This window comes from Desulforhopalus sp. IMCC35007 (genome assembly GCF_005116575.1).
Taxonomy (GTDB): domain Bacteria; phylum Desulfobacterota; class Desulfobulbia; order Desulfobulbales; family Desulfocapsaceae; genus Desulforhopalus_A.
On sequence record NZ_SWCN01000007.1, the window covers coordinates 1 to 57,671 of the forward strand.

The following is a 57,671-nucleotide window of genomic DNA, read 5'->3' on the forward strand; positions in this document are numbered from 1 at the left end:
TTTGATTTTATTATGAATTGTGGTGATTCCATTATAATTCAAAGGTTAGGGCTCTTCAATGTTTTATATCATAATATCATGCATTTACTGATAATTTTCACCTATTTATTCAATCCCGAAAGTTGAGTTATTAAAAACAAATCGTCTTAGATAGTCACTGATCGCTTTGACATATCGATTGAACAGGTAGCTTTGATATACAAGCTACACTGGGACATTGAATTTAATTCCCGTGTGAAAACGGTATATTACTGCTTATTACTTTTTTGCAAAGAGCACGAATAGTTTGATGGTTCAAATTCTATCAGGACTCATCACCTCTTTCTTTTTAGCATCTACGACCACGAACAGTACAGGGAACCGGTTCGTATTCGCCGCGTACAACAACTTCGTAATAACATACGCAATGAAGCTAACCCGCCGTGTCAGAGTAGTTTACGCCTCAAAAAAACTAATATTTCCGAGGGCGAATTGAATCAGCAATCTGCTGCAGAAAAATCAGTCCCACAGCATCAGAAACAGAATACAAAACGCCGAAAACGATTAAAGATATCCTCCGCAAAATCTTAACCAGACATCAAAATTGAAAGTGAAATATTTACTGTAGGTCTTGTGGTATCTGGCGTTTGGCGAATTCCTATCAAGGAATTTACCCAAATGTTTAATTATACCCAAAGCTGAAAAAATGTAGTTGACATTGCCCTACCGGGAACGCTGTAGAATGATCCGGATAAAAACTAAAACTTTACTTACGATGTTTTGTTTAAGTACAATATTTATGGGGTAAATCATGATAGTAGTGGAAAAGTATAAAGATGGTTCTGCAGCCCAACTCTCAAATATCAAAAAAGCGAAACTTCCAGGACGTATTCAGCGGTTAAAAGAAAAATATCTGCAAGTAAAACCTAGTATAACTGTTCATAGAGCTTTGGCATTCACCGCTGTGGCGCGACAGTATCCTGATTTACCAAACAACCTCCGTAGGGCTCTAGGATTCAAAAAATCCTGTGAAACTGCGCCAATGTTTATCCAGAATGACGAACTTATTGTGGGGCATCCTTGTGGTAAGGCACGGTCTGGTGCTTTTTCTCCGGATACTGCATGGAAATGGGTTCGTGATGAAATTGATACCATTGGTACTCGACCTCAGGACCCATATGTCATCAGTGATGAAGATAAAAAGATACTCCGTGATGAGATTTTTCCTTTCTGGGAAGGCAAATCTCTTGATGAGGCCTGTGAGGATGCATTTCGTAAGGAAGGTCTTTGGGAATTTTCTGCAGAAGCATGTGTGAGTGATCTGACATATCACCATACAAGTGGTGGTGGGGATACCAGCCCGGGGTATGATATTATCCTCTTCACCAAGGGTGTAAACGGTATAAAAGCGGACGCTGAAACTCATTTACAGAATCTGGCTAAGGCGAAAAATAAAGACCAGGAGAAAGTAAATTTTTATCAAGCGGCTATTGAAACCTGTGAAGGTATCTTGATTTACGCGAGCCGTCTCTCTAAGTTTGCCATGCAACTTGCAGAAAAGGAAGAAGATCCAAAGCGAAAATTAGAGCTTAAAAAGATTGCAAAAGTCAATGCTCGTGTACCAGCAAACCCACCTGAGAGTTTTCATGAAGCATTACAATCGATATGGACGATACAATCATTGTTCATGTTGGAAGAAAACCAGTGCAGTACTTCACTTGGCCGTTTTGATCAGTATGTTTACCCGTGCTATGAAGCGGATAAAGCGGATGGTAATCTCGATGACAACATGGCTTTTGAGCTTATGGGTTGTTTCATTTTAAAATGTTCTGAAATGATCTGGTACACCCCAGGGGGAACGGCCAAATATTTTGCGGGTTATATGCCGTTTGTGAACATTTGCGTGGGAGGGCAGAAGCGTGAAGGGGGGGATGGAACAAATGCACTCACATATTTGGTTATGGACGCTGTAGCACGGGTGGGAGTCTATCAACCGTCACTTGCATGCCGCATTCACAACCAGTCTCCGCAAAAATACCTGGAAAAAATTGTTGAGGTTGTTGAGTGCGGTGGGGGAATGCCCGCCTGTCATTTTGATGATGCACATATAAAAATGATGTTGAGAAAGGGTTTTGATTTTGAAGATTCTCGAGATTATTGCCTTATGGGATGCGTGGAACCACAAAAATCAGGGCGGATTCATCAATGGACAGCAGGAGGTTTTACTCAATGGCCTATTGCCATCGAGTTTGTTTTTAATCGCGGTATTATGACCTCATACGGCAACAAACTAGGTGTTGATACGGGTGATCTCGACCAGTTTAGCACCTATGAAGACTTTGATGCCGCTGTAAAAAAACAGCTTGATCATATCATGGAGCTGACGGCAAAAGGAACAGTTATTAATCAGAAAATAGTACGTGACATGTCACCAACGCCTTATATGTCACTCTTTGTTGATGGCTGCATGGAAAGTGGAAAAGATGTAACCGCTGGTGGAGCTGTTCTGTATGAAGGTCCAGGTACCATTTTTGCGGGACTTGGAACCTATGCAGATAGTATGGCGGCTATCAGGAAGCTGGTTTTTGACGACAAAAAATACACACTTGTTGAGATCAAAAAAGCTCTCGATGCCAACTGGGAGGGGTATGAGGAGATACGTCGTGATTGCAACAATGCTCCTAAGTTTGGTAACGACGACGACTACGTAGATAGTATTACAGCAGAAATTATCGATTACACCGAAAAAGCAATGAATGGATATAAGTCGCTCTATGCACGGATGATTCATGGCACTTTATCTCAGTCATTTAACACTCCATTAGGAGAGATGGTGGGCGCAACCCCAAACGGCCGTGTAGCTGGTGCGCCCCTGTCAGATGGTATGAGTCCTTCTCAGGGTGCAGATAAGAAGGGTCCTACTTCTGTTATAAAGTCGGTTTCTAAACTGAACGTGGAGTCGATGAGTCTTGGCATGTCACATAATTTTAAACTTATGCGAGGCTCCCTGGATACCAGTGAAGGAAAGGCGGCTTTGATAACCTTGTTACGTACTTCGTCAATCTGTGGAAATGCGCAAATGCAGTTTAATTATACCGATAATAAAGTACTCCAACTTGCACAGGAAAATCCGAAAGACTACCGAGATCTTATGGTGAGGGTGGCAGGGTACAGTGCTTTCTTTGTAGAATTATGTAAAGAAGTTCAAGACGAAATAATCAGTCGAACTGTGTTGGAATAATGGCATTACAATACTACTGTTGAGATATAACAGCAGTATTCGATATTAATAGCTGGAGACGGTCAAGGCCGTCTCCGGTTATGGCACTCGTTGCAATAATCTCTTTCACCCCAGCATTTTCAAGAAAACGTGTGGCAAGAGTACTATTAGACTTTTCTTTATCGATTTTAGAAAGTATCCCGATAATCTTACGGTTAAACATGGATGCAAATAGTGGGGGAAAAAGACAGCTAATTCTGGTTGTATCCTGTACAAAAAAAAGAGTGTCGCAATCTGCTGCTGATGTGATCAGGGCATGATAAAATCGCCTGTTTTCCAGAAACTCACCGGGAGTGTTGACAAACCTGCCGAAGTATTCCACGGCCATGGCCCGACGGGGAGTGTAGACATCTTCTGAAAGCGCTCGGATCAATGAGCTCTTACCAGAAAAAGTCTCTCCGATAAGCATTATTTTGTTTTGACGTACCTGTCGCACCGTATACCTCGGCCTTAAGATCTGGTCAAGTCTGACGTAGTGTACTTAAGTACACTGCTAAAATACCTTAGAACTTCCTCAACCGCCGTCTCAATGCTTGAAACATCACCAAGCAGCAAAAGAGAACCTCCAAACCTGTCGAGAAAACCAATCTCAACATCCGCAGCCTTAGTTGCAACGTCTGCTGCGATTATGACCCCCTCATAAGGGGTGATGGTGAGAATACCGATGGCACCAGCTGATTCATTGTCTAGACCAAGCTTGAGGTAGATTGAGCGCTCAGGGCTTGCAATAACGTGGGCCAGTGTTATCTGTTTTCCTGGAACATATTCCTGTATAATTCTTTGCTGTGGCTGACTATTCAAATCAATCATGGTGAGTTGGCAGTAAAAATTAGCTTACATTAAGTGTGGCTTGAGTTCTTCACTTGGCGAAGGAATGACCACATGGCTATGAACAGGTCCAGCCTCACCAACGCCTGCGACACCGGATTCAACAGCGGCCCTAACTGAGCCAACATCTCCGGTCATGGTCACGTAGGATTTACCAGCAAGACCTGCTGCCATACGAACTTCAATGAGTTGAACTTCGGCGGATTTTGCAGCAGCATCGGCTGCCAAAATACATGCGGCCGTGGTGTAGGTCTCAATAACACCGAGGGCATCGATCTTAGGAGCCACTGTAGTACCACTCATTGCTGGCAGAACATCGGGATGGACGCTTGGAATAGTAAACGAGTCTACAGTCATATCTGCGCCAAGTTCACGGCCAACTTCCACTGCGCTTTGAACTGCACTGGTGTCGCCCGAGATTATGACAATATAACGTCCCGGACATGTTGGACGCGCTAACACAATCTTAACACTTGCACTTTTCACCATTTCATCTGCGATATGCATACCCCATGCAACGCTATTTAATTCTACGCAACCTATAGTGCGAAAATCCATTTTAATCTCCTTTGTCAGGCTCTGATGGTTACTTTGCCATCAGTAATTGATTCAACCACACCGGTAATACTTGCGTGAATTCGTGCACCCATGGCACCTTCTTTTATCTCTCCAATCAGATCACCTAGAGTTACTTTGTCACCTGCCTTTACGATACAGATAGCTGGAGTTCCAATATGTTGAGAAAGGGGAATTGTGACCTTTGAACTTGTTGCTTCACCGCCATATTCCGCATGAGCTTCATATTTTCCAAGATTAAGTCGCTGGATAAGGCGACTGGTTGGGACTGCGCGATTTTTTCTAAAATTATTGATTTTGGGAGGATTGTCTCCAGCTTGCCAGGTGACTCCAGCTGCCATCAATACTTTCTTAATCTGCGCGTTAATTTCTCTTGGCGAGATCATCATGGGACATGCAAATTTTTCACAAATCCCGCATTCCGAGCAGAGTAGCGCTTCTTTGGCTATTTCTGTGTCGAGTTCTTGGGACTGCATCACACGCATTAACTTGTGCGGGTGCAATGAGTGGCCAAGTAGATTTCGCGGACATAAGTCAGTGCAGCGTGTACATTGGCAACAGACAGTATTGGTGATTCTTCGGATTTTATCGGGATCCTTCACCTTGCCAGCAACAACTGTGTGATCTGGTGGCAGTACAAGGAGTCCACTGGTTGTCTTGGTGATTGGTTGATGGATGTCTTGCAAAACACGACCCATCATTGGACCACCATCAACGACGCGGTAGTCAGAGAGAGTAGGGCCGCCAGCATACTCCAACACTTCAGAGACCTCCATGCCAACCGGAACCTTTATCACCATAGGATTTTTAATATCTCCGCTCACAGTTAAATAACGGTGGGTGAGTGGTTTACCCTGCATGGCATTGGTAATATTAAAAAGAGACTCTACGTTACTGACAACGACCCCAACCTGGAGTGGGATACCACGCTCAGGTACAATCTTGCCAAGAACCTCATACACAAGAACCTGCTCATCGCCTGCGGGATAAAAATCTTCCAGCACGAAAACGTCTAGACGCCCTGTTGTGTCATGTGCAACCGCCTTTTGTACTGAAGCAAGAGCCTTGTGGTGTTTGCCTTTTAAGCAGATTATACCTTTTTTCGCCCCTGTACACTCCATGAGTGTGTGCAGACCCAGAATAACGATATCAATTTCAGCTTCCATGAGGTAAGGGTCACTCATGAGAAGAGGTTCGCAAGATGCACCGTTTACAAGTACAGTCTCTACAGTTGCAGCGGCCTTGACGTGGGTTGGCAGACCTGCGCCACCTGCACCTACAACACCTGCTTGTTTTATTTTCTCTATTATTTGATTATTCATCAAATCCTCTATTCAAAAAACCTTATTTTTCCCTGGTTAGCCTGGACAACTTGAATGTTACTCATGGCTTCACCAAGCCTGCTGTAACAGGTCTACGATATCACTGTGAGATGGTCTTCGTGGATTACCCTCTGTGCAGATATCGTTGAGTACGTTTCCGGCAATAGTATCGAGATGTGCTTTAAATTCACTCTCTTGGATTTTGAGAGCTCCAATGTTGTTAGGAATATTCATGCTACTGTTCATTTTACAAACCGCATCAATGAGACTTGCTGTACCCTCTTCAACTGTTGCAGCAGGGAGGGAGAGTATTTGTGCAATTTTCTGGTAGCGGATACCAACGTCAAAGCTGTTAAAGCGAATAACATGCGGAAGAATAACGGCATTGGCGAGACCATGTGGCACATGGAAAATTCCACCAATACTATGGGCAATACTGTGGGTGATTCCAAGACCGCTGTTATTAAATGCCATACCAGCCATACAGGATCCAAGCAGCATGTTCTCTCTTGCTTCCATATCGTCGCCACAGTTATAAGCGCGGAAGAGATATTTAAACACGTAGCGAATGGCGTATTTTGCATAGATAGAGGTGAATACATTCGCCTCTCTTGAGGTGTACGCCTCAATTGCGTGAGTCAGTACGTCCATGCCGGTTGCTGCAGTCACCGAAGCAGGAAGCGTTCTGGTAAAACGTGCGTCTAGTATGGCAACATCTGGAAGCAGCAGTTCATCACTTATGGGGATTTTTATTTCGTTTTGTTTATCGGTAACTACCGCAATACTCGTTACCTCAGAGCCAGTACCACTTGTTGTAGGAATAGCTACAAGTGTTAGCTTTATGGGGTTTTCTGAAGCTTTATGGGCAAAATAGGTAATAGTTTTTGCCGCATCAATAGGAGATCCACCGCCAAGTGCAATAATAAGGTCCGCCTTGTTCTCTAAAAAAAGTCTGGTTCCTTTAATAACAGTGTCAAGAGATGGGTCAGACTCAACGTCTGCAAAAACAACGTGAGGAATTCCGTTTCGATCGAGATGGCTTTTAACACGGTCTACAAAGCCAACTTTTACCATAAACTCGTCGGTAACGATAAAGGCCTTTGTGGCATTAAGATTCTCAAGGGCATCCATGGCATCTTCGCCATAACAAATTTTTGTTTTGCCGCAAAACTGTGTCACCAAAATCTCCAATATATATTCTGTTGGGTAAACTACAGAAAATAGGCATAGATCAGAGGGGAGGATGATCTATGCCTATGGTTCTTATTTGCCTAGTGATTTAGGAAGAATAAGTTCTACGTCACGGTGAGGGCGTGGGATCACGTGAACACTTTTAAGGTCTCCAACACGCTCAGCTGCAGCAGCACCCGCGTCGGTTGCAGCTTTTACAGCCCCAACATCGCCACGAACCATAACAGTAACAAGACCACCTCCAACTTGCTCACGACCAACAATCTCTACGTTTGCAGCTTTTACCATTGCGTCTGCTGCTTCAATCGCTCCAACGAGGCCACGGGTTTCAACCATTCCTAGTGCATTCATCATTACATTCTCCTTAGTGTTTTATTCCAGAGAACCTGTCATATAGAACAAGAAAACTGGAAGGCTTTTAACATCAATAGTTTTAGGTTAGTACCAGATGGTGCACGAAGAGAAACCTTCGAGGTACTTACCCGTCAGGTAAGCGATAGACTCCGAGCGAGTACTAAAAAAGAATCCCGCTTAAGTCCCGTTAACCGGGGTTACTTTATTACTCGTTAATTATGTTCTTCTTGGCTTAGATATTTTTTCTGAGAGTGTCTACTATTTTGATACTTATGTTTTTTAAGATCTCTGGGTCGTCAATTCCTAATTCTTCTTTAGCCATTGCCGCAATACCGTAGAAGAGTCGTTCCCTATCTTCTTCATCTGTCATTTTTGAGGCGGTCTCAGTTTGTTCTGGGACTGTGGTGCAGTCCACATCGCTGGGCGCTTCACCATAGACGATACAGATTTTTCGTTTCTTCAATTCATCTTTTGCCCCCGAAGTCAAAATCATGTTTTTAGTAACATAGATTGTTGCACAGGCCTGGTAGATATAAGAGTCTAGGTTGTTGACTGCTACGAGTTGTTTTTTCATGATTTATTGTATTCCCTTTATGAGAGATCTGACCACTGAATCGTTGGGGCGTGGAATGACAATTGATTCAATAAGGTTTTTGCCAAGAATTGATTCAGCTCTTTGAGTTGCATCTTTTACAGAGGCAACATCTCCACTGAGTACGAAGTATGATTTTCCATTAATACCCTGTCCTGTGACAAGCCGTAAAAGCAGGACATCTGAGTGTTTTATTGCACTGTCTGCTGCAACTACTCCCGATGAAACATTGCGACACTCAACAAGCCCCAGCGCTCCACCAGTATGGGTTACGCTACCCTTTTGCAGAACGTGTAAAAGTTGGGGTGAGACATTTGAAATAACAAAATTTCCAACAAGTGAATGATCCGAGTCCTCTGCTAGTTTCACCGAAGTAGCTACTGCATCACGGCCGCCTGCAATGAAAATTATATACCTGCCAGAGCAAATCGTAGAGGCTCTGACAAGTTCTACATCCGCCTCTTTCATCATTGCATCAGAAAGCAGGACTCCTGAGGCGATAGTTCTTGTTTCGACAACACCAAGAGTATCCATACGATAAGATTCCTTAATCAGCTTTCGCTGCCATCAATGATGCCAACTATGACAGCATCAACTGGAGTGTTTGGATTAGAGAATGCTTCACGTGCAGAGCTACCAAGGGTGACAAGTACCTCTTCACCAATTCCAGCTCCAACACAGTCAACTGCGACAAAACTATCAAATTCTTTGTCCGTGGTCAGGTCTGTACGACGGACAATCATGAATTTCAGTCCGTTGAGACTTTTTTCCTTCCGTGTTGCCCAGACGTTACCGATAACTTTGCAGGTAATCATGAATTGCGATTCCTTATAAAGACTTTTGAATTGTGATGTTGAGCTTGTTAGCTGTCTCTTTTGCGAGAGGGGTAACCTTGCTGGTGCGTGATACTACCAGTGTTGATGCTCCTCTTTGCGCTGTCTCGTTGATGGTCTTCTCTGTTATAAGTTCTTTCCAAAATCTGATGGACTCAGGTTTTATTTCGTGAAAAGAGACAAGGCCAAAAGATTTCAGAGTGTCTTGGTACGACTCATATAATCTATAAAGCGGTCCAGGTGCGGTCTCACTAAAGTTCTTATATTCAAAGTCTAAAACCTCTACCTGAGTACCCTGCAGCAGAAGAGACATTACCTCTTTCACATATAAGCCTTCCGCTCGTCCTGCAGCCAGGTTAGCCATGTTATTGCAGGAGAGAGAGGGGAGGATATATCGACTCACTGTTTGGGGCTGGAATTCTTCTCCGAAATACAGAATCGCAACCTTATTACCCACTAACGCTTGAATTCTTTCAGTTACATCTGAGTCTCTTTGACTGAGAACCATGCAACATTCTTTCGTTGGTTTGGCTTGTATCTGTTGTATTACGTTTGCTGTAATGGTTCGGACAAGATCGTCGATTTCCATGTTGTCTATCCTATACCGCACAGTTAAGCGCAATGCCGAGTGGCGTAACTAAAAAAGGATTCGCTGGCTTGAAAACGGGCAGGCCGAGTTCCTTTTCAATGATTTCTTCCATGTTTGTTAAACAGCAAGTGCCTCCGACCAGATAGATTTCTGAAATATCATGTCCGGCAATGTGTGTTTTGATAATGGAGGCCATTTTTTGGATAACCGGTCGTACAATGGTAAGTATTTCATGATGCCGGTCGACCTTCATCTTGAGGTCTTCTGCCTCGGTAAATGAGATACGATAGTTGCCAGCAAGAACAAGCGATACATGGGTTCCACCCGTTGCTTCATCGGCTACGTGTGTCACCTTGCCGTTTTTGAAGATAGAGAGACCGGTAGTGCCACCGCCAATATCGACAATGACGCCGTTTTCAATGCATAGAACGGCATTTGCAGCTGTAGGCTCGTCAAGGATTGATGTAACCTCAAGTCCAGCTCCTTCAGCAACATAACTGTGTGTAGAACAGTCTTTTTCGCCAGTTCCTGGCGGAACAGCGATGGCAGCGTGGGTTAACTTTCGACCGAGACGCTCTTCCAACTGTTTAACGAGTTTTCGTACAATCTTCATGGCGCCCATGAAGTCAACGACCAACCCGTCTTTAATCACTTGGGCAAACTCCATTGCGCATCCCACCGGTTGTTTTTGCTCGTTGAGTACGACCACAACAATATATGCAGTACCAAGGTCGATCCCTACGTGTAGCTTCTCGTTAGGATCAACAGCAAGAGTCTGCTCAAGGCAGTTTTCTAGGGTCTGTATATTTTTATCAATTGTGCTAAAGTCCACTGCTTACTCCACTACAAACCATTGTTTTTAAACCAACTAACAACCCTGAATACGACCGGAAACAGTCTTGTTCCAACCAGCACTATTTCCTTCATCCGGATCTATGTGCATGGCAAGTCTGAAATCCTTGTTTACACGAATAAGCACGTTGTTGAGGCTGATAGGGCGCTCTGTATCGAGGTGAACACTTACTTTATCCATATCAGTCACACCTAATCTTGTGGCTTCATCCGGTGACATGTGAATGTGACGAGCAGCTATGATCACGCCTTCTTCAACGCCAACAATTCCGGTGGTTGAAGCCAAAACAATTCCAGGAGTGCCCTGGGTGTCTCCTGACTGGCGGACAGGGGCGTCAATTCCGAGGGTTCTTGCGTCGGTCTGGGAAATTTCAATTTGTGAGTTTGGCCTTACAGGCCCAAGCACTGCAACGTTATCCATGACTCCTTTAGGACCGATAAGCCTAACCCTTTCTTTGCATAAAAACTGTGCAGGTTGAGAAAGTTCGCGAACAGGCGTCAGGGGACCTCCAAAGAGTGCATAAGCATCTTTTTGGCTGAGGTGTACGTGGCGCGCAGAAAGCTCTATTGGAATAGGCTCACAACTGTTTTTAACACGTGGTGCTTCTTGTCGGTCATTGCCTAGTTCTGCGATTACATTTTTCAGAACTAATTCTAGGACCTCGCTTATGGCTTTATCGTTCATGTGCACTTTCTTTGTCTTACGTTGCCTGCCTTCACAGTAGAATTCAATGTAAAGGCAGGGTTCTCAGCTTAGCTGTATAAATATCCCGGGGTGGTAATTAGCCTTCGGTTTTTGGAAGGATAATTTCAACTTCACCATGTGGTCGTGGAATAACGTGAACACTTACAAGCTCACCAACAATAGATGCCGCAGCAGCGCCCGCATCAGTTGCAGCTTTTACAGCACCAACATCACCGCGAACCATAACGGTTACAAGACCGCCACCTGCGAGAGATTTACCAACGAGAGTAACGTTTGCAGCTTTAACCATTGCATCAGCAGCTTCAATTGCGCCAACGAGGCCTTTGGTTTCGATCATTCCGAGTGCGTTAGAAGAGGACATTGTTTTCTCCTTAAAATTTGGTGTTAACTTTTATTCATTAACGGTTTTTCTAAACAAAAATAGTCTGTAATTTTTTAAACCATGTTCTTGAGTTGTTGGACGATCATTTTTGTGATCGCATCAACATCTATCTCTTGTTTTTTTGTCTGTACTGCTGCAGGTTGCGCACAGACATTGCCTGAGTCGTATGCAATTCGCCTGATATTCAAGAGGTTGAGTGGAGTTACATTATCAGAAGTAGAACTTCCTCCAAGAGTACCGCAGCCGAGCGTCAATGCGGGGAAGAGACCGGTTGAAATACCGACAGCCCCATGGGTAGAAGGTGTGTTCACCAGCATTCTGGAAACTGGTTTTTTCATACCGAACTCACGAATGACGTCTTCATTGGTGGAATGGATAGCCAGCGAGTGTCCAACACCGCCGTTTTCAAGAAGGGCATGGCAAATTTCGCAGGATTCTCTCCAGTCTTCAACCACGTAAAAAGCGATGAGTGCGGTGAGCTTTTCTTTGGAAAAAGGAAATTTAGGTCCGACACCTTTTTCATCAGAGACAAGTAAACGAGTTCCTACTGGAATTGTAATTCCAGCAAGTTGTGCAATGTAGGCGGCGTCTTTACCGACAATAGCTGGATTCATAGAGCCGTTGCCACGCTCCATAATTCTTTTTACTTTAGTAAGGTCTTCTCCCTGAAGGAAGTATCCACCGTTGCTTATGACGGCTGCTTTTACTTTGTCAGCAATACATGCATCTGTGATAATGGACTGTTCAGAGGCACATACAGTTCCGTTATCAAAGGTTTTGCTCATAAAGATCTTTGCAATGGCATCGTCAATATTTGCACTACGTTCAATGTATGCAGGTACGTTACCGGCACCAACTCCAAGAGCAGGTGTTCCGGAACTGTACGCCGCTTTAACCATACCAGGGCCACCGGTGGCTAAAATAAGATCAGCAACTTTCATCAGTTCCTCACTTCCCTGAACGGTGGGAACGCTCATAACACTGACCATATCTTCACTGACACCACAGTTCAAAAGAACTTTGCGAATCATATTTACAGTTTCACCGATACATTTTTTGGCACTGGGATGTGGCGTGAAAACAATTGCATTACCAGCTTTTAAGGCGATGATGGATTTGTAGATGGCAGTAGAAGTCGGGTTCGTTGAAGGGATAATTCCTGCAACAACACCCATAGGAGCGGCAATCTCTATGACTTTTCGTACTTTATCATCGTTTAGGACACCGATGGTCTTCATATCCTTGATGGCTTCATACAGCGTTTCACTTGCAAGAATATTCTTTGCTTTTTTGTCTCGTACTACTCCAAACCCGGTTTCTTCAACTGCGAGCTGAGCAAGAGACTCTGCACTCGCTGCCGCAGCTTCAACAATAGCTTTAATAATGTTATCAACGCGCTGTTGGTCATATTCACAAAAGTCTGCCTGTGCTTTTTTTGCTGCACGAACCAAGGAACGGGCTTCCTGCATTGATAATAGATCCTTGTCTACCATGTATTACTCCTCTACCTACTTTGAAACGTTTAAGATGGCTTCTATCAGTTTTTTCTTGGTCGCAGTCTTAATTGTCTGCTTGCTCAGGGAGACACCTTCAACCCCCTCTGCTAACATACGTAACTTGCTGACCGATAATATTTGTAATTCAGAAAGTGTGTAGCGTTGTTGTCCTTGTTCTGGCTCCTTTTCCTCAGTCACAACCTCTCCTGTAGCTGGTGGACTCGCCTGCTCAACTTCAACCGCGGAAACCTCATCCGCCTGAGAGATTTTGGGAGTATCTTCTTGAGTAGACTGTGGCTCTTCATTGTCCGCCAAAAAGATAGCTAAAACATCATGATAGGGCCTTGGGATAACGTGGCTTGAGATAAGCATCGCACCATCAAGACGTCCAAGAGCTGCAATTGCGGCGTCAACGGCAGCGATTACTGCAGATACTTCTCCTGCAACTGTGATGGTAACGAGTCCACCACCCACTTGATGTTTTTCAAGAATGCGAACATCAGCGGACTTTACCATGGTATCTGCGGCTTCGATGGCCGCTACCAGTCCTTTTGTTTCGATTAATCCAAGTGCTGACATAGTTAATTCGACGCTCCTTTACTCATTGCCTGCGTTACAGTTCTAGTGACGAATGACCGCCACAGGAAAATCAAATTTCTTGATATAGTTTTCTATATTTTCCAAGTCTGTGTCACTCAATTTGGGATCACCTTGAATCGGATACTCTACTTCCAGCTGGTTGTACTTATTGACGCCCATTTTATGGTAAGGAAGGAGGTCGACCCCTTTGAAATTTTTGAGGAATTGATACTCTTTCAAAAATTCAACAAGCTCGCTGATTTCTTTTTCCCCATCATTGACGCCTTTTAACAGCGGCATCCTGATCCGTACGTTGTATCTGTTTTCCAGGAGCCATTGAAGGTTTTCAAGGATCATCTCATTACGAACACCGGTGAGTTCAAAGTGTCGCTCAGAGTTCATGTGCTTAACATCAAAGAGAAAAAGGTCTGTACATTTGGCAATCTTTTCAATGACTTTAGGCCGGGCATACCCGCAGGTTTCAATTGCTGTGTTGATGCCTCTCTGCTTACAGGCTGTAAGTAAGCTGACAGCAGCATCGGGCTGCATGAGCACCTCTCCGCCACCGATAGTAAGACCGCCGCCAGAGGTGTCGTAGAACATCTTGTCCTCTTCTACGATCTCGATCAGCTCCGCGATGCTTTTCATTTCGCCTATGATGGCAAGAGCATTTTGAGGGCAGGCTTCTTCGCAAGCCTTGCAACCAAGACAATCTTTATCACGATCGACAATATGGACCCCCTCTGCAGACATTCTATGAATGTTTACCGGACATACCGGGATACAACCTCCACAGTTGACGCACTGTTTCTCTTTAAACATCACCTGAGGCCCGACAAGTTGACTTTCAGGATTTGAGCACCATTGGCAACGTAAAGGACATCCTTTAAAAAACACTATTGTTCGTAAGCCAGGACCATCATACATGTTATATTTCTGTATGTTGAAAATCCGTGCCTTACGTTCAACTACTGTCGTTGTGTTGTTCATAGTTTCAAATCCTTAACAGTCTCTACTCTCGTCTGTCGAATCTTCAAAAATTAGATTTCTTCCAACATGGTACGACTAATGATCTCGTCCTGTACGTCTTTGCAAAGCTCAACAAAGAAAGCACTATAGCCAGCAACACGAACAACCAGATCACGATATTTTTCAGGATTTTTCTGAGCGTCAATAAGGGTGTCATTGTTAAGGTAATTGAACTGCATTTCACCATTACCCATTACACTTGCAGTACGAATCAGTGAAATAATTCCACTTTCACCCTGAGGAGTATCCAACAGACCCGCCATCAACTTAAAGTTGTGGACCATACCGATGTTCATACTATCGGCAGGCATCTTAGAGACAGATTTGATGATTGAAGTAGGACCTTTAAAGTCTGCACCCTGGGTTGGACTGATGCCATCAGAAAGAGGGCTCCAAGCATCACGACCATTTGCAGAGGCTCCAAGGAGTTGACCAAAAGGAGTATTGTTCGAAATGGAAAGAGTACCATGGCTGAGGACAGAGTAGAGTGTTTTAAACTTGCGATGCTCTCGCTCTGTGAAGTTTATAAGGTCAGTGACGATGTAATCAGCGTAATCATCATCGTTGCCGTATTTTGGAGCGGCAAGACAATCAGCTTTTATTTGCTCATAACCTTTAAAATCGGCCTTGAGGGCCTCGTTCAGTTCAGCCAGGGTGTACTTCTTCTCGTCGTATACGAGTTTTTTTATAGCAGCCATGGAATCAGCATGGGTAGCAAGACCACTCCATACGACACCAGGACCAAAGTTGTACATTGCGCCACCTGCTGAAACGTCAAGTCCAGACTCCATACAACCTTCGTACATCATTGACATAAGAGGCTTCGGTGCGAGATCTCTGTGGATACGCTGAGAGATTACTGTTCCAACGCTGGACCACTTTGTGATGTGCTTGATATACTCTTTTACAGCAGCATCAAATTTCTCATAGGTGTCAAAGGCTTCAATTGGCCCCATGTCAGGACAAACCTGCTTTTTATACCAAAGAGGTACTCCGTGATTGAGTGCCATCTCAATACAGATAGGCCATTGGGTATAAGCTGTAGAGGTCCACTGATAGAGACGACCTGATTTCTGCGGTTCAACACAACCCATGAGACAATAATCTCTTGAGTCTTCAACAGAACATCCTTTTGCAAGCATGATCTTAATGTGAGCATCATCAAAGTGGATGGCAGGAAATCCCATACCAGCACGGATAACATCAACTATTTTTTTGAGGTATTTCTCTGGTGATTTATTGTGAACACGTGTCGCTACAGATGGTTGGTACACTTTTACGTGACGAACTGCATCCATGAGCAGGTAGGTGAGATCATTGGTTGCATCAACACCTTCACGGGTTACACCACCTAAACACATGTTGACGAATGGCTGGTAGCCAGCAAAGAATTTAGAAGCGCCTTCACTGGTGACCCACATCATCTCAGACATCTTGATCAACATACATCCGGAAAGGTCAAAGGCCTCGTACTCGGTCATGCGACCAGCTTCGAGATCAGCTTTAAACAGTGGGTACATGTACTGATCCACACGGCCAATGGACATACCGGTCTGGTTCTCTTCTACAACGAGAAGGGACTCAATAGTCCAGACTGCTTGGATAGCTTCCCAATAGGTTTCTGGCTTGTTTGCAGGAACACGGGCGTTGATAGCTGAAATCTTTTCAAGCTCTGCTTTGCGTTTTGGATCGGTTTCTTTAGCGGCCAGTTCACAGGCGTAATCAGAAAGTCTCTTGGCGTAAATCATTACACCTTCAGCTGTATCTATGAGAGACTTGTAGAAGTATATCTTGTCCATGTCATCTGGATTTTCGTAATCCAGTCCAGCCAATTTTTCGTTGGCTTCTTTGACAATGTCAAGCATACCTTTTTTCATCAGGATAACGTCGTATCCAGGATTTGAATCACCGCCACCGTTTGTTGCATGGTAGGAACAATCGGTGACGTATGATTCGCCAGAGAGCTCCCACATACCCGCTTCTCGGTACTGCTGTTCGCAATACTCGTCTACAGACAACCCTTCCCAGAATGGAAAAAGCTCTTCTTTCATGATCTTTTTATCTTCTTCAGAGATACAAAATGGATCTTGAGCACGAGTTCCGATGGTGTCGATTTCATCTCTGACCCAACGCCAGGCGATATCGGGGGAAAAAGCACCAGCTCTAGGTGCACCACAGGGGGATCCAACAATAAGTTCATTGTCTTGAATAACCAGAGGCGCAGTTTCGCAGCAATGTTTAAACGATTTACCGCGGAGAATTGCCTTAGGAAGACCTGGATTCTCTTTTGCAATCCTGGTCATTGCGCGTGCCCTGTGGGTGGTAATGGTCGGAACTTGCTTTAGAAAGTTTTCTTTGAGTTTCACCTGACGTTCAGTGGGGCCATTAGGAATTCCTGTGGGCACCGGACCAATCGTACTCTGTGGTTGAACTGTTTTTTTGGCTACCTCTAAAGAGATGCCTTCAAATATCTTTTTTAAAGAAGCCCGCTCGTCAGGAGTCAGGTTTTTTGTTGCCTCTGCAAGCTTATTTGAAAAATCGTTGAGATCCACTTTGCTTCCTCCAATTAAGAGTTACATTTCATCTATTTATCAGCAGGGTCGTTCAAGGCATTGATTGCTTTTGCCAAGATGTTTTGTAGTGCCTGCACTTTTTTTGAATCAAAGGTTTCACTGAGATCCATGCTCCCGATAGGGGATGTTGTTTTGTTAATACGGCGAACAGCAAGAGACTCAAGCTGTCTAACCCCATACCCAACCTTACGTATATAGATCAGGTTCATGGGTGATACATTATCTGAGGTGATTCCACGGCCTGTAGAACCACTACCTAGTGTCATAGAGGGAAACAGGTTTGTTGTTGCTCCCATTCCGCCAAACGAAGCAGGAGTGTTTACAAGCAATCTGCCTACAGGTTTTTTTAAGGCGAATTGTTGGATGACTTCTTTATCTTCTGAGTGAATAACCAGAGTGTGTGAATTGCGTTCGTGTAATAAGAGCTCAATACATTTTTCGCAGGCGTGCAGCCAATCAGCTTCGACATATAAGGCGAGAACTGGAGCCAGAATCTCTTTGCAGTATGGATCGTTTTCGGACACGTATTTACGTTCAGCTATCAGAACGCTTGTATTTTTAGGAAGTGGTAACCTGGCTCTTCTGGCAAGTTCTTCAATAGAAAGTCCGACCATACCTTTTTTACGCTGTCCGTCTGGTGAGAAGAACAGTGCGGCGAGGCGGTTTGACTCTTCTTCGGTCATGAAGTAGGCGTTATGGGCGTGTAGAGTCTCACGCACTTTATCAGCAATGCAAGCGTCAGCGACTATAGACTGTTCTGCAGATGGAGCGTTGCCATTATCAAAAGTCTTACTGGCAATGATGTCTTTTATCGCCTGCTCAATGTTGGCCGTTCGTTCTATGAAGGCGGGACCGTTACCAGTTCCACCATAAATTACGGGCTTGCCACTCGCCCGTGCAACATCTAGCATACCTGGTACACCTGTAACCATGACGAGTGAGGTTGCCGGGTGATTCATTAGCTCTCTGGTCCCACTTTTACTCACAGGACTCAGATAACCAAGACAACCTTCTGGCAGACCACTTGCCTGAGCAGCCTCGATCATTATATCTAAGACCCTAATGATCGATTTTGTGGCACTGGGATGAGGCGAGAACAGGATTGCATTTCCTGACTTAAGAGCAATAAGGGTCTTGTAGATGGTGGTAGAAACCGGGCTTGTCATTGGACAGAGTGCAACAATAACCCCCACAGGAACCCCAATGTCTGTAATTCGCTCAGTTGGATTTTCGTCGATAATTCCAACGCAACGCATAGAGCGGAGTTGGCTCCTAACCTGACTGCAGACAAATTGGTTTTTTGTTAATTTATCCTGGCAGTTGCCCGCATAGGTTTCTTCATGGGACATGACTGCAAGGCAGTGTATATATTGTTCTGCAGCAGTAACAGTAGCTTCAACAATTATATCGAGTTCTTCCTGGCTAAATGTCGCAAGTTTCTTCTGCGCTTCCATGGCATTTTCGGCCATAATTCTGGCGTACTGGATGGAAAGAAGGTCGTTATCGATAATCATGATGTACCTCCTCCTGCCTGTTTATCCTTTGCAATCTTGCAACCATGTCCAACCCCTTTGGTGGAGACCTGAACTTATGCCAACAGTGTTTCGATGTCGTAGATGTTTGTAATCTTCTTCAGGTCTGGATGTGGAGTGGGGATGACAAGTGAACTGTGTACTTTGGCGCCCATTTGTTCAACGGCTTTGACACCAGCCTCAACAGCTGCCTGGCAGGCACCAACGTCACCTTCAACGAGTACAGAGATATAACCTGAAGCAACGTTCTCATATCCTATCAGGGTAACGTCAGCTGCTTTAGACATAGCGTCAGCTGCTTCAAGGACGAAGACAAGACCAAAGATTTCTATCAGGCCCATTGCTTTGGGTCTTTCAGAGCTACTTCCTTCAGGGGCATCTGGAATTGCGTGGACTGAAACAACATCAGCAACTGCTCTGATTGGCCGAGGCATCACATTTTGAGCGGTTACTGTCCCAATTTTAGCGGCGGCAGCTGCACCAGCTTCTACAGCAGCTTGGACAGCAGCGACATCACCTTTCACCATTACTGCGACGAGAGTGGAGCCAATATTTTCGTATGAAATCAGCTCTACATTCGCTGTTTTCAACATAACATCAGCACCGCCAATGGCCGGAACCATTCCAAGAGTTTCGATAAGGCCAAGTGCCTCTTCGCCATAATACCTCATATGATCTCCCACTGTATTTCAGTAATGTTTTATTAGTTCGCATTGTAAAAATTGGTATGCACAACAAATTTCAGTAACCGGGCTAATGTACAACGTTGCCCATACTGGAGAGTCAACAATTATTTTTTAAAAAGTTATTGGTGGTATTAACTTGTTGAAATGAAATGCAAAAACAACTGAAAAGTGGAAAAAGTACATAAAAACGGTCATATGGTACTGATTATTGTTATCGTTTGCTTTTTAAACATTCAAAAAAGTTCCAGCCCGTCTCTTTTCATAGCCATATACATTGATGGGTAAATTTGGACTTCAAAACAAAATGAAAAAAATAAACCACATGGAAATAGTTATATATGTACGTATTGATCTGGTCGTACCAGCAATACAACGATTCATATTATAGTTGGGCAAACGTGTGGTATGACCAATCTATGAACCATCGTCATTGAATTTATTTTGAATTGATAAAAAAAAACATTTATAATACGAGGTATGACATAACTATTTGATAATACGTGTTTAGTGAGCTGATCTACTGTTTTTATTCCTTACGATATTGTGATTCAATCTTCAAAAATGACAAAAATGTCGTTGACCTTCCCCCTAAGGGAAGGGGGTATAAAAGGTGACCTTCCTGTTGAGGGGAAAGTGAGGTTTAGTGTTGATTTTATATTGGTAAAACGCCGTTTTAATCTGGGAAATAGAATCTTAATCGTAAGAGGAGAAAACCATGGGGCAAGCATCTGTTGCAGATAATGCAATCATTGCTGGAAGAAGAACGAGTGAGGGTGCGATGAGTGGCGGTACTACCAGTACGGTGACACCCGCAGCCATTGTTGCTAAAAAAGCATTAGCTTCCAGCTTCCGTCGTCGAGGAATCATGGTCGCTCTGTTTTCAGGGCTGTGCTATGGGTTTTATACAGCATTTATGACCCTTGGTATGTCAAAAGGGGTTTGGCTTCAATGGTACGGTGAAAATTCAGGACTATCATCTTTTGCTGTGTTGTATTTACTTGGGGCACTTGGTGCTGCTACCACTGATACCTGCAGTGCTCTATGGGCAATTGGTATCGCTAATGTGCGTGGTCGCTTTGGTGACTTTACCCGCTGCATCAAAACTAAGCCAGGCATGGTTATGGTCACCGCTGCTATTATTGGTGGGCCAATGGCGAGTACGGCCTATGTTGTTGGGTTGCAAATGGCAGGTTCTCTCGTTGTTCCTATCGCGGCACTATGTCCGGCCGTTGGTGCAATCTTAGGTCGAGTCTGGTTCAAGCAAGAGCTGAATTCCCGAATGATGATGGGTATTGTTATCTGCTTTATTGCAAGTTTTATGATCGGTAGCACAGGACTTGGAGACAACGTGCCAGACAACCTGATGCTTGGACTGTTTTTTGGTTTTGTTGCCGCTGTATGTTGGGGAATTGAAGGATGTGTCTGCGGATATGGTACTTCGATGATTGATCCTGAGATTGGAATTACCATTCGGCAGGTGACTGCAGGTATCTCAAACCTTTTCATCCTTGTTCCTGTATTTGGTATGATTGCCCATGTAAATGCTTTTGGCATGGTTGTTCAATCATTTACCGATCCTGAAGCAATTATATGGTTCGCTCTTGCAGGTCTGAGTGCATACGGAGCTTTTATGTACTGGTATAAAGGTAACGCAATGTGTGGAGCACCACTTGGAATGTCTTGTAACGGTACCTTCTCATTTTGGGGTCCGTTCTGTTGTTGGATCGTTCTTGGTGTTGTCTTTGGGATAGATGGCTGGGTTATCCCACCAATTGCTTGGGTTGCGGCAGTTGTCATGGTTATTGGTATCTTCATCATAGCTATGAATCCAATGGATCTGTTCAGAAAAAGTAATGAGGAGGTAGCGTAATATGATGGCTCTAAACTATGCAATTTTGAAGATGTTTACCAAGATTGAAGAAGGCTCTGTAGACACAGTTATAGAATCTTTGAAAGATCATTATGGAACGTTCAAGGCATTTAATAAGAAAGAGATAATAAACGCATTGATGACAGCTGAAGCAAACGGGCTTCTTGAAGAGTCAAGATTTGAGCTGGATGCTAGTAATGAATTGAAGGTGTACTACCGCGCACATGAAGAAGGTGCTGCAACTATTAATAAGTACATAAAGGGTTGACGGTATGTAGTGTCAACGATATAAAAGGGCCGTCTCATTATGAGACTGGCCCTTTTTTTGTCGTAGATAATAACTGGAACCTCATAGAAAAAGGATTTGACGATGAATAAAAAAGATCAGTACTTCATCGGAGACATGAGCCGTCTGTGCAATATTTCTAAAAAAGCATTGCGGTATTATGACGAAATCAACCTTATTTCCTCCCAAAGAGATGACTGTAATAATTACAGATTTTATACAGACGAATCGCTGCTGGCGGTACCCGTAATTAAATATTATAAACAGATGGGTTTTACTCTTGAACAAATGAAGGAATTCATTGAGGGGCACAACTCAAATGTTTTCAAATCAATCCAACGGTGTTTTAAGGAAAAACTTCGCGAACTCGAACAAGAGCAAATTAGCTTACAGAGAAAACAGATTTCTGTAAAAGATTGGTACGAGCTTATTAAAGAAGCAGAAACAGTGATTGAAAACGATATTCATGAAGTGTCTATAAAGTTTGTTGAGCCATCTCGTATTCTCTTTCAGGATCAATTATTTGAAAATAATAATAAATCATCAATCATAAATCTTAAATTTACTAAACATGTTGAAGAGTTAGAGAACGCAATAACCGGTCCGGTCATAATCAACTATTCTTCCTATAAAGACAGGATTGATGGCGAAGATCAAAATATCAAATTATTGCAGAAAACAATTATGTCATGTCGGGATGAGAATCTGTATCAGTTTGGAGGACACCTGATGGTGTCTTGCTACCATATAGGAGCGCATGAAAATATTCGTGAATCGTATTTAAGGATTGAAGAATGGGCCTGTGAAAATGGATATGTCCTTGATGGTGAGTCATTTGAAAGATATGTCACTGACTATTGGACAACAAATAATAAATCGAAATTTGTAACCGAAATTTTGATTAAAGCATCACGTAAGGGGGCGGGGAAGTGAATTTAGTTTTGGTCACCAAGCTTAACAGTGATCGGAAAAAACCATTTCCCCCAAACACTGGGTACCAGTAATGCTGCCCTACATATTTGTTGAATCTTTTAGACATGTAGCATGACTCCAAATTTTACATTCTTCTTGTATAGACGCAAGGAATAATTACTAATATGTTGTACTAATGTTACGAACATTATTCGTATTTATAAACGGTTAGTGGAAATTTCATTCAGAACTTGTCTTCCGTACAATGTACGGCCTCATTTGGTAATTGATTGATGATGAGTAGATGAGGTGTGGAGCATTGGGGGGCATTTACAGAAATTCACAGTTTCGCCTTCACTGACTTACCCTAAGTATTTTTCCTATACGCATGCCTGTATGTAGCAACAGCAGTATAAGAGCGAATCAGCAATCTGCTGCAGAGGAATCAGTCCCACAGCATCAGAAACAGAATACAAAACGCCGAAAACGATTCAAAAAATCCTCTGCAAAATCTTAAGCGGAGATCACTGAATAATATTAATAAATATTTTTTTATATTAAATATATCATTTAATATTTATGCTGTTTCGCTTGAAATAATCTCGAAATATCTCCTCTGCAAACACTGATTTGTTGCCACCACAGTTGGCATCTATAGCTTCAATTACATCCAGCGGCAGACGGAACATACAGGCCTTTTTAGTAATTTTACCTTTGGGGCGCCCTCTGCCATCTTTTTTTCCAGAAGACACCTTTTCTTCTAACTGGGTCGATGTTCCTCCAGCAATAATATCATCAATATTCGTAGGTGCTCCCGGGACCAATTTTTTTTTAGTTTTCATTGTTTATTATTATATATTATTAAATATAATATTATGTAGCTTTTTCATTTCCTGAGCAGCCTTGCCTTTTGGTTCGTACTCACTCACTCCAAGGCCAAGGCTAATCGATGACTTGTAGGCGACTCTATTATGCAATCTCAGTGGTAATAGAGGCAGTTCATCCGTATACTCGGATAGAGCCGCTTGGGCTTCAACAGATATTTTTGTGTTAGACCTCACCATATTCAAGATCATCTGGCCTTTCATGCCATTAAAGGGTTTGATTTCTTTAAAGACGTTCACGCTGTCCTCTGCCGCCCAAACATCAAATTGACTCGGTAAAACAGGCAGCAGAAAAAGATCAGAAGCAGCGACTGCTGATCGAAAAACCTTATTATCTCTTCCTCCGGCGTCAATGATGATAGTGCTAAATGCATCTTTGAATCCCAGGACATCCTTGTGGAGCTTATCTGTGATGAGGGCTATGGCATGGATATCGTCAGCTTCTCGCTCCGCTCGAAATGCTACAGCGGATCCCTGGGGATCAGTGTCGATGAGCAAAACCTTTTGACCGTTTCGGGCACATTCAACGGCAAGATTGACAGAAATAGTCGACTTGCCAACCCCACCCTTGGTATTACCAACCGTTACAATCACTGTTTCTCCTCCCATTGAAGTTGTATTCAGTTTACTATATTTAATAATATTATATAATATTTTTTTATCTGTTTTTTAGCTATATTTGTATTTTTGTAAACTCACTCGCCATTCTAACCGGATTTTTGGTCTGTTTACGTTGATTTCTCTATAATTCACAAGAGTAGCGAAGCTTTGAGCTACGGTTGCAAAGGAACATCTTTTTATCAGATAGTTTACCTGATATACTTTGCAACAGAGTCTGATACCATTATGGGCTTTTGGGTTGCATCAACAGGCATACAGTATTTTTACAGATAAGCAAACGGTGATTCGTTTTTGAATTATTTGAGTTTGGAAGGCCCCATATAATAAATAGTCTCGCCATATGCCAGGACTCCACATCAACGCTTTGACGCTTGAGATGAATGAATGGAAGGGGCATGTTCAATTATGGTTAAATATTTTTCAGAGCCTTGACGCAATTGTGTGAGTTGATGGTCATCAAGGCCTCGTGGATCATATCGCATCTGCAGATGCAATCGATACAGCTCCTCAAATTCACAAGAATTCAGATTGGGAAAGATATCTAAACGGAGAATCCATTCCACAAAGCTTTCGTTATCCCGTTGATGTTCTTTTGACTGCATGATCGCATCCATGATTGGTGTAAATGGAGAGACAATTTTGTCAAACGAACGAAAGTTAATCCTCTCTTTAGCTGAGGAGGCCTGTTCAATTTTCATCCGACGATAAATGCGAAAAAACAAAATAAATGTCAGTACGATGATAACGATCGAGTAAATCAAAGTATTGTCTACACCACTGCCGACTTGATAGAGTCTGTATTGATGGCGAATAAAATAAAAGATATCCATTGGCTTTGTGAAAAAAGAAGAGAGTTCCTGGTCTTCTTCCACCCAGTTGGATGGAGTGGTGTCAACGACCTGCCAATGGCCAGCAATAAATGCTTCAGACCAGGCGTGTGCATGCCTTTTTCGGACTACATATTTTTTTTCGAGCCAACTCTTTTCGGTAACTGCATAGCCAACAGCATACCGACTTGGAATGCCATATAAACGTAAGAGGAGGGTGGTTGCGGTGGCATAATATTCACAAAATCCACTTTTTTTGTGCAGAAGGAAATTGCCTAAAGGAGTGGCATATGATTCTTTGCCCACAAGATGGAGAGAGTAACTGAAATTTTTTTGGAAAAAGTGAGTAATGGCATCTATTTTTTGATGATCTGCAAGTGTTGATACTCCAAGCTGATTGATGACTTCTTGCAGGGCATATTTTTCACTTTCAGGTATTTCAAGATTCCTTGGGCCAGGTAAATCCGTGGTGAGTTGCATTTCGGGATGATAAAAAAGATCGTAGGAAATAACCGGTGTTCCATCTATTACCTTCACAATACCGTCACTATTCTTTTCAATATTAAATATAGTATTGCTTTTGAGGCGATACCCGCCTTTTGGATAGGGTAAGAGACCCTTTTCCTTGGGGAGATCATACTCCACGCTGATAGCTGTACCTGGTTTGTGGGGTGGGACTATGAGATCCCAAGTGGTCTCAGTGACGGCTGGCAGTAAGGTAAAATCATTATTTTGCCCAATCCAACTTTTGTTCGTAAAAAGAGAATAACTCGCCTCCTTAAAAAGATGCGGTGGAGTGGAGGGTGCTTCAACACGCATGATAATTTCATCAGAGGTTTTAAGTCGGCCGGTTTCTCCAAAATGTATATGACTTTTAAAGGGGTCACTATTTTTTGTTCGATAATAGTTGCGCCAAAAACCATGCGTTTTTTTTATTATTATACGTTGTGTTTCTTCAATACCTAATATTGAGCCGTATCCGAGTCCCAGGGAAATTCCTATAAGAAGAAAAAATGATAGTAGAGAGTAGGAGCGACCTCTATTTTGGAAAAGCAGCCAGATGAGAAGTACGCTCAGTACCGGATAAAACCAAAGAGAGCGACTATTTCCGGTTGCTGCGGCAAAGAGACACACCGTAAGGTAATAGGGTCTAAAATCCAGAGGTTTAAGTGACTCGTTGTTCTGCTGTTTGCCTAACCTTGTACCGATAACAATCTTATCGCTTGTGGAGTAGAGCTGGCAAATAATCAGGGGAGATAAGGTAAGGGGAAGCCAGCTTGTCGTTATACGTAAAAAACCAATGGGCTCATAATTCAGTAAAATGAGAGCGACTGAGGCCATAAACGCCAGAGATGTTAGATCAGAAATATTTATAAAATCGCTGCGTTTTAGTGTGTAGCGGGTTTTAACGAGATGTGACCCTTCAATAAACAGCGCAAGAATAGTGGCGATAAAAAGAGCATTAGTTTCATTACCCCAGAACAAAAGAGCTGCACCTGTGATAAGTGGTGGAACCTTCATAAGAGTGTGATGTCCTCTTCCATCCGGTTAATATTGATCTCTGTGAAGGAGAAATCCACGTTTAATGTATCTGTTTTTCCTGTGAATTTCCCATTGCTATCAACCATAATAATGAGCTTACAAGGTATTTTATGGGCGATAAGATAGTCGACCAGCTCTTTTCGATCCTCATCGAGATCGATCAGGATCAGAACGACTCCTGAAAGAAGAGAAGAATGATGTTTCACAAGAGCTGTCATCTCTTTAAATTTTCGATTCTGGCTGGTGGTCACAGATGCCAGAATTTCGAGCATGCGTTGTTGGTCAGTTAAGCCTCTTCCGACACTGCAGGTTATGCATTTCCTGCCCACAAAAAAGAGATCCAGGACAGCTTCACTGTTGTCCTGATTCATCATGATGGAGGCTGCAACAGAAACAGCCTCCTCAAAAATCTGGCTGTAACTTCTGGCTACATAGCTGTCAAGGATCAGACCGTATCGTGAGAAATATTCGTCCTTGTGTTGTTTGACAATGGGCTTTCCAACCCGTGCTGTTGCTTTCCAGTCAATATACTTGATTGGATCACCATGGGTATATTCTCTTAAAGAGATGAACTCACTTGAATCTCCATGGTTTTGGGCTGCAGTTATCCCCCCCTGATGATATTTTCTGGAACCTGGGAAGTAAAGTTTTGGAACAGAATAGAGTTTTGGAAGAACAAGGACATTTGCAGGGCTTTGGCACAAGACTTGACGCTTGCAGAGACCAAAAGGATCTACGAGGCTAAGGGTTGAGCCTTCCAGGTGAATAGTCCCACGTTTTAAGGGCAGAAGTGAGATTGTACTTTCTATCTTTTTGCCGGCAGCCAGGTCTGGCAGTTCTTGATCAATGCACTGAAATGTGTTGTTTATATGAATGAGAGAAAGCCATCTGTAGTAGCCCATCTTTCTGTCAAAAAGATTACGTTGTTCCTCTCCATCTTCTGTGAATGAAGAGTATTCAAGAAAGCTTGGCAGAATTTTGGAGCTCTGTTCGCGGTAATAGATAGCGCTGTGAGTTTTTTTTCCCAGATTTTCTATTTGAACATTGTATCGCAGTTCTCTTCCGGCAATGCAGGTTTTAGGTAAATTCCTCTCAATTTTTACTTTTATCCGGAATCTATAAGAACAGACAAAGGAGATTATGAGCAGGACTGATGCGATACTGAGTATTTGATAAATCATTGTTCTCTGGACGTTGATTCCAAAGAGAAATGCAATGCCAAGGATGAACAGGAAAAGTCTGCCCATATTGGTAAACCGGGATGCAACCCACTCCTTGCAACGTTGGGTATGTTTATACAATTTATAAAGATGCTTGCTCATGTAGGTATCTTTATTTCACTTAGCACTTTTTCCATGACAATCTGTGGAGTTATACCTGAAAACTTTGCCTGCGGTATGATTTGAAGGCGGTGGCCGATAACCGGTCCGGCAGCCTCCTGGATATCTTCCGGAATAACAAATTCACGTCCGTCAAAGAGAGCGAGAGCCTGGGAAATTTTCATCAAGGCCAGTGATGCCCTGACGCTGGCACCGACAGTAACATGCTCACTGTTCCTGGTTGTTCTTATTATATCGACTATGTAGTAGCGCAATTCCTCCGATATTCGAACTGTCTGTATCGTATCCATCACCTGAAAGATCTCTTCTTCACCCAGAACTCGAGAGGTGCTGTTGAGCGGATGCCCAATCAGTTGCTCTGAGATAACTAAAACTTCCTCGTCTCGCTCGAGGTATCCCGGTGAAAGCTTGATCATAAAGCGGTCCATTTGTGATTCAGGCAGAGGATAGGTGCCATGGGATTCAATGGGATTTTCTGTTGCAATGACAAAAAAAAGGTTGTTCAGCATTTTTTTCTCTCCTTCCACTGACACCTGTTTTTCTCCCATTGCCTCCAAAAGAGCAGACTGTGTCCTTGGACTGGCCCTGTTGATTTCATCGGCGAGGAGAATACTTGTGAAAACAGGTCCTGGGTGAAAAACGAAATTGTTGTCCTGATGATTGTAGATGGAGACACCAATGATATCAGATGGCAGAAGATCAGGGGTAAACTGAATTCTTTTGAAATTCGTTCCAATTGATTTCGCGAGTGTTTTCGCAAGGGTCGTTTTGCCGGTACCCGGAACATCTTCGAGGAGTACATGTCCACCGCAAAAAAAAGCACCAAGAAGCATTTTGATCATTTGCTCCTTGCCTTTGATCACCTTCTGAATATTTTTCAGTAAAAGCGAGTACCTATCAACTGCATTTTTAATATTTGTTTTTTCCATTTGTTCATCCAGGATTAATTGACGACTTGTATTCTTGATTTGTTCTAACCAACCCTCATAGAGAAGATTTGTGTTAGGTTGATCTTGGTCACTTGAGCGAGTAGTCTAGTGTATAGAGTTTCATAATTCCATACAGGAGTTCGAAGGATAATTGTGAGTACTTTCTGCTTGAGACCGAAAAGACATTATAAGCCTATTTGTTTTTTATGTTCTTTTTGTCTTGAGTTATTTTGTATCGGACAATTTCACACCTGGGTAACTCTAACCACTCGCATTATACAATAGATTGTTGTCTCTGGTTCTATACGAAATAATCTACAGGTTGCTTGGGAGTTGTGTCGAATATCCACGGGCCATTTGCAATTGTGTCTTTATTGGTAGTGGTCGCTGTAGTTATTGCAATCAGATGGTTAGGCTGTCTGGGTTATCTCTATGTCGCATAATGGGGATATTCTAAAACCACAACAGGTAGTCAATTGTTGGAATCAACCCGTGTCGCCACGGGAGACGCCCTCACCTTTCCTGCAGTCGACTAAAAATCCAGCTTCTTCGGTAGAAGATTTACGCTCGTTCCTGCTATCTTTTTCGGCTGAGCAGAAAGAGTTTTGTATACCATATATACGGTAACTCCATTTTAAGTATCAACAGCAGCTTTGAAGGTTCGGTCGGTAGGTATCAAAGGAGTTTATCAACACTGCTATTGCACTGAGGTGCCTGGAGGAAGATTCAAGGCATACCAGGTTTGATAAAAAAGTGACACTGGTACTGATGAGCTCTTGAGAGCAAAGGTGATCAAGATTTTCTTTGACCTTATGTTTTTGATTGAGTTGATCGTATAAAAAACCTTGATTAGGTGTAGAATAGGTTTTTTCGTCATTTCCGGCTCATTTTTCACTTTATCCCCTGTCATGCTTGCTCCAAGATTTAATTTTTGACAGCGTATCTGTGCCAATCACAGCCAATATTTTGCTGAATATTCAGTGATAGTTCGTAATATGTATAGTATTACGAACTATAGTGGCAAAAAACACCTATATCTTTACCATGCCTATGCGCTGATTGCTCCAATTTGCCCATCCGGATATTACGAACTATTATAGTTAATATTCGCAAATATATTAAAATAAGGATAAAACTATTATTTATTTGTATAAAAGGGCTATTAAAGTTATTTTTACATATATTATGTAATAAAACCTTAATATTAATCTTATGAAGGAGTAGCCGAGATGAATGTAAAAAGAGTGCATTTTTCTTGTGATGAAGATGTTCATGATAAATTGGAATCATTAAAACATTTACAAGGGCTGAAGCGTGATGAAATACTATCTGATGCAATAAATGATCGTTTTAAGCAGGTAATAGCGGGTCTTGCGGCAAAAGAGGGGCTTATACAAAAATCTTCAGTTATTGAACTAAAAAGGGCAGATTATGTAGCCTCTAACACTGTCACGGTTTTTGATGAAATATGTGAGAGTTTAAATCTCAAAGGAGAAGATGGACTTACTTCTTCAATAAGTACCATTACATTGGAAATTAAGAACGCCTCCGCTACTTAAGATGTGAGAAAAAAGGACAAGGGCGGGCAATGTAGGCGTTAGGTGTCAGATAGATAATTGCGCAAATTATATGGGTTAATAGGTGTTACATGAATGAGCTTATAAATAGTGATTGGACTTGGGAGGAAGCTCTTAGCAATTACAAAGATGAAATAGAGGAGTCTGGACGCCATGCAAATTCCACCATTCGAATGCGCTTTAATCTTTTGAACAAAGTTGTTGAATATGCGAAAAAAAGAGGGGTTGAGCGACCAAGCCAATCCAGTAAAACGCTTTTGCAGGAATATTTTAAATCAAGAAGTCTGGCTAGCAGCACTAAAGTGACTCAAAAACGCTTTCTTGCCCATTTCTACGAATTTCTTGAAGAGAATTATGTGGTAATTGACAATTATGCCAACCTGTTACCTACTCCTAAGGTGTATAAAAAAGAGCGCATTATTCCCAATAAGGAAGAAATCCAAAATATTTACAACGACGTGTTCACGAAAAAAAACCCTGCCATCCTCACGAGGGATCTCGTCATCATAGACCTTTTGATTAACCCAGCAATCCGTATCAGTGAACTCGTTGCTTTACGTATCCAGGATGTATTCTTTGAGGAAAAACAAATCCTTGTAACGAGAAAGGGTGGTCATCAGCAGTTACTTCCAGTAAAAACTGAAACACTGGACAATATCAAGGAGATGCTTGAATACCGACCCACATATGAAATCAGTGAAAGTTTATTCATTACAGCAAAGCGCTACAACGGAATGGTCCGGGCCCTTGGAGTGCGTGGGGCCCAAAAGATTGTAGAAAAATATATGTTGAAAAACTTTAAACTCAATAAGCTGTCTTACGGACCTCATCTTTTGCGCCATGCCGGTGGCACCATGATGTGTCGTAATGGTGCGGATCTACCAACAGTTCAAAGCATCCTAGGTCACAGGAACATCCAGACAACTATGATCTACCAGCACACAGATGATGAGCAGAGAAGAAAGGCTATTGAACTGGGAGAAAATTTTTCTTCACCAGGGAAACGTAATGGTCTTTAGTTGTTAGGCGAACTGTACAAAACAGCTGTCATGTATAATCGTTCTGATTAACTGTCGTGATTGTCGAAGGACAATGGAGTTTGTCCAGAATGAGCATCATATATGATATTTATGCGAGAATTATTTGTTGAAGATTGACTAGTTTTAGCCGAAATTACCGCTACACACAGAGATCAGCTTCCTCGACAAAGCGGAGCTAAGTACCTTTTAAGATAAGAGTACGGATCACTGTATCCAGTTGCTTCATCTCGTTATCAATTTTACCGTAATATCTGACTTCTCCATCACGAGCATCAACGGCCATTCCAATTGAATTTGAGTTTTTGTAGACATCTAAACCGATATTCTTTATTCTTTTCTGCATGAAGTGCCTCCTTGATTTTGGTTCTGAGTTGTTGTTTCTTGGCTTCAACTTAACCCAGGTTTGCAAGGTTGGCGTCCATTAGCTTCAGCTGCTCAACATAATATCTAAATACGCTGAACATTTAGTCTCTTTTATGAAAGTATTGTCACTCTTCTAAACTGTAGGCTTTTAGAGCGAGTTCAACTGGTTGTACAATTATATCTGATCTTTATTTGTGTTTTTTGCTATGGGAATGTAATAAAAATTAACCAGCACCTACCATTGGCCTGTTACCCATGAGATATCGAAGATTTTTTGCGCATCTGTTGGTGATCACAGTTGTTTTTCTTTTTTCCGTCGAATCGGGGCTTGCCCATCCTTTTGGAGGAGTGCAGCAGCGTACGGTAGTTTCAGATTTGCACAGTTCTGTGCTCATTGAATATATTACCCATTTTGGTCCAGAAGCTCTGCTGCCCATGCATCCGGATAAAGATTTGGATGGAAGTTTGAGTGAAGAGGAAACACGGGATTTTCTTACCTATGCCCATTATCAATTTTCTACCAAACTCCAATGTATTATTGGCGAGGAGCCGGTAGTTCTGGAAGAAATTGAGCGTAAACTAGAGGTTGATCGGAGCGGTGATTTTAAAGAGGGAGTAACTACCTCGTTTACCTACCAGGTTCCCATACCCACTGATTCTCTGGACGGAACCAAAATCTTACGTATTGTTGACCACAACTTTGCGAAATCGGAGCTTAATCAACTCAGCTACGTGGTCAATGTATTGGGGAAAACCGGACCGCTTGAATTGGCCGATGAAGGTCGGGAACTTCGCTTTGATCTTTCTTTTGTAAATAGAAAAAGCGAATTAGCCAAACCCACACCAACGGGACAGGAGACAACTTCCTCCATAGAGGAGGATAATACCCAAGGTGAAAGTGAATCCCTGCTTAAATTTTTAAAAAATGACTCAAGAAGCCTTGGCCTTTATCTGATTGGTTTCTTCACCGCTTTTATCCTCGGAGCTTTTCACGCCTTGAGTCCAGGCCATGGCAAAGCAATGGTGGCTGCATATCTGGTGGGAACCAGAGGCCGAATCATTGACGCAGTTCATCTCGGGATTGTGGTGACAATTACCCATGTTTTTTCTGTACTTATCCTGGGAGTGGTAGCCCTTGTAGTTTCACAGTACACCTTATCAAAAGATTTATATCCCTGGCTCGGTGTTGCCTCGGGGACCATTATTTTCTTAACAGGTTATTTTCTTCTCGCCAGGACGGCATTGGCAGCCGAACACCACCACCATGACCATGATCATCATCACCACCATCATGATGAGACGACACATTCTCTTAAAGAAGTAATTTCTCTTGGAGTAGCAGGAGGTATGGTGCCTTGTCCCAGTGCTATAGTGATTTTACTTTTTGCTGTTGCGGTTGGTCGTATTGTGGACGGCCTGATGTTGATTGTAAGTTTCAGCCTCGGTCTGGCCACCATACTGATTGCTATAGGTATTCTTACGGTAACGGCTTCTAAGCGCATTGAACGTCTTGGCTCTAGTGTCAAATGGATACAGAAACTCCCTGTTTTCACAGCAGGAATAATCATGATACTGGGTGTTGCCATTGGGATAAATGCGCTTCTCCAGTCAGGAATACTGATGTTTAAGCTTCCGTAAGTAAAGCACTATGGCAGTATCTCCTTCTGGAGCAGTGGTCAAACCACTTTTGTCACACTTACGACCGACTCCTCAATATTTATTATCAAGTGTTGTTGCTGTCGAATATTTGGCTAGATTTTAAATTGGTGGTACCCACTTTGGTTTGTCTAGTGACGAGTAGTTTGAAGAGACTCTGAAGGTGACTGACCGGTATCAAATTGAACGTATCGGTGTTTCCCATTGTACCGGTTTACCAAAGGCTGCAATGCTACATGCTCAACTGGGGCAGCGATTTTTTTTCGGTAATGTTGGCACTGTTTTGCAGGTTAGAAAATGGATGCTACTGGACATTGATTAATTCAATCTACAGCATATGAATGCCATGATTGTAAAAGCAATAGTAATTTGGATACTAATTGCAGCAGGAGAAATATTGAATGGAAATGTCCGTGTCAGATTCCTGCAAAGCAGATATGGAAAAAACCGTGCTCAACAAATTAGTTTCTTTACCGCGATCATAATAATCTATACGATATGCTGGTTTTCACTATCCTGGGTCAATCCCTCCAATGTAGAAGACTGTTTTTTAATTGGCCTTATTTGGACGCTATTAATGTTGTGTGTGGATATTTACTTTGGGCGATACGTATTCCGTTTCAAATGGATGAAGATCTTAGAGGACTTCGATCTTAGAAAGGGCAATTTACTGGGTTTAGGTATGGTTTTATTATTTTTATGTCCGACTGTCGTGTATCTACTGATATTGAAACAAAATTGAGTTGCAGGTACATATCACTTTCTCATAACTACAAAATAAAATGACAAAAAATATTGAAGCAATATGGAAGCAACTTCCCAATTTAGATAAAGATTGTTTTGGCTGTGGATTAGAAAACCATTCTGGCCTGCACATGACCTTTGAAACAAATGGAGAGCAAATTCGATCGAAAATAACTGTTCCTCCGCAATTTCGAGGATGGAGTAAACTTGTACATGGTGGTGTTATTTCAACTATTCTGGATGAGACAATGAGCTGGGCGGTAATCTTTCTTTCAAAAAAATTGGTACTTACTAAGCAAATGACCATTCAGTTTCGCCGACCGGTATATGTTGGATCGACTCTCTCTGCTATTGGGTATATCAAGGAAAAGACTGGAGAGCGCAAAGCAATCGTCAAAGGAGAGCTTTTTGATGATGAGGGTAAACTCTGTGCATCTTCAGAAGGAGAGTTTGTTTTGTATGCAAAAGAACAGTTCGCAAGATTGGGGATTATTCCAGAGAAAGATTTGCAAGCTATGGTGGCGAGCTTCGAAGATGTATGAGAAAACTGATAATGATTGGAGTGATATTGTAGCTCCCAAAGATGGAGAGCTACAATCTTTAGCTACAATGCTCGCCGACCTGAGCGTTCGAAATATTGAAACCTTTCATTATGTGAATAATCATTTTGAAGGCTCGGCACCGAGGACAATTGCCAGGATAAATGAGTTGCTGAAATAAGGCAGAAAAGATTGTGCATATCAAGAATTATAAATTTCAGTAACTAATTTTCTAAACCATACAGGTTTTTCAAAAATAACATAGATTAACATAAGAGCAGTAAAGGGTATTGGGATAAAACGGAAGAGTGAAACCTTCCAGAGTCATTTGTTTGCTGCTCGTATATCGAATCATCTGCAAGCCTTATTAAGAGTTTGTCTTAATTTGCCTGCATATTATACAAAAAATAAACAGTTATTATCTTGTAATTTCATAGCATTAAGTGTTTTTGAGTTCAATCTAAATAGATATTTGGACTTTTTAAAGAAAATCAACAATCATGGCTGACCCATTCTATCAATACCATTACCAAACACTTTGCGGGGTTTGGCTCCATCAGGCGGACCAATTACTCCATTTTTCTCCATTAGGTCAATGATCCTGGCTGCCCTATTATACCCGACACGTAACGCTCTCTGGACTCCTGATATTGAGGCCTGCCGACTTGTCACCACAAAATTTAGTGCCTCATAATATTTTTCATCATACTCATCCTGCGTATCGTTGCCCTTAAAGTCATCGGAATCCTGTTCGCTCAGGACATCAAACATATAATTGGGTTTTCGCTGTTGTTTGATAAAGCTTGTGATGGCATCCAGTTCATCTTCTGAGAGGTAGGTTCCATGAACCCTCGTCAGCCGAGCTGTTCCAGGAGGTACAAAAAGCATATCACCGTTACCGAGCAAGGTTTCAGCTCCATTGGAATCAATAATAGTACGGGAATCTGTTTTAGAGGAGACCTGAAAAGAAATTCGAGTCGGAAAATTCGCTTTTATGATACCGGTCAACACATCAACCGAAGGCCTCTGGGTTGCGAGAATAAGGTGAATGCCAGCTGCACGGGCCATTTGGGCCAGACGGGTCAGAGAAAACTCTATATCCCTGGACGCTGTCATCATCAGATCCGCCAATTCGTCTATAATCACAACTATGTAAGGCATGGTTTCCAAGTCTTCGTCATGTTCACAAAACTGGTCGTTTCTTAGAGCTGCTAACTTCTGATTAAACTGCTCGATATTCCTGACCTGGAACTCTGCAAGCAGATTATAACGCCTATCCATTTCTCGAACCAGCCATTGCAGTGCAGTGTTGGCTTTGTTCATGTCAGTAATAACCGGTGTCAACAGATGTGGAATATCGTTGTAGAAGGAAAGTTCGATCCGCTTAGGATCTATCATTATAAAGCGCACCTCATCCGGAGTTGCTTTATAGAGAATACTGGTAATCATCGCATTGAGCCCCACGCTTTTCCCTGTTCCGGTTGCACCTGCGATAAGCAGATGGGGCATGGTATCCAACGCTACAACAACAGGGTTACCGACAATATCCTTACCAAGGCAAATGGGAATTTTTGAGTCAATCTCATGAAAATCTGTTGAAGTGACAATATCCTTGAACGGAACAAGGTGCTTTTTAATGTTGGGTATCTCGATTCCCATCACATCCTTGCCAGGAATAGGCGCAACAATACGGATGCTATAGGCACTGAGGGCCAAAGCCAGATCGTCTGCAAGGTTAACAATTTTACTGATCTTGATACCTGGGTCTGGCTTGTATTCATAGGTGGTGATCACCGGTCCGGGATGAATACCCATAACCTCACCCTTTATACCAAAATGCCCCAGCTTTGTCTCAAGAAGCTCTGCATCGGTGCGAATACGTTCCTGGTCCACCAGATCTTCATTACTGATATTTCTCAGAAACGAAAGTAAAGGCAGCTGATATTCCCGTAATTGGGCGGTTTTTATTTGTTGCTGTTCAAGGTAAGCATCATTATCAGCACTATGTCCGGTGTAATATCCAGCATGTCCAAAGGGGTCATCCACGTTCGGCAAAGGCGTACTAAAAGTATCCTGGTTCGCCTCAAGGATAGAAACGTCTCTATTAAGGGTTGTATCTTCACGGTTTGTTCCTGCATCTGGAGACCATTCTGTCCGAGAATACCATTCTTCAGCAGAGCAAGATTCCTCTTTTTCTATTGGGAGATCCGCTGTATCGTATTCAGAAACCCACTCTACTGTATCTCTTGCAACACTTTCCGACTCAACCAGTTCTGCTGTTTGTGCAGTCACATCATCGTCAGCAGTACTTATGGAGCTGGCAGGTGCCATTATGGTTTCGACGCTGGTTTTAGTCAGAGATACTGGTTGGGAAACCGTGTCCAAAGCCATTGATCTACTTACTGAAACCTGCTGCACAGCAGATTCGTCATCACCCCCACTTTCAGGCGATTGGTTTGCCGTAGCCGTACCCTGTATACTCGCTTCTGCTCCAGCAACGCAGGAAAGGGCCCCCGCTACCTTACTGTCGGTCACATCTTCAGTAATGGGTATCTCCAATGATTTCTCTTGTACAGAAAGCGTTGGTACAGCAGGTATGTCGGATGTCGTTGAAGCTGTACATGCAGGGCTTTGACTGATTACAGAGTGGTGACAGACTGTATCTGGTACGCTTGTTTTTGCCTCTGCAACACAATTATGAGACTCGAGCTTCTCTTGATCAGTAGTGGGCTGACATGGATTACCCTGTATGCCTGATTTTTCGTGGTTTTCTTGTTTTTCAAGAGCAGTAGCCACAACCCGATCTGAATCTGACTTGTCGGCTTTGGACGTGTCTGAATTTTCTGTCTCTTCAGCGGAATGCAATAGAGCCGATGGAATAGAGTTCGTCTCAGCAGCGGTTGCAGAAATGGATAGATCAAACTTGTCGGAGACGGCTTGTTTGGCGGCCGTCGGAAATTGTTCTTTCGCAGCACATTCAACAACACTTGACCCTTTGATACTCATCTTTTCTTCTGACAGTGTGGAGCGCTGCAAGTAATCTGCTCGCTGCTTGTCCAGTTTCTGATTTGCAGTAGGTCCTGCATAAGGTTGTGTAGACAATGATCGATCCTGACCAGTCTGAGCTGGAGACCTTAATGGAGGCCCACTTTCCTGAAAAGGTGTAGTCCTTGCTGCTAGAGGTGCAACAACTTTTTCCCCCAGGAGGGATTTCTTAACCCTCTCTGAGTTGGTCATATTGGCAGCAGAAGGTCTTGTTGTTGCATGGTCAGATGTAGAATGCTGCAATTTTTCTTTGAGAGCTTGAAGCTCTTTCAGAACAGTCCTGACCTCTTCATATTTTTTTTCCAATCTGGTATGCTTTTCACTGATGTTCAGTGTTGCCAGCAAAAGCTTTTCATAGTGATTCAAGTGGTCCCGTTGTGCACAACTCTTCGCGTCAACACACTTTAATTCCTTGATAATCAACGATGCAACATCGTGGATATTTTCTAGAACATCAGTATTATCAACTTTAAATTTAAACTGACCACGTTCTGTTTTCAAAATGAGAACATCTTGATCAAGACTGTATTTGTAATCAAAACCTCGTTTGTTAATTCCCACGATACTGCCTATATGAAGTTATATTAAGTTTGAAACTGTTAGGATGACAACCTACTTCTGTCTTCATAATACATTCTGTTCTCTATTATATACCATGACAGGTGACAGGGAGGGCTTGTTCGGCTAAAGCGCATTTTTACTGATGAAACGGACCAATAAGGATGCTCTAGGGCAATCAGGAGCATGTAGAACAATCACAGCCCAGCTGTCTGGAGTCGAAATAGGCGAAAACCGAATGAACCATAAAAAGAGACAATGTGCCAGTTTTTCCTTAATTACATTCCCGAGCAATTGTATGACTTCTGTAACAATTTCTCATGCTCAATAACCTCTACGACGAAACCCCAGTTGTGGATTTCAATCCTCATATTGATTTCATCGTCCCAGGAGGAACTGGCAGAAAATGAAATAAATATTTGAGTAACCATTTTCGCCCTGTCTGTTTACGAATCATATACCAAATCTCACTAGTGTCCGGTTAAGTTTAAAATAATTTCAACTGGTTACATGATGGAGCATCTGGTGTTCTGTAATCCCTTTCCGTAACCAATTGAAAAAGTGGAGTTTTTTCGAAAACTGATATGCTCAAAATTTGTAAAATTGTGTAAAGACTTTCTTTCAAATTGAGACGTTTTTTCATTATCGCTACAAGGAGATAAACAGAGACTGCTATCCAGACCTGAGTCTTTACAGCATTCTCTGAAGTGCCGTAAAATCGTTTTATTCTCAGGTGTTGCTTGATCCATTTGAAAAACAGCTCCACCTGCCACCGGCTGTGATATAGCTGAGCTATTGTTAAAGCCGGCAAAGTAATATTGTTGGTAAGAAACACGAGTGATTTTCCAGTACCTGTATCTAGGAATTTCACTCGACGCAAAATATCTGGATAATGTTTGCTTGTATAGAAACCTGTAAGCAAGATCGTCTGGTCGCATCGAAGCCCTGTTTCTTTGTCGACCGGATGTGAGCAACGTCTTTTGTATTGCATATTCGCTTTGGCCCGGGTGACGAAAAAAGCTGGGATTTGATTGAATGCGTAGAGCCTTTCGAAGTCCAGATAACCGCGATTCATTACGTAATATGCTCCGGCTTCTAGCTGTAGCAGATCGAGTGCGTTGACATCGTGCAACTTGCCATCTGAAATATGGATAAATGTGGGTATGTTTCCTTTTAGATCCAGTAAGGTATGGAGTTTGATGGCAGCTTTTTTCTTGCGAAATTGAGCCCAAGGAAACACTGATAAACAAAGATCGATTGTTGTGGCATCTAAAGCATATACTGTCTCGTCCAGTTCTTCGAGAAACGGATCTTCCCGATATAGATGTCTGGCTGTGGCGATAAGGCTTTGTGCAAATTCGGCGTATATGCGCCAATCGCGCCTTTCGTTGGCATCGGCGAGAGTTGATTTTGAAATTTTTCCCCGTATGCCCATGTGGTAAAGTTTCTTGTTTTGGGATCGAAGACAAATTTCGATGTCGCGAAGACTTTCCCGGTGAGTAATCTGGGCAAAAGCCATGCACAGGAACTGATCGAAACACGAGAATTTTTTTACTTTGAAGTCGCCCTTGTACTTGGCTACGCAGCGGCGAAAGGTTGGTAGCGGCATAAAGTCCATTATTTGCTTGAAAATCAGTCGTCCGGTAAACATCTGGGTAACCCCCACAGGGTTTTACCGAAGATCATCCTCAGAAAGGGATGTGATTTCAAGTCGATTATGGCCATTTTGTCGTTGATTGTGTTAATTAACAGTAAGTTATACTACGCATAAAATAATTTAACCGGACAGTAGTGATACTAGATACAAAAGACAACAATACTAGATTACAGAAAAAGTGAAAATTTTGTCTGCCAAGTAACCCGTTTACAGCGACTGACGGTTGAGATAATCCATGATCTGGTTCCCAAGGGGGCCAGATCCGTTACTCCTATTGAGAGTGTCTGCTGTAATATTCGACAATATTCTAGACGGGAAATTGAGTTTTCCCCCGGAATAAAATAATGACCAAGCAAAGCCCACTGCTCAAAACGATTTTGAGGTGAGTAATGCAACCTTAGCTGTAATTTCACTGATGCTTGTGTCCTTCATGTTAACTGGTAAATTCGAGTATTGTTTTATATTTTTAGAATAAAATAATATAATAAAATATATATTTATATAAAAAAATAATGCTTCAGCCTAAATCTCTCCCTTACAATAGCCTTATCTGATTGAATTTTTGCAAACCCTTCATTAGCGATTATGGTGTTGGACAAACAGTTGATGATCGTTTACTAATAACGGTTTCAAAATCTTTTATAAGATTCCACTGCTTAAACTAACCATAAGAGGAGACATAAAATGGCTAAAGCGCGCGCTCGACATATTCTTGTACCAACTGAAGCGGACTGCACTGCACTGAAGAAAATGATTGAAGGCGGTGAGACTTTTGCCGAAATAGCCCGTCTTCATTCAAAATGTCCATCCGGAAAACAGGGTGGCGAGCTCGGAGAATTCTCCCCTGGTCAGATGGTTAAAGAGTTTGATGAAGTTGTATTTTCAGGCGATATAGGTAAAGTGCTCGGCCCAGTGAAGACCCAGTTTGGATATCACCTGATCGAAATCACCAGCCGAACCGAATAGGCAGCTGAATCAGCATGATTTGTTAGAAAAATAAAGGCCCCGAGCTATGCATAATAGGTCGGGGTTCATTTCGTATTTGGAATGATGAGATTTCAGACGATGCAATATTCCTGTGAAAATGTGAGTTTTTTAATTTCAGGTAAAATATTCCGTTTTAACAGCTCTCAACCATTTCGTAAGGCTATCAAAAACATACCTCGATTACAATTAACGAGGATCTATAACTAAGAGAAAGATAACAACTCTCAAAATATTGAATGTCATTCAACAAAAGATGCTCCGCAAGACAGCGGAGCGTCCTATTGTCACCTGAGGTCAATTACAATAGGAAGGTAGGATGTTGAATAGAGAGACACCATAAAGATGAAATAGACCAACAGGCTAAAAGGAGCGTTTTGGCTTCACAGGATCCTGAAGAATAAGCGGTATCGTGGGGATTTCCTGGGTCGGAAAAAAGCTCCAACTTTGATTTACCTGTCAAAGGTGCCATCGAAACAAAAAAGGGTCTTCAAAATTACAATCTCATAAATTATCACAAAACATTGCCAAAATCGATTCCAGCACCCCACCACCGACAGATCGGGCCTTATCTGAGACAGAAAAACATTTCCGGACATCTGCCCTGGGGTCGATATCACCGATCTTCATCCCTCGGGTCACCTTACAATCAGGCCTGATCAACCCGCGAATAACCCCGGCGATTTCAGCATTAACATTTTCACCCGCAACACGGCCAATAATGTCTCCTGGTTTGACGATGTCACAGATTGAAGAGTAGACCGTAAAAATACCATCGGCTGGGGACCTTACAACACGCTCTGTGGTATAACCGTCCACTGAACCCGGTATACCGGTATTGGCAATAGCGCTTCCGTTTTCAATAACCCTTCCAAGATCATGTCCTCTTTTGGTTTCTACGATGCGGTGGACATCTTTACCTACAGTAAAACCTGGACCAAGGCCAATGACAAGGCTGGCCTCATCTTTTCTCGTACCGAGATTTGTTTTTGCCAGAATTGCATCAACAACCACATCTGCTTTTATCTGTTTGAGGCTATTCCACTGAGGATCCACTAGAACTGCAATGTTTCCTGCGTCCCAGATTGCTTCCAGTTCAGTGGTTTCAGAAACCCTAATTGCTCTGATATCTTCAACCAGAGCCTGTCCTTCATAAACAGCTTCACAGAATGTAACTTTTCTACGAACGGCTACAGGTTGTGGGACTTCCAACATGAATATTTTACGAAACCCTGATTTTCGGAGACGAACTGCCACCCCAGAAGCGATATCACCTGCTCCTTTTATGGCAATAATCATCTCACCTAACATACAAACGGACATCCCCATCCACAGTCCTCTTTACTTTCTAAAAAACTGATTAAACCCTTTTCACTGAGCAATATATAACATAACCTCGATACCATTCACTTCTGCTGAGCTTGCAATATGGTTGCTTACTCATAAAACTCTAAAAAAGCGGTGCACCGGTAGCGAATGTATAGTTTTTCACCAAACATATTCTGTAATATGGAAATGAAATTTTTTCGACTATATCTCTTCAATCTATGGACAAAACTTAATGGAATTATGTGGCAGATACGTTGCATGTGATCTGTTGTCTCAGAAGAAAATGACTATAACGATAGCAAATAATATTCATACCGAGACGAAACTGGTATAAATCTCAAATAAAATCGTTAAATTATCATTTAAAGATTATTTCATATCACGAATATGTATTCAATAGGTATAATTAACAGCGGAGAACACAATGAAAAAGCCTTTTTCACTACTCGTCACCTTTTATTTCCTGCTTGGACTCTTTACAAGTAATGTTTTAGCAGAAAATCTGAAATTCAGTACCTGGCATCCTGCTGTGAGTCGAGAGGTACAAACTGTTTGGACCCCAATGCTGGAAGCTATCAAAGACGAAAGTTCCGAAAAACTCACCTATACAATGTATGCCGGCGGCGCGCTCGGTAAGGGGCCAGCGCATTATGAAATCGTCAAAAACGGCATGAGTGATATCGGTTATTTTACTGCGACCTGGACACCAGGAAAATTTCCCCTTGCTGATGCTCTGTCCATGGCTATGTGGATCGACGGCAAAGACAAGGCAACCGCAATTGGTAATGAATTGTATGCGGCATCCCCAGCCCTGCAAAAAGAATTTGAGGATGTACATCTCCTTGAACTCAACGGTTGTATTCAAGCTTTCCTGTGGACTCGAAAACCAGTTACATCTCTTGCTGACCTTAAAGGATTAAAAATTAGGACTCCAGGGGGAATGCAAACCCGGTATATCAGAAACCTTGGTGCAGAACCCGTATTCATGCCTCTTGGAGATGTATATACTTCTCTTGATACCGGTGCTATTGACGGTCTTGTTACATGCCCGCCACTTGTCCTCGCATTCAAACTTTATGAGGTCGTTAAACATGGTGTTGTTGCGACCTTCGGTTGTGTTACAGAGGGGGTGGTTATGAATAAGAAAAAATGGAATCAGCTTGATTCTGAAAAACAAGCTGTTATAACTAAAATCGCATCTAATCCATATGCACATACACATGGTCTTGATCAAGGCACTTATACAGAGATGATCACTGAACTCAAAGATAAAGGAATAACCCTGCACAACCTCGATGACACCACCCAGCAGGAATGGTTCAAGACTTACTACCAGGTTACGAGGGATTGGGTTGCTGCACAAAAAGACCCAGCTGAAGCGGAAAAACTCGTAAAACAACTCGCAGAAATAGTGTCTAAAAATGGTAGTGAAGCAGTTGCAGTTCCCCCCGAATGGAGATAAATAGCTGTACTCAGGCTTTACAGGTGGATGATCATCAATCATTCACCGTTTCCCCCACCAGACCATTATACTTAACAAGAGATAAGAAGTGCTTCAATTTAAATGGATTGTACAAAAGATGACAAGAGTGACCGCCTTCTGCGCGATGTTCCTCCTCATTCCTATGATGTTCTTGTCCACAATAGATGTATCACTCAGAAAAGCATTTAGTGTCACCATCCCAGGAACCATGGAACTCTCTTCGTATATGCTGGCCCTTTTCATTCTTTTAGGGCTTTCATATACCCATCAACGCAGAGCCCACGTCAGGGTAACTCTGCTGCTGGATTTTTTTCCACCTAAGGTGAAGGTATCTATTGAAACCTTTTTACATATCCTCAGCCTGGTAATGCTCGTTGTCCTTATAAAAGAGGGTTGGATCATTGCCCTGGAGGAGACCACGGTCTCTGATATGTTACGCATCCCCCAAAATCCCTTCAGGATGGCCCTTGTTGTTGGTTGTTGTACCTTTGCATTGGAAATAGTTGTCGATATCGCCGAAAATCTGCAGAAATTGAGGGGAAAATAATGGATCCGATTCTCGTTGGTTCCGGTGGTATCATTTTGGTGTTCATCCTGCTTTCACTCGGCATGCCCATTGCTTTTGCTTTAATGTTTTCAGGTTTCACAGGCATAGGTGTACTCTCTGGTTTTGATGCCGCATTTCCTGTCGCTGCCCGCACCGTTTACGACGAAGCTGCAACCTACCCATACATGGTTATTCCCTTATTTATTGTGATGGGTTCTTTTGCCGGTGCTTCAGGTATGACCCAGGCTATTTACCGATGTCTCGACAAATGGCTTCGGTTGCTCCCAGGTGGACTTGCTGTGGCGTCCATCGCCGCCTGTGCCGCCTTTGCTGCTGTTTCCGGGTCTTCCGTTGCTACAGCAGCGACACTGGGCAACATTGCCTTACCGGAAATGAAACGTTACAACTATTCTGACTATCTGAGCACTGGAGCCCTGGCTGCAGGTGGAACACTCGGATTTCTTATCCCTCCGAGTCTAGGTTTTATCGTCTTTGGAATGTTGACGGAACAAAGCATAGGTAAACTTCTTGTTGCAGGTATAATACCAGGTATCCTCCTTGCCACTGCTCTGTGTACTGTTGTGATTATCTGGGCGACATTACATCCAGAAGCCGCGCCGCAATCAGATGAGGTCATTACCTGGAAAGAACGTTTTATTGCCCTGCGAGGTATTATAGAGCCACTCGTTCTTTTTTTCATTGTCATGTTTGGTATCTACGGAGGTCTTTTTACCCCAACAGAGGCGGGAGCAGTCGGTGCTACCCTTCTTTTTATTTCCGTAGTTATAAAAAGAAAACTAACCTGGAAAAAACTCGTCGCAGCTCTTAAGGAGGCATTGGTCACCTCTGTTATGGTGCTATTCTTAGTTTCCGGTGCGAGTATCTTTACCTATTTTCTCGCCCTTTCAACTATTCCTATACAAGCCGCAACCTGGGTAACAAGTCTTGATGTTGCACCCATTGTCATTCTTCTGTCGATTATTTTTATTTATATTATCCTCGGTTGTTTCCTTGATTCGATATCCATGATGGTCTTGACTTTGCCGGTGGTCTTTCCGGTTATGAATGCTTTACATTATGACCCTGTATGGTTTGGTGTTATTGCAGTATTAATGATGGAAGCAGGTCTTATCACTCCACCACTCGGCTTGAATATATTCACCATTGCAGGCGTCTCCCGGGACATAAGGGTTGAAACCGTATTTAAAGGAGTGCTTCCCTTTCTTTTAGCCCTTTTCGTTGTGGTTGGCATATTGATTGCCTTTCCACAGGTCGCAACTTTTCTTCCTTCACACATGTAGCCTTTTAAAAAATTTAAATGGCTACCACTTTTAATGCCCCTTGGCGAGCCTTGACCGCCTAACCAACAGGCATTTTCGGATAAAGCAACATTTGTTCTGTAAATTATTGATTCCTTTCGAACATGTTAGCAAAGATGAAACATCATGCGCGAGTAGTCCAGTCCTTTAAAGTCGTAAAGACCGAGCCCAAGGGTGCTCGTTCCTCGCAGTCTTGACAACTTTAAATGACCGAACTTAACCTGAAGGTGGCGATGACGGAGAGGCGTCTCCGACGGGGCTTCACCATAGAGGCTATTGCGTCATCTTGAGGTAAGCCTTCCCGGTTATCCAATCCTCAGAGATTTCCATTACGACTGCTGAGACAAGACGTAAACAAGAAGCTGTATTGGGGAACAAGGTCGCTACTCTTGTGCGTCGTAATATCTCTTTGTTGAGGCGCTCCAACATATTGTCTGTACGCAGGCGTTTCCAATGCTTTTCAGGCATAGTAAAGACAACCATTCCTTGAGGTAACGCTTCTTCCGCCCATGCCACAAGCTCAGGCGCAGAATCTTTGTAGTCAGCAAGGAAAATATCGAGTAGTCGTAAAGCCTCCTCGTTGTCTGGAGCAGTAAAGATAGCCCTGATCCGACCAGCAACGTCGCTTTTCATTGAACGTTTTGGTACGTAACTTTGTGCGTTTTGTTGGAGATGGAACTGACAACGCTGCCAAGGTACCGTCGGGAAGACTGCTTTCCTGGCTGCCTTTAGTCCTCCATGGGCATCTGAGATGAAAAGTTTCACCCCGTGAAGACCACGATCTTTGAGGTTACTCACAAAATCACGCCAGTGCACTTCCTGTTCAGAAAGTTTAACTGACACACCTAAAACTTCTCTGTGCCCTGAAGGGTTAATACCTATAGCCAAGAGCACTGCACAGTCTATGATTACGCCATTGTGGCGAACTTTTTCATATCTGGCGTCCATATAAACATAGGAATATTGCCCTAAAGGACGATCCCGCCAGCTTTGCAATTGATCGTCTAAAGATTTACTGGCGCGACTGACGTCAGAGGAGCTTATCTCAAAACCGCAAAGCTGCTCCGTAATTTTAGCGACTTTACGTGTTGAAACACCCTGCACGTACATTTCTGCCAGGGCCACTTTAAGCGCTCGCTCAGAACGTAACCCACGCTCAAGGCTCTGGGGATAGAACTCACAATCTCTCGTCTGCGGTACTGCAAGAGATACAGTACCTACACGAGTTTTGACTGATTTGGCTTTATAGCCATTAGCGTAACTTTGCCGTTGCTCTGTCCTTTCATAAGGCTCTGCTTTTAGGTACCTGGATCGTTCTATTTGCATAGCGGTATTCATGAGTATGGAAACGGCATCTGCAATTCCATTAAATCCATTCGTTATCAATAGTTCCATTGCTGAGTCAAATTGGGTATTCTCTATGTTGCAGGTCATTGTTTCTTCCTTTCGGTTTGATGTGAATAATTTGGGTCCGAAAGGTTAATCGATGACCTGCTTTCAACAAGCCCTAAATAAAATTTACAGAAAGAACATTACACTACCCATTTTCGTTTTAAAGAGAAATAAAAAACGTAATAAAATTCCTTGCTTTACTCAATGATTTCAACATACACTCTCGCACAAGGATAATCTGGATAAAACAACCTGTAATTTCAGTGTGTACGTTAAATTGTGTTTAGGAGAAAGGGTCGAAATGTTGAGTAGAATTAAAAAGGTAAAATTCACTACAAAATTATTTGTAGCGATGTTAGCAATCGTCGTAATTTCCATAGCAATTACATCAGGAAATGCTGTCAGGATGTCAAAAAAGGGGTTGTATACCTTGGGGGAAGGCGCAATAGAGAATATTCACGCCGCTCTCTACAACTCTTTTGACGCCATTGATAAGAATTTGCGAAAAAAATTAGACTCTGACCTGACTCTTTTGGAGAAAGAACTTGAATCTGATGGAAAGTTGACCTTGGGTGCTTCCAACATGATAGAACAAAAGATGATCAACCAAGTGTCAAAAGCATCAAACATGCAGGAGATACCAGAGCTTGTCGCAGGCAATATTGTTCTCAATAATAACAGTGACATTGTTGATAGCATTGAGAAAATCACATCATCATCAGCAACGATTTTTCAACTTGTTGATGACAAGCTCTTGCGGATAGCAACAACAGTAAAAGAAATGAACGGGGAGAGAGCTGTTGGCACATATATTCCATCAGACAGTCCCGTTTACAAAGCAATAATGAGCGGAGAAACTTTTCGTGGCAAAGCGTATGTTGTTAATGACTGGTATCTTACAGCCTATAAACCGGTTAAAAACGACAATAACGAAATAATTGGAGCTATCTATGTTGGTCAATTGATGATCTCTGATCAGGTGAGAAAACTTGTTTCAGAAACGACGATCGGTCCAGGTTATTTCTTTATCTATGCAGACAATGGTTCTGTTCTTGTCCATCCAACATTAAAGCCTTCGGATAACCTTCTGGAACTTGTTCCGGCTTTTACAAGTGCTGCAGATGGTTTCATTGAGTATGAGTGGAACGGCGAGAAAAAAATTACATATAAAAAACGGATTGACGAGTGGGGTGTATCTCTTGCCGTTGGGCTGAACAGAACAGACATGGTTGCAGGTTTAGATATCCGAATGTTGCGCAATAGCATACTGGTTGGTATTCTCGTGATAATTGCAGCGGTTGTTATCAGTATTTTTCTCGTTCGTTCAATCAACCGTATGCTCAAAGATCTTGCCGCAAAAGCTGTTAAAGTCGGTGATGGTGACTATACAATCAATTTTTCTTCAGAGGTTGATGACGCGATTGGGCAACTCACTAATTCGCTTGGGATTATGGTTGCAAAAGGAAAAGAGATGCTTGAGGATATAATCCAATCCTCACAGTCATTGTCTGCGGCCTCTACAGAGCTTGCAGCTATTTCTGACCAGATGGTGGTAAATGCTGAATCAACAACAACTATAGCTGACGAAGCATCCGCAAACGCGCAAGATGTCTCTGAGAATATGGTTTCTGTCTCCGCGGCCATGGAAGAATCAACTGTTAACCTTGATATGATCGCAGCAGCATCCGAAGAAATGGGTACTACGATCAAGGAAATTGCAGAAAACAGTGCCAGGGCGCGGCATACTACCGAAGAAGCTGTAAGTAACTCTAAGCGCTCACACGTTAGAATTATTGAATTAGGAGAGGCAGCCAAAGCAATCGGTTCAATTACGGAAACTATTACCGAGATATCAGAACAAACAAATCTTCTTGCTTTAAATGCCACCATAGAAGCTGCCCGTGCTGGAGAATCCGGAAAGGGATTTGCGGTCGTTGCAAACGAAATCAAAGACCTGGCGAAGGGCACATCTGAGGCAACTGGAAAAATCCGGGATGCTATTGATGGGATTCAATTAAAAACATCCACTACCATTAAGGATATTGAAGAGATAACAAACATTATCACCCAAGTAAGTGAAATAGTGAATGGAATTGTTACAGCGGTTGAGGAACAGTCAATTACTACAAACGAGATTGTAAATAACGTGAGCCAGGCATCTCTTGGAATAAATGAAATAAATGAGAATGTTGCCAACAGCAATCGAATGACCAGCAAAATGAGTGAAGGCGTACGACAGGTCAAAAATCAATCCTTAGAGGTAAAAGATAGCAGCGAACATGTGCGTGGTTCTGCTGACGAGTTGTCACAACTCGCAGAGAAATTGACTCAACTTGTCTCACGTTTCAAGATCTGAGATGATGACACACTAATAATGCAGATAGGTTTTACCTTCATAGTTGTATTTACTGAAAGGACCGCAAAAAATCGGTCCTTCCGACATAAACCCGCTTTTTTCCTCCCTTCCATTTCCCAAAAGGAAGGGAGGGAAACACAGCAATTAAATATCTTAAAAATGATTTAGTCGATTCTGAAAAAAGCATTTCAATCAGGCGGGTTGCCGACTTGGCATCCCAGCCTGAATTACAATCATTGCCCAAAAAAGAAGCAAAACTCCTCTAATGAACTTCATTAGCTTTTTGAAGTTCATACCAGCAGCACTGAGGATAGCATTTATCTGATCCCCGATCACTCCTTTCAATCGGTTTCGATCCATACGGTGTTCTTGTTTTAAGTGACCTATGGATGGTTCAACTGCCGAGCGACGCTTCATCCATCGCCAAAGGCTGTTTGAGGTTTTTCCTCTCCGTACTTTGTCAACATGCACCGAAGCTTTACCTGTGTAATCGTGACCTCGGTACCCGCGATCCACAAAAACATGATCTGGGCTTTTTGTCAGCTTGGTCACTTGTTCTAAAGTCTCGTCCAGAGTGTGCCCATCGTATGGATTGTTGTGGAAGGCAAGAGCACCAACAAACCAGCCTCCACGACTCGTCGTTGCTACACTGACTTTGGTCCCAAATTCATATCGCTTATGAGCCTTTCCTTTACTGATACAATCAACATCAGGTTCGTGTACGCTGTACACCTTGTTTTTATCGTGTCGCTGTTGCTTGTGGATTTTTTTCGATGTTGCGAGTAAAGCCGATAGATCCCCGTCAATAACCGAACATTTTCTTTCAATATCACGAATTACACGACCGAGGTATGTTTTCAGCTTTTTGGTGCAATTCCTGGCTCTCTTCATTTGCCTGGCATGTGCATACCGGCTTTGTTTCAACACCAGGCGTTTTGCAAGGCGATTGTAGTTTTGCCTCAAGTTAATCTTTCTCTTTTTTGCCTCTTTCACCAATCTATCTCGTGCACGATCATACAGTCTGGCATCAGTTGGGAAGCGAATATCTTTCTCCATCACCGTCGTATCGACATTCACTCTTTTCAACTGAGTTGTCTTAATCGCTTTCAATTTCAATCCGGCTTCAATGGTCTGCTTTAACAGCTCTTCAGCTCCAGCCTCGCCGATCCTATTCCGCCATTTGGTCATGCTTGTCGGATGAATGGGAAGTTTATGTTCAAAGTACTTCATACCACTAAAGTACTGCCAATAGGGGTTTTCAACCCAGCCATGAAGAACATCTTCATCACTGAGGTCAAATGTGTACTTGAAATAATGAAGTGCAATCATCAGTCGTGTACTGATGGCAGGCCGGCCTTTTTCTGAATTGAATGACTCACCAAATGTTTGGTTAAATTGGTCCCAGTTCACCACTTCTGATAGTTTAACAAGAGAGTGGCTGGGGTTGATCATGTTTTGAAGCTCGGCCCTGAATAGATCTGCTTGGGGATTCTGCTGAGGAGATTTCTTTGGTTTCATGGCTAAAAAATGCAAGAAAATGGACGGTTAGTATCAATAATCTTGCATTTATATTAGCATACTTGATCGTTTTTCTCTAGTTTATTCAGACATATATCTCATTTTTCAGCATCGACTGATTTAGTGCAGGTGCAATGGGGATCAGAAAGCCCCACCTATTTGCCGGTTCATTTTACACACTTTGCAGCCAACCCCAGGAATTTCTGTTTTGATATTCCTGGCTTTCCAGCTGATTGGCAGAGAATCAAAGTATTGGCCAATGAATCAAGTGTGATAACCTTTTTTTTATTTTTTCTTCTCCTCAACTATCCTCAATCCAGGACCTCTCTTATTTTAATAGCTATTTCTTTTTGAAAAAACGGCTTTGATATAAAATGAACTCCTTCATCTAATATACCCTGGTGGGCGATGACATTAGCTGTGTAACCGGACATGAAGAGAATCTTGATCTGGGGGTAGAGATGTTGCAACTGTTCAGAGAGTTCGCGGCCGTTCATCTCTGGCATAACTACATCTGTTATCAATAGATCGATCTGGCCACCATATCCTTCGGCAATACTTTTCGCTTTTTTGGGACTTGTGGTCGAAAGGACCTTATATCCCATCCTTTCGATTATTCTGACCCCAAGCTTCAAGATCGAGGCATCATCTTCAACCAGGAGTATTGTTTCTCCTTTGCTCAACGGGGTTTCGGGGACGCTCTTTTTTTGTTCCTTGACGGTTTGGACATGTCGTGGCAAATAAACCCTGATGGTTGTCCCTTTCATCGGTTCGCTGTAGACGCTGATAAAACCATTGTTCTGTTTAACAATGCCATACACAGTGGCCAAGCCAAGTCCCGTCCCCTTACCCATTTCTTTGGTCGTGAAAAATGGTTCGAAAACCTGCTCGATAACCTCTGGTACTATTCCGCAACCGTCGTCGCTTACTGCGAGCATGATGTATTCACCCGGAAATGTCTCTGGATGGTCTGCGCAGTAGGCTTCGTCAAATGCAAAATTTTTAGTTTCGATGGTAACTTTACCGATGTCAGTTATTGCATCTCTTGCATTGACACAGAGATTTGCCAGGATCTGATCCACCTGCGAAGGGTCTATTTTAACTGTCCAAAGTTCTGTTGCCGGCACCCAGGCAAAATTTATATTTTCACCGATCAAGTGACGGAGCATTTTTAGCATACTGCCGATGCTGTCATTGAGATTAAGTACTTTGGGAGCAACCGTTTGTTTTCGAGCAAAGGCCAGAAGTTGCCGTGTTATGTCTGCTGAGCGCATAGCAGCCTGATAAATGTCTTCCATGTCTCCATAAAGGGGATCACTGGATTCTAAATTTTCCATAGCCAATTCGGCGTGACCAAGAATAATACTGAGCATATTGTTAAAGTCGTGGGCAATGCCGCCAGCCAGTCGCCCCACTGCTTGAAGCTTCTGAGACTGATTGAGGGCTTCATTTTGCATTTTGACTTTATCCTGAAGTCTCTTTTGTTCTGAGATATCATTAAAAATACAATGTGTTTGAATAAACTGCCCATCCAGGTCTCTTGTAATTTTGCCATCAAATGCGACCCAAACATAGGTCCCATCTTTTTTCTTGAGCTGAAACTCTATGCCCATGACTTCCCCAATGGACTTAAACCGAGGAAAGTTTTCTCTAAAATGATCCTGCCAATCAGGATGTAAAAAATCCCCAAACGACTTGCCTACAACCTCTTTTTGAGAGTATCCTAAGTGATCCAACCACCTTTTATTCACCTCGAGGAAACAACCGTCTTTATCTAAACTCTGATAAGGAAATGGAGCATTTTCAAACAACGTTCTATATCGTTCTTCACTTTTTACTAACCGTACTTCGTTGACTTTACGAGCCGTTATGTCCTGGACGGACCCGAACAGGCGCACTACTCGCCCAAATTGATCCGTTTCCGTTTCTCCACGTGCCAGAAGATGAATTTCTTGTCCGTCTGGATTGGTTCGACGCAATTCCAGTTCGTAAGGTGTCTTGTCTTTTAAGGCTTTTGAGACAGCCTCGTTAAGCTGGGTCGCGTCTTCTGGATGGTAAAGCTGGAGCTGGCCTTGATAATCAGGCGGTGGCTTAGTGGAGTCGAGAGAAAAAATTCTGTAGAGTTGTTCTGACCAGGTAACACTGTTTGTAACAGGGTCCCAGTCCCAATCACCGACCTGAGCAATACGCTGTGCTTCTCTCAGACGCTTTTCAGTGTCTGCCGTTTTGCTTTCAGCCTGCTTACGTCGGGTAACGTCTTGTATTACACCAATTACCTTTATTGGTAGACCAGCATCATTTTTAACAAGCTCAGCAATTGATCTGATAACCTTTCGCTCTTGCCTGGTGATCGGCTGAATCTCAAAATCAAGATCGTATGGTTTCTCTTTTTCTATCAGATCTACCAGTGCCTGATGAACTCTGTCACGATCCAGGATACATTTTTCGACTGTGTCGACGGTGAACGTTTCCTCTTTGGGATCTAATCCATAGATTCTTTTAGCTTCATCAGAACCCCAAAATTTTCCAGTAACAAGGTCATATTCCCAGTTTCCTACGAGTCCCATTCGCTGAGCACTCTTGTAACGCTGCTCATTTTCCCGTAACGCATCTTCTTCCTGTTTTAGTCTTGTAATATCTTGCCAAACCCCATGGATTACAGTCTCTTTTTCTATTCTGATCACATTCAACAGAATGTTGAGCAGCAGATTGGAACCATCCGACCTCAGGCATAGCCACTCGAAACGGTGATGACCTTTTTCAAGCGCCAAGGCGGTCATCAATTCGGCTTTTACTGCCGATGATTGACCATCTGGTTGCTGTTCTGGTGAAATATCTGCTGGATGAAGTTTGAGTAATTGCCCCCTATTTTCAAAACCGAGCATTTCAAGTGAAGCCTGGTTGCAATCTATAAACTGATCCCCCTTATATAGAACTTGTCCATCGGCGGAATGTTCAAAAAGCAACCTGAACTTTTCCTCACTTTCTTTAAGAGCCGCTTTTGTCTTTTTGAGCTCAAGAACTTCCTGCATCAAATCTTCATATGTGGGTTTTTTAGCAATCATTTTTAACCTTAGAGATAAATATATCAGAGGAAGAGCTGTCTTGATCTATCATGAGTTCAACTAAGCATCAAAGTACTCTACAGATAAAACAATACCAAAAGATATTTTGAATGATAAGTTCAATCATGTTAATTATTTAAAAATAGATCGTCAAATAGTACAAGACTTTTAATTGCAGATTAAACCGGACACATCCTCTCTAAATTGGGCTTATTCCTGTCCCAACATACTACCTGAGATCGCTGGGGCTGATTGCAGACAACACCATGTCAGATGATATTTTTAAACATTCCACAGCGGATGGAAATGTGGCTGTCAGAGTCAAACCAAGACTATAGCTGGCAGATACGTTTTCCAGTGCCTGTACAAATCGCAGATATCACTGGTTTGAGAACGGCTTTTTCTCTTTGTACCGAAGAGAACCTGTTTTGTCTTTTCCATCTACCACCTTGGCGTTTTATTTCATTTTTGTAGGAAATCATACAACGGCAATGCGAAACATAGAGTTCATCACAGTTCATGCTAAAGGCAGTAATAACCTGATTTTAAAAGGTTAGACAATATCACTATAAATATTGTCAAATGGCTTAAGACTTGTAACAGACAATGCAACGTTAAGCCATCAGGGGGGTGGTACCATTAATTTGAGGAATAGAAGAATGACTCAGTATATCTGCCCGAGCTGCGGATCAAAATATTTTATGACCTCCAAAACACGGGAGAAAATTATTTTTCAAGTAACAGACGGGCGGAGCGTCGAGTTTGTCGAGATGACCACTGAGGAGATCAATAACATTGTTATTGATGCACATAATATCTGTTGTGGTGCTTGTAGCTGGCAAGGGAGTTTAGACGAAGTTGTTGAATCCCACAGAGATTAACAGCCCGAGAAATCCACTCGTCCCAATCAAATAACAACGGTGATACCATGGCTTTTATCCAATTTTTTGAAAAACCCGGCTGTATTAACGGCGAAAAGCAGAAAGATATTTTGCTTAAGGCGGGGAATAGTCTTGAGTGCATAAATATACTGGAACATAGCTGGAGCCCTGAAGAACTTGCCCCGTTTTTTGCTGTAAAGGACCCCGTTTTGATCATGAATTATACCGCTCCGGCGATCAAAAAAGGAGAAATAATACCTGCAGATCTCTCCTATGGTGAAGCGGTTCGTCTCATGATTGAAAATCCAATACTCATCAAGCGTCCATTGATACGGGTTGATGGCATCTCGATTCAAGGTTTTACGGATGAACGTCTTACTCCATACCTTGGTTCCTGGGATGGTGCAGATGATGTCGTTACCTGTCCTAATCTGCATTCTGTATCCTGTGACGATAAAATAATATAACGATTTTCCCCAATGTAGGAGGGAAATTCTCTGGAGCATTCGACGAAGTCTGTCCTCATCATAAAACCAGGAATGTAAAAATGGGGTTGAACAGGATACAAATACATATTTTTAAACAACTCAGCAGTGCGCTCGGTATGAAAATAGAGGACTATTTGTCCAGGTTCTCTAAAGAATATATTCTCCGGGATATCAAGACACTTGACGACTTGACGGAAGAAGAGGGGGATTCCTGGATTACCAAAGCATATTTAGAATCGCTTGGGTGACGTTAGAAAACACTTTGTATTATCAACGGTACGCATTGTATCTGCGGGACATCTGTTGATTCACTTTTAAAAGGAACAATCTCCATGAAACCTGATTTATCTTTCAATCTGAGCGTTGCCGATATCATCACCTATTACCCTTCAACAAAGGCTGTTTTTATTGCCCATGGTCTTGATATACTTGTTACCGAGAATGCAATGAGGGCTTTATCCCCTTTTTTGACACTGGGAACAGCTCTTAGAAGTCGCTTTATCCCCGAGCCCAGTTTTATGAGATTACTCGAAGAGGCTGTTGAACAGGAAAACATCCTGGAGGCACCAGGACTTGAAGACGTCAGGACACAGGGAGATTTGACGCTTTTGGCACTGATGCCGTGTGGGCTCAAGATGCCATTTAGCAGAGCAATGAGCTCCTTTCTTGAAAACTTAAAGCGTGACCTCGGTGTTGCTGTCAAATTTGCCGTTGAGGGAAACCTCAACCAGGAGTTGTCTTACTATTCTTATGTTGAGCGGATCGAGTCTGTAGATGAGTTACCGGACATTATAATTTCATCTGATTTCAATACGTTTTATGGCCGCAGATTCTATGAAAAGTTTGTTGCGAGCGGTCAGTTTTGTGGCTATGGCACCTATGAACCCAACTCCAACTATATCAATGCTGGCATCGTTGAGCCAAATGGAGAGTATTCTGTTCTGGGTGTCAATCCGCTGGTGATGGTGGCCAATCTTGACGAGGTAGGCGATCGATCGTTGCCCAGTTGCTGGAAGGATCTTCTGGATCCCATGTGGAAAGAGAGTGTGACCCTACGTGGGGGAAATGGATTTTTCTGTCACGCTGTGCTGTTACCGACATATCAACGCTATGGTAAAGAAGGCCTGGAAAGGCTGGCTGATAACGTTCTTCAGGGATTACATCCGTCACAGATGATCAAAAACATTGACGGTGGTGCGCCGGGTGCGATTTATGTGATGCCGGAATTTTTTGCCCACAGGGCCAGAAAGCAGGACAGGATTCGTATAATCTGGCCGGAAGACGGGGCTTTGGCGAGTCCTGTAACCCTGCAGGTCAAATCTTCAAAGCTTGAGGAATTGCGTCCGATTCTTGATTATCTTACGGGTAAGGAGCTTGCTCAGGTGCTGGTTGGTGCCAGGTTTCCTGTCCCCCATGGAGATATTGTAGGGGACGTTCAAAATAAGCCGCTCCTGTGGCTTGGTTGGGATTACCTGCGTCGCGATGACCTACTGGAACTAAACCGTGTGATAGATACAATATTTATGCCGCGGGTAAAGCCTGGAATATGATGGTTCCTGAAAAAACATCACTGAGGCTCATTACCGTCGCGGGACCACCCTCCTGTGGGAAAACTTCCGTCGTTCTCCGAACTGTTGAGTCGATGCAGGAAAGAAATCTCAAGATTGGTGTGGTAAAGTTTGATTGTCTCACCAGTGAAGATCAACACCGCTATAATCATGCAGGGATTCCGGTTAAAAAGGGTCTTGCGGGCGGACTATGCCCCGATCATTTCTTTATAGCAAATATAGAACAGGCTCTGCAATGGGGGATAAGGAGTGGTTTTGACCTGCTGATCATTGAAAGTGCCGGTTTATGTAACCGTTGTTCTCCGCATATTCGTGGCGTTCTTGCCGTATGTGTCATTGATCAGTTGAGCGGTGTGCATACTCCAAGAAAAATCGGACCAATGCTAAAAAGTGCCGATGTGGTAGTTTTGACCAAAGGGGATATTGTCTCACAAGCCGAGCGTGAGGTTTTTTCATTCCGCGTTCGTCAGGTGAACGCAAGGGCGGCAGTACTGCCTGTTAATGGTCTCACCGGACAAGGTAATTTGTTGTTACAAAAACATTTTCAGAATGCACCATTGGTTGCAAGTCTTGAGGACTATAAACTCCGATTTACCATGCCGGCGGCACTGTGCTCTTACTGTCTCGGAGAGACACGGATCGGACCAGACTGCCAGATCGGCAACGTCAAGACCATGGATTTCTCATGACAGGTACGACAATCCTCAATCAAAAAGTCTCGTTCCTGGTCAAAGAACGTCCCTACCTTCTGGATTTTTTCACCGCGATGGCCATTACCGTCCCGCGTAACCAGACAACTCTGAAAGAATTCCTGCAATCAATCCCAAGCTCCCAGCTCAGTGAGTTTTCACTCAATCATCAATCACTGATAGACCAATGTCTCGATTTTATAAAACAAATGGAGATATTTAGATTACAGCCCCAGCAGTCAATTACTGAGATCACCCTAAAAGCGGGTCATGATAAGAATGG

General features: G+C 42.7%; 51 protein-coding genes (1 of these 51 running past the window's edge). 20 read left to right on the forward strand and 31 right to left on the reverse strand.

Annotation, left to right across the window (positions count from 1 at the left end):
* The first annotated feature begins 790 nt into the window (after positions 1 to 790).
* Complete coding sequence (gene cutC / locus FCL48_RS08920; protein ID WP_136871925.1) at positions 791 to 3,220, forward strand: choline trimethylamine-lyase; 2,430 nt, start codon at positions 791 to 793, stop codon at positions 3,218 to 3,220.
* 13 nt (positions 3,221 to 3,233) lie between these two features.
* Here cutC (FCL48_RS08920) and FCL48_RS08925 read toward each other — a convergent pair whose 3' ends face one another.
* From FCL48_RS08925 to FCL48_RS25745, 19 genes are all read right to left on the reverse strand, one after another.
* The gene (locus tag FCL48_RS08925) at positions 3,234 to 3,695 is read right to left on the reverse strand and encodes a EutP/PduV family microcompartment system protein (RefSeq protein ID WP_205747678.1); all 462 of its coding nucleotides are present in this window, start codon (positions 3,693 to 3,695) and stop codon (positions 3,234 to 3,236) included.
* A gap of 14 nt (positions 3,696 to 3,709) precedes the next feature.
* On the reverse strand, positions 3,710 to 4,069 hold the full coding sequence (locus FCL48_RS08930) for a BMC domain-containing protein (RefSeq protein WP_136871926.1): 360 nt from the start codon (positions 4,067 to 4,069) through the stop codon (positions 3,710 to 3,712).
* Between the two features lie 24 nt (positions 4,070 to 4,093).
* Positions 4,094 to 4,645 (reverse strand): BMC domain-containing protein, encoded by a 552-nt coding sequence (locus tag FCL48_RS08935; protein WP_136871927.1) that lies wholly within the window; start codon positions 4,643 to 4,645, stop codon positions 4,094 to 4,096.
* Positions 4,646 to 4,659: 14 nt separating this feature from the next.
* Positions 4,660 to 5,985, reverse strand: coding sequence for a 4Fe-4S dicluster domain-containing protein (locus FCL48_RS08940; protein ID WP_136871928.1), 1,326 nt, complete (start codon positions 5,983 to 5,985; stop codon positions 4,660 to 4,662).
* A 69-nt stretch (positions 5,986 to 6,054) separates the two neighbouring features.
* Positions 6,055 to 7,164, reverse strand: coding sequence for a 1-propanol dehydrogenase PduQ (locus FCL48_RS08945; RefSeq protein ID WP_136871929.1), 1,110 nt, complete (start codon positions 7,162 to 7,164; stop codon positions 6,055 to 6,057).
* Between the two features lie 84 nt (positions 7,165 to 7,248).
* Positions 7,249 to 7,530, reverse strand: a complete 282-nt coding sequence (gene eutM, locus FCL48_RS08950; RefSeq protein ID WP_136871930.1) for an ethanolamine utilization microcompartment protein EutM — start codon at positions 7,528 to 7,530, stop codon at positions 7,249 to 7,251.
* A 232-nt stretch (positions 7,531 to 7,762) separates the two neighbouring features.
* Complete coding sequence (locus FCL48_RS08955; RefSeq protein WP_136871931.1) at positions 7,763 to 8,104, reverse strand: hypothetical protein; 342 nt, start codon at positions 8,102 to 8,104, stop codon at positions 7,763 to 7,765.
* A gap of 3 nt (positions 8,105 to 8,107) precedes the next feature.
* On the reverse strand, positions 8,108 to 8,656 hold the full coding sequence (locus FCL48_RS08960) for a BMC domain-containing protein (RefSeq protein ID WP_136871932.1): 549 nt from the start codon (positions 8,654 to 8,656) through the stop codon (positions 8,108 to 8,110).
* Positions 8,657 to 8,673: 17 nt separating this feature from the next.
* Entirely contained in the window at positions 8,674 to 8,937 is a 264-nt protein-coding gene (locus FCL48_RS08965; RefSeq protein WP_136871933.1) for a EutN/CcmL family microcompartment protein, read from the reverse strand.
* A gap of 13 nt (positions 8,938 to 8,950) precedes the next feature.
* Positions 8,951 to 9,544: a hypothetical protein gene (locus tag FCL48_RS08970; protein WP_136871934.1), complete on the reverse strand. Its 594-nt coding sequence runs from the start codon at positions 9,542 to 9,544 to the stop codon at positions 8,951 to 8,953.
* Positions 9,545 to 9,554: 10 nt separating this feature from the next.
* Entirely contained in the window at positions 9,555 to 10,376 is an 822-nt protein-coding gene (gene eutJ / locus FCL48_RS08975) for an ethanolamine utilization protein EutJ (protein ID WP_136871935.1), read from the reverse strand.
* A 36-nt stretch (positions 10,377 to 10,412) separates the two neighbouring features.
* Positions 10,413 to 11,081 carry a phosphate propanoyltransferase gene (locus FCL48_RS08980; RefSeq protein WP_136871936.1) on the reverse strand — a complete coding sequence of 223 codons (669 nt, stop codon included), beginning with the start codon at positions 11,079 to 11,081 and terminating at the stop codon, positions 10,413 to 10,415.
* A gap of 97 nt (positions 11,082 to 11,178) precedes the next feature.
* The gene (locus FCL48_RS08985; RefSeq protein WP_136871937.1) at positions 11,179 to 11,463 is read right to left on the reverse strand and encodes a BMC domain-containing protein; all 285 of its coding nucleotides are present in this window, start codon (positions 11,461 to 11,463) and stop codon (positions 11,179 to 11,181) included.
* A 74-nt stretch (positions 11,464 to 11,537) separates the two neighbouring features.
* Positions 11,538 to 12,977, reverse strand: coding sequence for an acetaldehyde dehydrogenase (acetylating) (locus FCL48_RS08990; RefSeq protein WP_136871938.1), 1,440 nt, complete (start codon positions 12,975 to 12,977; stop codon positions 11,538 to 11,540).
* Between the two features lie 15 nt (positions 12,978 to 12,992).
* Positions 12,993 to 13,559 carry a BMC domain-containing protein gene (locus FCL48_RS25740; RefSeq protein WP_136871939.1) on the reverse strand — a complete coding sequence of 189 codons (567 nt, stop codon included), beginning with the start codon at positions 13,557 to 13,559 and terminating at the stop codon, positions 12,993 to 12,995.
* A 42-nt stretch (positions 13,560 to 13,601) separates the two neighbouring features.
* Entirely contained in the window at positions 13,602 to 14,549 is a 948-nt protein-coding gene (gene cutD / locus FCL48_RS09000; RefSeq protein WP_136871940.1) for a choline TMA-lyase-activating enzyme, read from the reverse strand.
* Positions 14,550 to 14,599: 50 nt separating this feature from the next.
* Positions 14,600 to 17,140, reverse strand: a complete 2,541-nt coding sequence (cutC, locus tag FCL48_RS09005; RefSeq protein WP_136871941.1) for a choline trimethylamine-lyase — start codon at positions 17,138 to 17,140, stop codon at positions 14,600 to 14,602.
* Positions 17,141 to 17,172: 32 nt separating this feature from the next.
* On the reverse strand, positions 17,173 to 18,675 hold the full coding sequence (locus tag FCL48_RS09010; protein WP_136871942.1) for an aldehyde dehydrogenase family protein: 1,503 nt from the start codon (positions 18,673 to 18,675) through the stop codon (positions 17,173 to 17,175).
* Positions 18,676 to 18,749: 74 nt separating this feature from the next.
* Positions 18,750 to 19,364: a BMC domain-containing protein gene (locus FCL48_RS25745; protein WP_136871943.1), complete on the reverse strand. Its 615-nt coding sequence runs from the start codon at positions 19,362 to 19,364 to the stop codon at positions 18,750 to 18,752.
* Between the two features lie 793 nt (positions 19,365 to 20,157).
* On the opposite strand from FCL48_RS25745, the gene FCL48_RS09020 reads away from it, so the two are divergent.
* The 3 genes from FCL48_RS09020 to FCL48_RS09030 all read left to right on the forward strand — a co-directional run bounded on the left by FCL48_RS09020 (position 20,158) and on the right by FCL48_RS09030 (position 22,468).
* Positions 20,158 to 21,249, forward strand: a complete 1,092-nt coding sequence (locus FCL48_RS09020) for a hypothetical protein (RefSeq protein ID WP_136872100.1) — start codon at positions 20,158 to 20,160, stop codon at positions 21,247 to 21,249.
* A 1-nt stretch (position 21,250) separates the two neighbouring features.
* Positions 21,251 to 21,517, forward strand: a complete 267-nt coding sequence (locus FCL48_RS09025; RefSeq protein WP_136871944.1) for a hypothetical protein — start codon at positions 21,251 to 21,253, stop codon at positions 21,515 to 21,517.
* Between the two features lie 102 nt (positions 21,518 to 21,619).
* Entirely contained in the window at positions 21,620 to 22,468 is an 849-nt protein-coding gene (locus FCL48_RS09030) for a MerR family transcriptional regulator (RefSeq protein WP_136871945.1), read from the forward strand.
* 545 nt (positions 22,469 to 23,013) lie between these two features.
* On the opposite strand, the gene FCL48_RS09035 is transcribed toward FCL48_RS09030, so the two are convergent.
* From FCL48_RS09035 to FCL48_RS09055, 5 genes are all read right to left on the reverse strand, one after another.
* Positions 23,014 to 23,289, reverse strand: coding sequence for a hypothetical protein (locus FCL48_RS09035; RefSeq protein WP_136871946.1), 276 nt, complete (start codon positions 23,287 to 23,289; stop codon positions 23,014 to 23,016).
* Positions 23,290 to 23,298: 9 nt separating this feature from the next.
* Complete coding sequence (gene parA, locus FCL48_RS09040) at positions 23,299 to 23,925, reverse strand: ParA family partition ATPase (protein WP_169309150.1); 627 nt, start codon at positions 23,923 to 23,925, stop codon at positions 23,299 to 23,301.
* 383 nt (positions 23,926 to 24,308) lie between these two features.
* Complete coding sequence (locus tag FCL48_RS09045; protein ID WP_136871948.1) at positions 24,309 to 26,300, reverse strand: transglutaminase family protein; 1,992 nt, start codon at positions 26,298 to 26,300, stop codon at positions 24,309 to 24,311.
* A complete protein-coding gene (locus FCL48_RS09050) occupies positions 26,297 to 27,643 on the reverse strand; it encodes a DUF58 domain-containing protein (protein WP_136871949.1) in 1,347 nt (448 codons plus the stop codon). The genes FCL48_RS09045 and FCL48_RS09050 overlap by 4 nt, the downstream gene beginning before the upstream one ends.
* On the reverse strand, positions 27,640 to 28,590 hold the full coding sequence (locus FCL48_RS09055; protein WP_136871950.1) for a MoxR family ATPase: 951 nt from the start codon (positions 28,588 to 28,590) through the stop codon (positions 27,640 to 27,642). The genes FCL48_RS09050 and FCL48_RS09055 overlap by 4 nt, the downstream gene beginning before the upstream one ends.
* A gap of 1,229 nt (positions 28,591 to 29,819) precedes the next feature.
* On the opposite strand from FCL48_RS09055, the gene FCL48_RS09060 reads away from it, so the two are divergent.
* A complete protein-coding gene (locus tag FCL48_RS09060; protein ID WP_136871951.1) occupies positions 29,820 to 30,149 on the forward strand; it encodes a hypothetical protein in 330 nt (109 codons plus the stop codon).
* Between the two features lie 89 nt (positions 30,150 to 30,238).
* Entirely contained in the window at positions 30,239 to 31,186 is a 948-nt protein-coding gene (locus FCL48_RS09065; protein WP_136871952.1) for a tyrosine-type recombinase/integrase, read from the forward strand.
* Between the two features lie 196 nt (positions 31,187 to 31,382).
* Here FCL48_RS09065 and FCL48_RS24960 read toward each other — a convergent pair whose 3' ends face one another.
* Positions 31,383 to 31,550, reverse strand: a complete 168-nt coding sequence (locus FCL48_RS24960) for a hypothetical protein (protein ID WP_169309151.1) — start codon at positions 31,548 to 31,550, stop codon at positions 31,383 to 31,385.
* Between the two features lie 308 nt (positions 31,551 to 31,858).
* On the opposite strand from FCL48_RS24960, the gene FCL48_RS09070 reads away from it, so the two are divergent.
* From FCL48_RS09070 to FCL48_RS24965, 3 genes are all read left to right on the forward strand, one after another.
* On the forward strand, positions 31,859 to 33,208 hold the full coding sequence (locus FCL48_RS09070) for a nickel/cobalt transporter (protein ID WP_169309152.1): 1,350 nt from the start codon (positions 31,859 to 31,861) through the stop codon (positions 33,206 to 33,208).
* 800 nt (positions 33,209 to 34,008) lie between these two features.
* The gene (locus FCL48_RS09080; RefSeq protein ID WP_136871955.1) at positions 34,009 to 34,512 is read left to right on the forward strand and encodes a PaaI family thioesterase; all 504 of its coding nucleotides are present in this window, start codon (positions 34,009 to 34,011) and stop codon (positions 34,510 to 34,512) included.
* Positions 34,505 to 34,690: a DUF72 domain-containing protein gene (locus FCL48_RS24965; RefSeq protein WP_169309153.1), complete on the forward strand. Its 186-nt coding sequence runs from the start codon at positions 34,505 to 34,507 to the stop codon at positions 34,688 to 34,690. Before FCL48_RS09080 ends, FCL48_RS24965 begins: the two co-directional genes overlap by 8 nt.
* Positions 34,691 to 35,007: 317 nt before the next feature.
* Here the strand turns inward: FCL48_RS24965 and FCL48_RS25750 are convergent, their stop codons facing one another.
* Both FCL48_RS25750 and FCL48_RS09095 read right to left on the reverse strand, forming a co-directional pair.
* Positions 35,008 to 38,115, reverse strand: coding sequence for a DNA translocase FtsK (locus FCL48_RS25750; RefSeq protein ID WP_305791012.1), 3,108 nt, complete (start codon positions 38,113 to 38,115; stop codon positions 35,008 to 35,010).
* A gap of 484 nt (positions 38,116 to 38,599) precedes the next feature.
* Complete coding sequence (locus FCL48_RS09095; protein ID WP_136871957.1) at positions 38,600 to 39,763, reverse strand: IS4 family transposase; 1,164 nt, start codon at positions 39,761 to 39,763, stop codon at positions 38,600 to 38,602.
* Between the two features lie 690 nt (positions 39,764 to 40,453).
* Here FCL48_RS09095 and FCL48_RS09100 point away from each other — a divergent pair.
* Positions 40,454 to 40,735, forward strand: coding sequence for a peptidylprolyl isomerase (locus FCL48_RS09100; RefSeq protein WP_136871958.1), 282 nt, complete (start codon positions 40,454 to 40,456; stop codon positions 40,733 to 40,735).
* A 522-nt stretch (positions 40,736 to 41,257) separates the two neighbouring features.
* Here the strand turns inward: FCL48_RS09100 and yqeB are convergent.
* Entirely contained in the window at positions 41,258 to 42,064 is an 807-nt protein-coding gene (gene yqeB, locus FCL48_RS09105) for a selenium-dependent molybdenum cofactor biosynthesis protein YqeB (protein WP_240744798.1), read from the reverse strand.
* A gap of 442 nt (positions 42,065 to 42,506) precedes the next feature.
* Here yqeB and FCL48_RS09110 point away from each other — a divergent pair, with 442 nt between their 5' ends.
* The 3 genes from FCL48_RS09110 to FCL48_RS09120 all read left to right on the forward strand — a co-directional run bounded on the left by FCL48_RS09110 (position 42,507) and on the right by FCL48_RS09120 (position 45,413).
* Complete coding sequence (locus FCL48_RS09110) at positions 42,507 to 43,544, forward strand: TRAP transporter substrate-binding protein (RefSeq protein WP_136871959.1); 1,038 nt, start codon at positions 42,507 to 42,509, stop codon at positions 43,542 to 43,544.
* 88 nt (positions 43,545 to 43,632) lie between these two features.
* Positions 43,633 to 44,112, forward strand: a complete 480-nt coding sequence (locus FCL48_RS09115) for a TRAP transporter small permease subunit (protein WP_136871960.1) — start codon at positions 43,633 to 43,635, stop codon at positions 44,110 to 44,112.
* Positions 44,112 to 45,413, forward strand: a complete 1,302-nt coding sequence (locus FCL48_RS09120; protein ID WP_136871961.1) for a TRAP transporter large permease — start codon at positions 44,112 to 44,114, stop codon at positions 45,411 to 45,413. Before FCL48_RS09115 ends, FCL48_RS09120 begins: the two co-directional genes overlap by 1 nt.
* A gap of 291 nt (positions 45,414 to 45,704) precedes the next feature.
* Here the strand turns inward: FCL48_RS09120 and FCL48_RS09125 are convergent, their stop codons facing one another.
* Positions 45,705 to 46,865 (reverse strand): IS256 family transposase, encoded by a 1,161-nt coding sequence (locus tag FCL48_RS09125; protein WP_136871962.1) that lies wholly within the window; start codon positions 46,863 to 46,865, stop codon positions 45,705 to 45,707.
* Positions 46,866 to 47,124: 259 nt separating this feature from the next.
* Between FCL48_RS09125 and FCL48_RS09130 the strand changes: the two genes are divergently transcribed.
* Entirely contained in the window at positions 47,125 to 49,179 is a 2,055-nt protein-coding gene (locus FCL48_RS09130; RefSeq protein WP_136871963.1) for a methyl-accepting chemotaxis protein, read from the forward strand.
* 192 nt (positions 49,180 to 49,371) lie between these two features.
* Here the strand turns inward: FCL48_RS09130 and FCL48_RS09135 are convergent, their stop codons facing one another.
* The gene (locus FCL48_RS09135) at positions 49,372 to 50,697 is read right to left on the reverse strand and encodes an IS5 family transposase (protein WP_136871964.1); all 1,326 of its coding nucleotides are present in this window, start codon (positions 50,695 to 50,697) and stop codon (positions 49,372 to 49,374) included.
* A gap of 311 nt (positions 50,698 to 51,008) precedes the next feature.
* Entirely contained in the window at positions 51,009 to 53,762 is a 2,754-nt protein-coding gene (locus FCL48_RS09140) for a PAS domain-containing sensor histidine kinase (protein WP_136871965.1), read from the reverse strand.
* Positions 53,763 to 54,421: 659 nt separating this feature from the next.
* Between FCL48_RS09140 and FCL48_RS09145 the strand changes: the two genes are divergently transcribed.
* From FCL48_RS09145 to FCL48_RS09170, 6 genes are all read left to right on the forward strand, one after another.
* The gene (locus FCL48_RS09145) at positions 54,422 to 54,643 is read left to right on the forward strand and encodes a hypothetical protein (protein WP_136871966.1); all 222 of its coding nucleotides are present in this window, start codon (positions 54,422 to 54,424) and stop codon (positions 54,641 to 54,643) included.
* Positions 54,644 to 54,690: 47 nt separating this feature from the next.
* Positions 54,691 to 55,110 (forward strand): ArsC/Spx/MgsR family protein, encoded by a 420-nt coding sequence (locus tag FCL48_RS09150; RefSeq protein ID WP_136871967.1) that lies wholly within the window; start codon positions 54,691 to 54,693, stop codon positions 55,108 to 55,110.
* Positions 55,111 to 55,190: 80 nt separating this feature from the next.
* Positions 55,191 to 55,379 (forward strand): hypothetical protein, encoded by a 189-nt coding sequence (locus FCL48_RS09155; RefSeq protein WP_136871968.1) that lies wholly within the window; start codon positions 55,191 to 55,193, stop codon positions 55,377 to 55,379.
* An 84-nt stretch (positions 55,380 to 55,463) separates the two neighbouring features.
* A complete protein-coding gene (locus FCL48_RS09160; protein ID WP_136871969.1) occupies positions 55,464 to 56,681 on the forward strand; it encodes an ABC transporter substrate-binding protein in 1,218 nt (405 codons plus the stop codon).
* Between the two features lie 20 nt (positions 56,682 to 56,701).
* Positions 56,702 to 57,388, forward strand: coding sequence for a GTP-binding protein (locus FCL48_RS09165; protein ID WP_136872103.1), 687 nt, complete (start codon positions 56,702 to 56,704; stop codon positions 57,386 to 57,388).
* A protein-coding gene (locus FCL48_RS09170; protein ID WP_136871970.1) for an ATP-binding cassette domain-containing protein crosses the window boundary here: on the forward strand, positions 57,385 to 57,671 show its beginning. Its footprint extends 727 nt past the window's final position; only the first 287 of its 1,014 coding nucleotides appear in the window; the start codon lies at positions 57,385 to 57,387; the stop codon falls past the right edge of the window. Before FCL48_RS09165 ends, FCL48_RS09170 begins: the two co-directional genes overlap by 4 nt.

Bases quoted from the DNA above. Each gene is read 5' to 3' on its own strand.
- FCL48_RS25740 (WP_136871939.1), bottom strand. From the start codon at position 13,559: ATGTCAGCACTTGGATTAATCGAAACAAAAGGACTGGTAGCGGCCATC.
- FCL48_RS09055 (WP_136871950.1), bottom strand. From the start codon at position 28,590: ATGGAAAAAACAAATATTAAAAATGCAGTTGATAGGTACTCGCTTTTA.
- FCL48_RS09020 (WP_136872100.1), top strand. From the start codon at position 20,158: ATGAGTGGCGGTACTACCAGTACGGTGACACCCGCAGCCATTGTTGCT.
- FCL48_RS24965 (WP_169309153.1), top strand. From the start codon at position 34,505: ATGTATGAGAAAACTGATAATGATTGGAGTGATATTGTAGCTCCCAAA.
- FCL48_RS09095 (WP_136871957.1), bottom strand. From the start codon at position 39,763: ATGTTTACCGGACGACTGATTTTCAAGCAAATAATGGACTTTATGCCG.
- FCL48_RS09145 (WP_136871966.1), top strand. From the start codon at position 54,422: ATGACTCAGTATATCTGCCCGAGCTGCGGATCAAAATATTTTATGACC.
- FCL48_RS25745 (WP_136871943.1), bottom strand. From the start codon at position 19,364: ATGAGGTATTATGGCGAAGAGGCACTTGGCCTTATCGAAACTCTTGGA.
- FCL48_RS09120 (WP_136871961.1), top strand. From the start codon at position 44,112: ATGGATCCGATTCTCGTTGGTTCCGGTGGTATCATTTTGGTGTTCATC.
- FCL48_RS09140 (WP_136871965.1), bottom strand. From the start codon at position 53,762: ATGATTGCTAAAAAACCCACATATGAAGATTTGATGCAGGAAGTTCTT.
- FCL48_RS08935 (WP_136871927.1), bottom strand. From the start codon at position 4,645: ATGGATTTTCGCACTATAGGTTGCGTAGAATTAAATAGCGTTGCATGG.
- FCL48_RS08980 (WP_136871936.1), bottom strand. From the start codon at position 11,081: ATGAACGATAAAGCCATAAGCGAGGTCCTAGAATTAGTTCTGAAAAAT.
- eutM (WP_136871930.1), bottom strand. From the start codon at position 7,530: ATGATGAATGCACTAGGAATGGTTGAAACCCGTGGCCTCGTTGGAGCG.
- FCL48_RS09135 (WP_136871964.1), bottom strand. From the start codon at position 50,697: ATGAAACCAAAGAAATCTCCTCAGCAGAATCCCCAAGCAGATCTATTC.
- FCL48_RS08965 (WP_136871933.1), bottom strand. From the start codon at position 8,937: ATGATTACCTGCAAAGTTATCGGTAACGTCTGGGCAACACGGAAGGAA.
- FCL48_RS08940 (WP_136871928.1), bottom strand. From the start codon at position 5,985: ATGAATAATCAAATAATAGAGAAAATAAAACAAGCAGGTGTTGTAGGT.
- FCL48_RS08955 (WP_136871931.1), bottom strand. From the start codon at position 8,104: ATGAAAAAACAACTCGTAGCAGTCAACAACCTAGACTCTTATATCTAC.
- cutD (WP_136871940.1), bottom strand. From the start codon at position 14,549: ATGAACAACACAACGACAGTAGTTGAACGTAAGGCACGGATTTTCAAC.
- FCL48_RS08990 (WP_136871938.1), bottom strand. From the start codon at position 12,977: ATGGTAGACAAGGATCTATTATCAATGCAGGAAGCCCGTTCCTTGGTT.
- FCL48_RS09045 (WP_136871948.1), bottom strand. From the start codon at position 26,300: ATGAAGGTTCCACCACTTATCACAGGTGCAGCTCTTTTGTTCTGGGGT.
- FCL48_RS09060 (WP_136871951.1), top strand. From the start codon at position 29,820: ATGAATGTAAAAAGAGTGCATTTTTCTTGTGATGAAGATGTTCATGAT.
- FCL48_RS09035 (WP_136871946.1), bottom strand. From the start codon at position 23,289: ATGAAAACTAAAAAAAAATTGGTCCCGGGAGCACCTACGAATATTGAT.
- FCL48_RS09130 (WP_136871963.1), top strand. From the start codon at position 47,125: ATGTTGAGTAGAATTAAAAAGGTAAAATTCACTACAAAATTATTTGTA.
- FCL48_RS09100 (WP_136871958.1), top strand. From the start codon at position 40,454: ATGGCTAAAGCGCGCGCTCGACATATTCTTGTACCAACTGAAGCGGAC.
- FCL48_RS09030 (WP_136871945.1), top strand. From the start codon at position 21,620: ATGAATAAAAAAGATCAGTACTTCATCGGAGACATGAGCCGTCTGTGC.
- cutC (WP_136871925.1), top strand. From the start codon at position 791: ATGATAGTAGTGGAAAAGTATAAAGATGGTTCTGCAGCCCAACTCTCA.
- FCL48_RS24960 (WP_169309151.1), bottom strand. From the start codon at position 31,550: ATGCAGAAAAGAATAAAGAATATCGGTTTAGATGTCTACAAAAACTCA.
- FCL48_RS08985 (WP_136871937.1), bottom strand. From the start codon at position 11,463: ATGTCCTCTTCTAACGCACTCGGAATGATCGAAACCAAAGGCCTCGTT.
- FCL48_RS09010 (WP_136871942.1), bottom strand. From the start codon at position 18,675: ATGATTATCGATAACGACCTTCTTTCCATCCAGTACGCCAGAATTATG.
- FCL48_RS09050 (WP_136871949.1), bottom strand. From the start codon at position 27,643: ATGAGCAAGCATCTTTATAAATTGTATAAACATACCCAACGTTGCAAG.
- FCL48_RS08930 (WP_136871926.1), bottom strand. From the start codon at position 4,069: ATGATTGATTTGAATAGTCAGCCACAGCAAAGAATTATACAGGAATAT.
- FCL48_RS09160 (WP_136871969.1), top strand. From the start codon at position 55,464: ATGAAACCTGATTTATCTTTCAATCTGAGCGTTGCCGATATCATCACC.
- FCL48_RS08960 (WP_136871932.1), bottom strand. From the start codon at position 8,656: ATGGATACTCTTGGTGTTGTCGAAACAAGAACTATCGCCTCAGGAGTC.
- FCL48_RS09125 (WP_136871962.1), bottom strand. From the start codon at position 46,865: ATGACCTGCAACATAGAGAATACCCAATTTGACTCAGCAATGGAACTA.
- FCL48_RS08970 (WP_136871934.1), bottom strand. From the start codon at position 9,544: ATGGAAATCGACGATCTTGTCCGAACCATTACAGCAAACGTAATACAA.
- FCL48_RS09155 (WP_136871968.1), top strand. From the start codon at position 55,191: ATGGGGTTGAACAGGATACAAATACATATTTTTAAACAACTCAGCAGT.
- FCL48_RS09080 (WP_136871955.1), top strand. From the start codon at position 34,009: ATGACAAAAAATATTGAAGCAATATGGAAGCAACTTCCCAATTTAGAT.
- yqeB (WP_240744798.1), bottom strand. From the start codon at position 42,064: ATGTTAGGTGAGATGATTATTGCCATAAAAGGAGCAGGTGATATCGCT.
- FCL48_RS09110 (WP_136871959.1), top strand. From the start codon at position 42,507: ATGAAAAAGCCTTTTTCACTACTCGTCACCTTTTATTTCCTGCTTGGA.
- FCL48_RS09065 (WP_136871952.1), top strand. From the start codon at position 30,239: ATGAATGAGCTTATAAATAGTGATTGGACTTGGGAGGAAGCTCTTAGC.
- FCL48_RS09025 (WP_136871944.1), top strand. From the start codon at position 21,251: ATGATGGCTCTAAACTATGCAATTTTGAAGATGTTTACCAAGATTGAA.
- FCL48_RS09150 (WP_136871967.1), top strand. From the start codon at position 54,691: ATGGCTTTTATCCAATTTTTTGAAAAACCCGGCTGTATTAACGGCGAA.